At 43.7% G+C, this 55,650-nt stretch carries 63 protein-coding genes, 1 tRNA gene and 1 rRNA gene (1 of these 65 only partly in view); 33 read left to right on the forward strand and 32 right to left on the reverse strand.

What is annotated here, in order from left to right; genetic code table 11:
* Window positions 1-218: 218 nt before the first annotated feature.
* The 6 genes from rrf to IEV39_RS12115 all read left to right on the forward strand — a co-directional run bounded on the left by rrf (window position 219) and on the right by IEV39_RS12115 (window position 3,601).
* A 5S ribosomal RNA gene (gene rrf / locus IEV39_RS12090) occupies window positions 219-333 on the forward strand.
* A 141-nt stretch (window positions 334-474) separates the two neighbouring features.
* The gene (locus tag IEV39_RS12095) at window positions 475-816 is read left to right on the forward strand and encodes a hypothetical protein (RefSeq protein WP_005289331.1); all 342 of its coding nucleotides are present in this window, start codon (window positions 475-477) and stop codon (window positions 814-816) included.
* A gap of 72 nt (window positions 817-888) precedes the next feature.
* Window positions 889-1,281 (forward strand): putative signal transducing protein, encoded by a 393-nt coding sequence (locus IEV39_RS12100; protein ID WP_005226724.1) that lies wholly within the window; start codon window positions 889-891, stop codon window positions 1,279-1,281.
* Between the two features lie 89 nt (window positions 1,282-1,370).
* On the forward strand, window positions 1,371-1,718 hold the full coding sequence (locus tag IEV39_RS12105; RefSeq protein WP_005289328.1) for a GFA family protein: 348 nt from the start codon (window positions 1,371-1,373) through the stop codon (window positions 1,716-1,718).
* Window positions 1,719-1,740: 22 nt separating this feature from the next.
* A complete protein-coding gene (locus tag IEV39_RS12110) occupies window positions 1,741-2,304 on the forward strand; it encodes a DUF4256 domain-containing protein (RefSeq protein WP_005289325.1) in 564 nt (187 codons plus the stop codon).
* A gap of 133 nt (window positions 2,305-2,437) precedes the next feature.
* The gene (locus tag IEV39_RS12115) at window positions 2,438-3,601 is read left to right on the forward strand and encodes an acyl-CoA dehydrogenase family protein (protein ID WP_005289322.1); all 1,164 of its coding nucleotides are present in this window, start codon (window positions 2,438-2,440) and stop codon (window positions 3,599-3,601) included.
* 16 nt (window positions 3,602-3,617) lie between these two features.
* On the opposite strand, the gene IEV39_RS12120 is transcribed toward IEV39_RS12115, so the two are convergent.
* The 3 genes from IEV39_RS12120 to IEV39_RS12130 form a co-directional block, all read right to left on the reverse strand.
* Complete coding sequence (locus tag IEV39_RS12120; protein WP_005289317.1) at window positions 3,618-4,022, reverse strand: YbbD-related protein; 405 nt, start codon at window positions 4,020-4,022, stop codon at window positions 3,618-3,620.
* Between the two features lie 63 nt (window positions 4,023-4,085).
* Window positions 4,086-4,595: a GNAT family N-acetyltransferase gene (locus IEV39_RS12125; RefSeq protein WP_005289315.1), complete on the reverse strand. Its 510-nt coding sequence runs from the start codon at window positions 4,593-4,595 to the stop codon at window positions 4,086-4,088.
* Window positions 4,592-5,191 (reverse strand): TetR/AcrR family transcriptional regulator, encoded by a 600-nt coding sequence (locus IEV39_RS12130; RefSeq protein WP_004652564.1) that lies wholly within the window; start codon window positions 5,189-5,191, stop codon window positions 4,592-4,594. The genes IEV39_RS12125 and IEV39_RS12130 overlap by 4 nt, the downstream gene beginning before the upstream one ends.
* A gap of 195 nt (window positions 5,192-5,386) precedes the next feature.
* On the opposite strand from IEV39_RS12130, the gene IEV39_RS12135 reads away from it, so the two are divergent.
* The 6 genes from IEV39_RS12135 (at window position 5,387) to IEV39_RS12160 (ending at window position 13,828) form a co-directional block, all read left to right on the forward strand.
* Window positions 5,387-7,195: an acyclic terpene utilization AtuA family protein gene (locus IEV39_RS12135; protein ID WP_005289312.1), complete on the forward strand. Its 1,809-nt coding sequence runs from the start codon at window positions 5,387-5,389 to the stop codon at window positions 7,193-7,195.
* 10 nt (window positions 7,196-7,205) lie between these two features.
* Window positions 7,206-8,081 (forward strand): SDR family oxidoreductase, encoded by an 876-nt coding sequence (locus IEV39_RS12140; protein WP_005289309.1) that lies wholly within the window; start codon window positions 7,206-7,208, stop codon window positions 8,079-8,081.
* A gap of 2 nt (window positions 8,082-8,083) precedes the next feature.
* On the forward strand, window positions 8,084-9,697 hold the full coding sequence (locus IEV39_RS12145) for an acyl-CoA carboxylase subunit beta (RefSeq protein WP_005289308.1): 1,614 nt from the start codon (window positions 8,084-8,086) through the stop codon (window positions 9,695-9,697).
* A gap of 107 nt (window positions 9,698-9,804) precedes the next feature.
* Window positions 9,805-10,965, forward strand: coding sequence for an acyl-CoA dehydrogenase family protein (locus IEV39_RS12150; RefSeq protein WP_005289305.1), 1,161 nt, complete (start codon window positions 9,805-9,807; stop codon window positions 10,963-10,965).
* Window positions 10,966-10,975: 10 nt separating this feature from the next.
* Window positions 10,976-11,806, forward strand: a complete 831-nt coding sequence (locus IEV39_RS12155) for an enoyl-CoA hydratase/isomerase family protein (protein WP_005289301.1) — start codon at window positions 10,976-10,978, stop codon at window positions 11,804-11,806.
* A 63-nt stretch (window positions 11,807-11,869) separates the two neighbouring features.
* Entirely contained in the window at window positions 11,870-13,828 is a 1,959-nt protein-coding gene (locus tag IEV39_RS12160) for an acetyl-CoA carboxylase biotin carboxylase subunit (protein WP_005289298.1), read from the forward strand.
* Window positions 13,829-13,881: 53 nt separating this feature from the next.
* Here IEV39_RS12160 and IEV39_RS12165 read toward each other — a convergent pair whose 3' ends face one another.
* The 9 genes from IEV39_RS12165 to IEV39_RS12205 form a co-directional block, all read right to left on the reverse strand.
* Window positions 13,882-14,811, reverse strand: coding sequence for a lipase secretion chaperone (locus IEV39_RS12165; protein WP_005289295.1), 930 nt, complete (start codon window positions 14,809-14,811; stop codon window positions 13,882-13,884).
* Between the two features lie 12 nt (window positions 14,812-14,823).
* The gene (locus IEV39_RS12170; RefSeq protein ID WP_005289293.1) at window positions 14,824-16,167 is read right to left on the reverse strand and encodes a sphingomyelin phosphodiesterase; all 1,344 of its coding nucleotides are present in this window, start codon (window positions 16,165-16,167) and stop codon (window positions 14,824-14,826) included.
* A gap of 353 nt (window positions 16,168-16,520) precedes the next feature.
* Window positions 16,521-16,940: a roadblock/LC7 domain-containing protein gene (locus IEV39_RS12175; protein WP_004775657.1), complete on the reverse strand. Its 420-nt coding sequence runs from the start codon at window positions 16,938-16,940 to the stop codon at window positions 16,521-16,523.
* A 23-nt stretch (window positions 16,941-16,963) separates the two neighbouring features.
* On the reverse strand, window positions 16,964-17,506 hold the full coding sequence (locus IEV39_RS12180; protein ID WP_005289290.1) for a GTP-binding protein: 543 nt from the start codon (window positions 17,504-17,506) through the stop codon (window positions 16,964-16,966).
* 8 nt (window positions 17,507-17,514) lie between these two features.
* Window positions 17,515-18,483 (reverse strand): hypothetical protein, encoded by a 969-nt coding sequence (locus IEV39_RS12185; RefSeq protein WP_005289288.1) that lies wholly within the window; start codon window positions 18,481-18,483, stop codon window positions 17,515-17,517.
* 162 nt (window positions 18,484-18,645) lie between these two features.
* Window positions 18,646-19,005, reverse strand: coding sequence for a roadblock/LC7 domain-containing protein (locus tag IEV39_RS12190; protein WP_004775651.1), 360 nt, complete (start codon window positions 19,003-19,005; stop codon window positions 18,646-18,648).
* 386 nt (window positions 19,006-19,391) lie between these two features.
* Window positions 19,392-20,054 (reverse strand): hypothetical protein, encoded by a 663-nt coding sequence (locus IEV39_RS12195; RefSeq protein ID WP_005289285.1) that lies wholly within the window; start codon window positions 20,052-20,054, stop codon window positions 19,392-19,394.
* A 15-nt stretch (window positions 20,055-20,069) separates the two neighbouring features.
* The gene (locus IEV39_RS12200; RefSeq protein WP_005226757.1) at window positions 20,070-20,495 is read right to left on the reverse strand and encodes a ClpXP protease specificity-enhancing factor; all 426 of its coding nucleotides are present in this window, start codon (window positions 20,493-20,495) and stop codon (window positions 20,070-20,072) included.
* Between the two features lie 14 nt (window positions 20,496-20,509).
* Window positions 20,510-21,169 (reverse strand): glutathione S-transferase N-terminal domain-containing protein, encoded by a 660-nt coding sequence (locus tag IEV39_RS12205; RefSeq protein ID WP_005289281.1) that lies wholly within the window; start codon window positions 21,167-21,169, stop codon window positions 20,510-20,512.
* Window positions 21,170-21,295: 126 nt separating this feature from the next.
* Here IEV39_RS12205 and IEV39_RS12210 point away from each other — a divergent pair, with 126 nt between their 5' ends.
* A complete protein-coding gene (locus IEV39_RS12210) occupies window positions 21,296-21,694 on the forward strand; it encodes a hypothetical protein (RefSeq protein ID WP_005289279.1) in 399 nt (132 codons plus the stop codon).
* 63 nt (window positions 21,695-21,757) lie between these two features.
* Here the strand turns inward: IEV39_RS12210 and rpsI are convergent, their stop codons facing one another.
* Window positions 21,758-22,144 (reverse strand): 30S ribosomal protein S9, encoded by a 387-nt coding sequence (rpsI, locus tag IEV39_RS12215; protein WP_004775642.1) that lies wholly within the window; start codon window positions 22,142-22,144, stop codon window positions 21,758-21,760.
* A 12-nt stretch (window positions 22,145-22,156) separates the two neighbouring features.
* Entirely contained in the window at window positions 22,157-22,585 is a 429-nt protein-coding gene (gene rplM, locus IEV39_RS12220) for a 50S ribosomal protein L13 (RefSeq protein ID WP_005226762.1), read from the reverse strand.
* 268 nt (window positions 22,586-22,853) lie between these two features.
* On the opposite strand from rplM, the gene IEV39_RS12225 reads away from it, so the two are divergent.
* From IEV39_RS12225 to IEV39_RS12310, 18 genes are all read left to right on the forward strand, one after another.
* Entirely contained in the window at window positions 22,854-23,495 is a 642-nt protein-coding gene (locus tag IEV39_RS12225; protein ID WP_005289275.1) for a hypothetical protein, read from the forward strand.
* A gap of 65 nt (window positions 23,496-23,560) precedes the next feature.
* Entirely contained in the window at window positions 23,561-23,914 is a 354-nt protein-coding gene (locus tag IEV39_RS12230; protein ID WP_005289272.1) for a hypothetical protein, read from the forward strand.
* A 221-nt stretch (window positions 23,915-24,135) separates the two neighbouring features.
* Entirely contained in the window at window positions 24,136-25,122 is a 987-nt protein-coding gene (gene pdxA, locus IEV39_RS12235; RefSeq protein WP_005289269.1) for a 4-hydroxythreonine-4-phosphate dehydrogenase PdxA, read from the forward strand.
* A gap of 40 nt (window positions 25,123-25,162) precedes the next feature.
* Window positions 25,163-25,975, forward strand: coding sequence for a 16S rRNA (adenine(1518)-N(6)/adenine(1519)-N(6))-dimethyltransferase RsmA (gene rsmA, locus IEV39_RS12240; RefSeq protein WP_004775636.1), 813 nt, complete (start codon window positions 25,163-25,165; stop codon window positions 25,973-25,975).
* The gene (locus IEV39_RS12245; protein ID WP_005289265.1) at window positions 25,975-26,814 is read left to right on the forward strand and encodes a symmetrical bis(5'-nucleosyl)-tetraphosphatase; all 840 of its coding nucleotides are present in this window, start codon (window positions 25,975-25,977) and stop codon (window positions 26,812-26,814) included. Before rsmA ends, IEV39_RS12245 begins: the two co-directional genes overlap by 1 nt.
* Window positions 26,815-26,970: 156 nt before the next feature.
* Complete coding sequence (locus IEV39_RS12250; protein WP_005289262.1) at window positions 26,971-28,242, forward strand: glycosyltransferase family 4 protein; 1,272 nt, start codon at window positions 26,971-26,973, stop codon at window positions 28,240-28,242.
* 32 nt (window positions 28,243-28,274) lie between these two features.
* Window positions 28,275-28,826 (forward strand): phosphatase PAP2 family protein, encoded by a 552-nt coding sequence (locus IEV39_RS12255; protein ID WP_005289258.1) that lies wholly within the window; start codon window positions 28,275-28,277, stop codon window positions 28,824-28,826.
* Window positions 28,827-28,933: 107 nt separating this feature from the next.
* Window positions 28,934-29,134 carry a Fe-S cluster assembly protein IscX gene (gene iscX / locus IEV39_RS12260; RefSeq protein ID WP_005226785.1) on the forward strand — a complete coding sequence of 67 codons (201 nt, stop codon included), beginning with the start codon at window positions 28,934-28,936 and terminating at the stop codon, window positions 29,132-29,134.
* 107 nt (window positions 29,135-29,241) lie between these two features.
* The gene (gene ndk, locus IEV39_RS12265) at window positions 29,242-29,673 is read left to right on the forward strand and encodes a nucleoside-diphosphate kinase (protein ID WP_004775629.1); all 432 of its coding nucleotides are present in this window, start codon (window positions 29,242-29,244) and stop codon (window positions 29,671-29,673) included.
* A gap of 121 nt (window positions 29,674-29,794) precedes the next feature.
* Entirely contained in the window at window positions 29,795-31,030 is a 1,236-nt protein-coding gene (rlmN, locus tag IEV39_RS12270; RefSeq protein WP_005289254.1) for a dual-specificity RNA methyltransferase RlmN, read from the forward strand.
* 17 nt (window positions 31,031-31,047) lie between these two features.
* Window positions 31,048-31,854: a type IV pilus biogenesis/stability protein PilW gene (gene pilW, locus IEV39_RS12275; RefSeq protein ID WP_004775625.1), complete on the forward strand. Its 807-nt coding sequence runs from the start codon at window positions 31,048-31,050 to the stop codon at window positions 31,852-31,854.
* A complete protein-coding gene (locus tag IEV39_RS12280) occupies window positions 31,845-32,642 on the forward strand; it encodes a helix-turn-helix domain-containing protein (protein ID WP_004775623.1) in 798 nt (265 codons plus the stop codon). Before pilW ends, IEV39_RS12280 begins: the two co-directional genes overlap by 10 nt.
* 22 nt (window positions 32,643-32,664) lie before the next feature.
* Window positions 32,665-33,780 carry a flavodoxin-dependent (E)-4-hydroxy-3-methylbut-2-enyl-diphosphate synthase gene (gene ispG, locus IEV39_RS12285; RefSeq protein ID WP_005259644.1) on the forward strand — a complete coding sequence of 372 codons (1,116 nt, stop codon included), beginning with the start codon at window positions 32,665-32,667 and terminating at the stop codon, window positions 33,778-33,780.
* Entirely contained in the window at window positions 33,777-35,069 is a 1,293-nt protein-coding gene (gene hisS / locus IEV39_RS12290; RefSeq protein WP_005226790.1) for a histidine--tRNA ligase, read from the forward strand. The genes ispG and hisS overlap by 4 nt, the downstream gene beginning before the upstream one ends.
* 29 nt (window positions 35,070-35,098) lie before the next feature.
* Complete coding sequence (locus IEV39_RS12295; RefSeq protein WP_005226791.1) at window positions 35,099-35,797, forward strand: YfgM family protein; 699 nt, start codon at window positions 35,099-35,101, stop codon at window positions 35,795-35,797.
* Window positions 35,797-36,939, forward strand: coding sequence for an outer membrane protein assembly factor BamB (gene bamB, locus IEV39_RS12300; protein ID WP_005289250.1), 1,143 nt, complete (start codon window positions 35,797-35,799; stop codon window positions 36,937-36,939). The genes IEV39_RS12295 and bamB overlap by 1 nt, the downstream gene beginning before the upstream one ends.
* Before the next feature lie 176 nt (window positions 36,940-37,115).
* Window positions 37,116-38,525: a ribosome biogenesis GTPase Der gene (der, locus tag IEV39_RS12305; RefSeq protein WP_005289245.1), complete on the forward strand. Its 1,410-nt coding sequence runs from the start codon at window positions 37,116-37,118 to the stop codon at window positions 38,523-38,525.
* A gap of 66 nt (window positions 38,526-38,591) precedes the next feature.
* A complete protein-coding gene (locus tag IEV39_RS12310; RefSeq protein ID WP_005289242.1) occupies window positions 38,592-39,245 on the forward strand; it encodes a 4'-phosphopantetheinyl transferase family protein in 654 nt (217 codons plus the stop codon).
* 87 nt (window positions 39,246-39,332) lie between these two features.
* Here the strand turns inward: IEV39_RS12310 and secF are convergent, their stop codons facing one another.
* From secF to queA, 8 genes are all read right to left on the reverse strand, one after another.
* On the reverse strand, window positions 39,333-40,301 hold the full coding sequence (gene secF, locus IEV39_RS12315; protein WP_005226798.1) for a protein translocase subunit SecF: 969 nt from the start codon (window positions 40,299-40,301) through the stop codon (window positions 39,333-39,335).
* A gap of 10 nt (window positions 40,302-40,311) precedes the next feature.
* Window positions 40,312-42,213, reverse strand: coding sequence for a protein translocase subunit SecD (gene secD, locus IEV39_RS12320; RefSeq protein ID WP_005226800.1), 1,902 nt, complete (start codon window positions 42,211-42,213; stop codon window positions 40,312-40,314).
* A 51-nt stretch (window positions 42,214-42,264) separates the two neighbouring features.
* Window positions 42,265-42,594, reverse strand: a complete 330-nt coding sequence (yajC, locus tag IEV39_RS12325) for a preprotein translocase subunit YajC (RefSeq protein WP_005226801.1) — start codon at window positions 42,592-42,594, stop codon at window positions 42,265-42,267.
* A gap of 109 nt (window positions 42,595-42,703) precedes the next feature.
* Window positions 42,704-43,834, reverse strand: coding sequence for a tRNA guanosine(34) transglycosylase Tgt (tgt, locus tag IEV39_RS12330; RefSeq protein ID WP_005289237.1), 1,131 nt, complete (start codon window positions 43,832-43,834; stop codon window positions 42,704-42,706).
* Between the two features lie 406 nt (window positions 43,835-44,240).
* Window positions 44,241-44,810, reverse strand: coding sequence for a LemA family protein (locus tag IEV39_RS12335; RefSeq protein WP_005289235.1), 570 nt, complete (start codon window positions 44,808-44,810; stop codon window positions 44,241-44,243).
* A 30-nt stretch (window positions 44,811-44,840) separates the two neighbouring features.
* Window positions 44,841-45,869, reverse strand: a complete 1,029-nt coding sequence (locus tag IEV39_RS12340; RefSeq protein ID WP_005289231.1) for a hypothetical protein — start codon at window positions 45,867-45,869, stop codon at window positions 44,841-44,843.
* A 104-nt stretch (window positions 45,870-45,973) separates the two neighbouring features.
* On the reverse strand, window positions 45,974-46,960 hold the full coding sequence (locus tag IEV39_RS12345; protein WP_005289228.1) for a hypothetical protein: 987 nt from the start codon (window positions 46,958-46,960) through the stop codon (window positions 45,974-45,976).
* Window positions 46,961-47,023: 63 nt separating this feature from the next.
* Window positions 47,024-48,061, reverse strand: a complete 1,038-nt coding sequence (gene queA / locus IEV39_RS12350) for a tRNA preQ1(34) S-adenosylmethionine ribosyltransferase-isomerase QueA (protein WP_005289225.1) — start codon at window positions 48,059-48,061, stop codon at window positions 47,024-47,026.
* A gap of 180 nt (window positions 48,062-48,241) precedes the next feature.
* On the opposite strand from queA, the gene IEV39_RS12355 reads away from it, so the two are divergent.
* A tRNA-Leu gene (locus tag IEV39_RS12355) sits at window positions 48,242-48,328 on the forward strand.
* Between the two features lie 186 nt (window positions 48,329-48,514).
* Window positions 48,515-49,576: a tyrosine-type recombinase/integrase gene (locus tag IEV39_RS12360; protein WP_032883208.1), complete on the forward strand. Its 1,062-nt coding sequence runs from the start codon at window positions 48,515-48,517 to the stop codon at window positions 49,574-49,576.
* Between the two features lie 31 nt (window positions 49,577-49,607).
* Here the strand turns inward: IEV39_RS12360 and IEV39_RS12365 are convergent, their stop codons facing one another.
* From IEV39_RS12365 to IEV39_RS12410, 10 genes are all read right to left on the reverse strand, one after another.
* A complete protein-coding gene (locus tag IEV39_RS12365; protein WP_005289220.1) occupies window positions 49,608-49,898 on the reverse strand; it encodes a hypothetical protein in 291 nt (96 codons plus the stop codon).
* Window positions 49,899-49,909: 11 nt separating this feature from the next.
* A complete protein-coding gene (locus IEV39_RS12370; RefSeq protein ID WP_032883207.1) occupies window positions 49,910-50,104 on the reverse strand; it encodes a hypothetical protein in 195 nt (64 codons plus the stop codon).
* Window positions 50,105-50,183: 79 nt separating this feature from the next.
* Entirely contained in the window at window positions 50,184-50,495 is a 312-nt protein-coding gene (locus IEV39_RS12375; protein WP_005289216.1) for a hypothetical protein, read from the reverse strand.
* Window positions 50,488-50,880 carry a hypothetical protein gene (locus IEV39_RS12380; protein ID WP_005289211.1) on the reverse strand — a complete coding sequence of 131 codons (393 nt, stop codon included), beginning with the start codon at window positions 50,878-50,880 and terminating at the stop codon, window positions 50,488-50,490. The genes IEV39_RS12375 and IEV39_RS12380 overlap by 8 nt, the downstream gene beginning before the upstream one ends.
* Window positions 50,881-50,883: 3 nt before the next feature.
* Window positions 50,884-51,318, reverse strand: a complete 435-nt coding sequence (locus IEV39_RS12385; RefSeq protein ID WP_005289209.1) for a DUF2528 family protein — start codon at window positions 51,316-51,318, stop codon at window positions 50,884-50,886.
* A gap of 72 nt (window positions 51,319-51,390) precedes the next feature.
* Window positions 51,391-52,020 (reverse strand): hypothetical protein, encoded by a 630-nt coding sequence (locus IEV39_RS12390; RefSeq protein WP_005289206.1) that lies wholly within the window; start codon window positions 52,018-52,020, stop codon window positions 51,391-51,393.
* A gap of 16 nt (window positions 52,021-52,036) precedes the next feature.
* Window positions 52,037-52,246: a hypothetical protein gene (locus IEV39_RS12395; RefSeq protein ID WP_005289204.1), complete on the reverse strand. Its 210-nt coding sequence runs from the start codon at window positions 52,244-52,246 to the stop codon at window positions 52,037-52,039.
* A complete protein-coding gene (locus tag IEV39_RS12400) occupies window positions 52,243-54,963 on the reverse strand; it encodes a toprim domain-containing protein (protein ID WP_005289201.1) in 2,721 nt (906 codons plus the stop codon). Before IEV39_RS12400 ends, IEV39_RS12395 begins: the two co-directional genes overlap by 4 nt.
* Before the next feature lie 7 nt (window positions 54,964-54,970).
* The gene (locus tag IEV39_RS12405) at window positions 54,971-55,354 is read right to left on the reverse strand and encodes an ogr/Delta-like zinc finger family protein (protein ID WP_032883206.1); all 384 of its coding nucleotides are present in this window, start codon (window positions 55,352-55,354) and stop codon (window positions 54,971-54,973) included.
* A 152-nt stretch (window positions 55,355-55,506) separates the two neighbouring features.
* A protein-coding gene (locus IEV39_RS12410; RefSeq protein WP_005289198.1) for a toxin-antitoxin system HicB family antitoxin crosses the window boundary here: on the reverse strand, window positions 55,507-55,650 show its 3' portion. The gene runs 21 nt beyond the window's last position; the window shows 144 of its 165 coding nt (coding positions 22-165); its start codon lies beyond the right edge, outside the window — the gene reads right to left on this strand; it ends in the stop codon at window positions 55,507-55,509.

Genomic DNA, 55,650 nt, shown 5'->3' on the forward strand with positions numbered 1-55,650 from the left:
TGTGGAAGCACGGTGACGTGTGAAGCTGACCAATACTAATTGCTCGTGAGGCTTGACTATACAACACCCAAACAGTTGTTGTATTCAAGATAAATTCAATACATAACTTGATTTAGTGTAGAAACTAGTTACAATACGACTCAATTAACTAATCCGTTAATAACTCTTTCGGTACTAAGTGGCAAAAAACGTAAGACCACCCAAAACCAAAACAGTTTGCTGGCGACAATAGCAAGAGTGAACCACCTGATCCCTTCCCGAACTCAGAAGTGAAACCTCTTAGCGCTGATGGTAGTGTGGCACTTGCCATGTGAGAGTAAGTCATCGCCAGCTTTTAAATACGAAACACCCCCAACCTGACGGTTGGGGGTGTTTTTTTTATTGGCTAAAGAAAAATACATTGAATAGCATCTCTTGAGGAATATGTTATTGTTTTTATAGGTTGAATCAAAATAATAAAAGGATGAAATTTAAATGATCAATAATCACCTTGCTATGACTTCAGAAGAATTCGTAGAGGAATTTAAGCTTTTAAAAGATGATCTGATCCAGAGTTACTTTACTGTTGATTCTGAAATATCACGAATCAGTCTATTAGAAAGATCTGGTATGAATCATGAACAGATTCATTTAACGAAAAAAATTGTTTCAGAAGCTCTAACTGATGCGTTGTATACGGTTTTGCTAGGTCTTGATGGTAGTGCAACAATTGGTCAATATCAAATCATGTATAAGCTATTGGATGAGCAATCCAATGAACTGACTGGCGACTTGGAGTCGATCGCATGGGAAAAGTTTCATGGCCAAAATATATAACAACAAATTTACGCATTGTGTACCGAGATGAATTGAGCTTAGAATTTATATTTATGCTATTTAGATATTCCTATGAAATGGGTGGTCGCTGAAACGTATTCTTTTCCATATGAAGCCCAAATTGCCAAAACGCAACTTGAAGCTGCTGGTATTCCTGCCCGTATTGAAAATGAACATACCATTAACATGGACTGGCTTTATTCCAATGCATTGGGTGGGGTTCGGTTATTGGTTCCTGACCGTTATTTCGAACAAGCACAAGCATTACTGGCGCAAGACTTTAGCCAGGAATTAGAACAAGAGTTTGGTTTAAGTGAGCGTTGTCCTCAGTGTGGAAGCACAGATATAAAGCCTTATACGGAAGGAAAACGGCCTGCTTATCTGGTTTTTTTATTACTGGGTTTTCCGTTATTCTCATATAAACATGGAACCAAGTGTCAACAATGCCAACATTTCTGGAGTTAAGCTTACATAAGCATTGATTAACAGAACCAGATTTGAACTTATACACGGCATCCTGTAAAAATAGATAAAAAATCAAAAAGGAAAAAAAGATGCAATATAAAGGAAGTTGTCATTGTGGAAAATTAACTTTCATTGCGCAGGGTGAACTCACTGAAGCATTGTCTTGTAACTGTTCAATTTGCCAGAAAAAAGGTTCTTTACTCTGGTTTTTACCTCAGAGTGAAGTTGAGATTACTGTGGAAGACGATACTCAGGCAACTTATCAATTCAATAAGCATGTGATCGAGCATCATTTCTGTAAGGTTTGTGGTATTCATCCCTATGCAATGGGTGTAGATCCTCAAGGGAATACCATATGTGCGATCAATGTGCGTTGTATTGATGATCTGGAACTGGAAAGTATCAAGATCAATCACTTTGATGGTCGTTCGGTATAACCTCAAAATCTAGAGTATATAAATGACCAAGAATAAAAAGTTAGACCTTGAACAGGTTGCAAGGCTATTCAACATCTTAAAGCAGCGCTTTGAACAAAATATGCATCGTCATAAAGACCTGAATTGGTCTGATATTGAAGATCAATTACAGCAGCAGCCAGAAAAGTTATGGTCACTCCATCAAATGGAAGAAACGGGTGGAGAGCCAGACATCCTTGTATTGGATGCAAAGTCACCAGAAATAATCTTTTATGATTGTGCCGTAGAAACACCAAAAGGGCGTAGAAGCCTGTGTTATGACCGTGCCGCTTTAGACGCACGTAAGGAACATAAACCGGTAAATAATGCGGTTGATGTTGCTGAAGCCATGGGAGTTGAATTACTCACAGAAGAGCAATATAGGCAGTTACAGGCAATAGAACATTTTGATCTAAAAACCTCGAGTTGGGTCAAAACGCCCGAGGATGTAAGAGCTTTAGGTGGCACAATTTTCTGTGATAGTCGTTATGGTCGGGTTTTTACTTATCATAATGGCGCTCAATCTTATTATGCGACGCGTGGATTTCGTGGCCGATTAAAAATATAGTTTTATGCTTTATCGCAGGTTTTGATCTATTTTTTAACTTTTAATTTTGCCAAGCGCTTGCTTGGTTTTTCCGGTTTTGCTAATTTAGTGCTCATTCAATAAACAATGATCAATAATTGCTAGGAAGCAGAATATGCACCTTAATCCTTTGTACTACAACGAGCAGCATCTGGAATTTGCCAAGAGTATTCGACGCTTTGTGGAAAAGGAAATTTCGCCTTTTGTGAATGAATGGGATGAGAATGAAACTTTTCCGCGAGAGCTGTATAAGAAGGCCGCAGATATTGGTTTATTGGGATTAGGGTTTGAAGAGCAATATGGCGGGATTGCAGGGACAGATGCATTTTATACGCTGCTAGCTTCGATTGAGCTGGCAAAATGTGCGTCGGGCGGTCTTAGTGCTTCTTTGCTGTCGCATACCATTGGTGCGCCTCCGATTCAGCACTTTGCAAATGAAGCGGTGAAAGCTCAAGTGCTGCCTCAGATTTTATCGGGTGAAAAAATCTCGGCCCTGGCAATTACTGAGCCAGGCGGTGGTTCAGATGTCGCTTCACTCAAAACCAGAGCTGTACGTGACGGTGATTATTTTCTGGTGAGTGGTGAAAAGACCTTTATCACTTCGGGGATGCGAGCAGATTATTACTCGGTGGCAGTTCGTACCGATCCAAATGCGAAAGGGGCAAACGGTATATCCATGCTGCTGATTGATGCGCATAGTGAGGGAATCACTAAAACCAAACTGGATAAAATGGGATGGTGGGCATCCGATACCGCGCATTTGCATTTTGACAATGTCAAAGTGCCAGCCAGTCATTTATTAGGCACGGAAAATATGGGCTTTCTGGTGATTATGAACAACTTCAATATGGAGCGTTTTTTCCTTGCTGCCAGCAGTTATGGCTTTGCACTGACTTGCTATGAAGAGGCGTTGGATTGGGCACAGCAACGCCAAACCTTTGGTAAGCGTTTAGTTGATCATCAGGTCATGCGTCATAAGCTGGTGGACATGGCGACTCGATTGACCGCAACCCGTGCTTTACTCGAGGATACCGCTTATCGTTTAGGTAAGCCTGAATTGCAAGGCAGTGAACTGATTGCCCAGATTTGTATGTTGAAGAATGTTGCCACTCAAACCATGCAATTTTGTGCCGATGCGGCGGTGCAGATACTCGGAGGCATGGGCTTTATGCGTGGTACCAAGTCTGAACGAATCTATCGTGAAGTAAAGGTCAATATGATTGGCGGTGGTGCAGAAGAAATTATGAAGGATTTAATCAGTAAGCAATTGGGGTATTAAACTGATCTCTAGGAGCTTATTGTATGGATTCAACCCAATAAGCTCCTTTTCCCTCTGGATGAACTGCGATATACCAAATCGACGAACCCTGAGCATAGACTAAAAACTGAAATCCCTGATCCTGCATTTCTTTCTTTTTACCTTGAGCTGCATTATTCATTTTAATTGGGATGGCACCTTGGGCGCTAAAATAATTCAGATCTGTGGGGGAAAACTTAAAAGAGCCATGGCCTCTATTCAGGTCTAGATCATTTATTTCAATAATATTTTTTGTACTGGGTGGTAAAATTGGAGGTAACCAACCGCGTTCAAATGCATGTTCAGCTTTCGCATGCTGCAAATCTGTAAACTTGGTTGTCACTCTATCATCGCTACAACCCAGTATTAGACTGGAAAGAAGAATCGTGATGATACGTTGCATATATTTCGCCTAAAGAATTGGCATCAGTTTATTTTTATCGTTAGGGGGCCGATATTTCAATAATTAAAAGGCTTGATACTTCTGATCTATCCAATCTGAATTTAAAATTGCCCAACGTTCATGGTCTTTCCATTCTTTTCCACCGACTCGCAGATATTGGCGGGAGAAGCCTTCTTTGACAAAACCCGCATGTGCTACAAGGCGAATAGAGGGCAGATTATCGGGTTGGATATTAGCTTCTAGTCGATGTAAATTCAGTGTTTGAAATGCTTCTTGTAAAACCAGTTGTATCCCTTGTCGCATATAGCCTTGTCCTGCATAAGGGTAAAAGGCTTCATAACCCAAGTAAGCAGAATGAAAGTGACCTCGAACGATATTGGAGATGTTAAAAGTGCCGACAATGGCATGATTCTCTTTCAAGCAGACAAAATAACGGTGTTCTTGCGCGAGGTAGTGTTCAAAATTAGCAGGTGGATAGGTCCACGGCCGATGCAGTTGAATACTACTCTGGTAAGCCTGTTTGATTTCGGCTAAATCACTGAGTAGGGGCTTACGCAGATAGATGGCACTCATTTCACCGCCATTTCCCAAACCATTTCAGTCAACTCATCAATTTTGACTTTACCTTCAGGTCTGTACCAGGTTACGGTCCAGGAAATCGAGCCACCCAGCAAACGACGCCAGATAAAAGCATCATGTTTCACCTTACCTTGAGCGCGTAATTTTTCAATCACATCTAGCCACACTTGCTCATATTCATTACGCATCTTCAAAAGATAGTCTTGTTTCTCTTTGGAAAGGGCAAACCATTCATGTACCAGTACTGCCATAGCCGCCCCGGTATCGCCAGCAATGGAAAGTAGTTCAGCTTTGATCAAATGACGTAATTGTTGTTCAGGATCGGTTGAGCGTTCAGCGGCTTCTTTTAAACGGGCAAAGTTATAGATAATGGTTTGTTCCATCACCGTCGCCAGAATTTCATCCTTGCTTTTAAAATGATGGAACAGGCTACCTGATTGAATACCAATAAATTCACCAAGTTGACGAACTGTGGTTTTGTCATAACCTTGCTTATAAAACAGATAGGCTGCGCCCTGTAATAAACGCCCACGTGGACTATCGTCAAAGCAAACAATCTTGGGTATTTGCTCAATTGAAGTTGCGATCATGCCTATCCGTCTATCCTGTTCAAGCTAAAGTGTATTGTAACAAAATTTATTCGATGCTTTGTCTTATCTTTTTATAACAAGCAGTTGCTTGAGTTTGTCATTTTTTGCCAATACAGCATAGCATTATGTACTTTACAAACCAAGCACTTGCTTGGTAATGTTAAGGCGTTTTTAGCAATAACAATGAGAAAGCGCATGACAACTGTCAAACAGGATGACCAGAGGCTAGTTAAAATTGGGTGTGCATCGGGCTTTTGGGGCGATACCAACACTGCTGCATTTCAACTGGTCCATCTAAGTGATATTGATTATCTGGTCTTTGACTATCTGTCTGAAATTACCATGTCGATTATGGCCAAGGCGATGATGATGGACCCAAGTCATGGATATGCGCTGGATTTTGTCAGTCGGGTGATGTCACCACTGATCCATAAAATTGCCGAGAAAAAAATAAAGGTGATCAGCAATGCAGGCGGGGTGAATCCTCTGGCTTGTCGTGATGCTTTACAGAAAATCATTGATGAAAAAGGCTTGGATTTAAAAGTTGCAGTGGTGCTCGGTGATGATGTATTGCCAAAGCATGCAGAGTTATCAAAACAAAATATTCAGGAAATGTTTAATGGCGATGCGTTACCTGCACAGGTTGCCAGTAGCAACGCCTATCTCGGTGCTGTTGCGATTCGCGATGCCTTGGACTTGGGTGCGGATATTGTGATCACGGGCCGGGTGGTGGATTCAGCAGTCGTACTGGCGCCTTTGTTACACGAATATAAATGGTCACTGGATGATTATGACAAGCTGGCGCAAGGTTCACTGGCTGGGCATGTGATTGAATGCGGTGCACAGTGTACAGGTGGAAACTTTACTGACTGGCGTCTGGTTGAGGGCTTTGACAACATGGGCTTTCCGATCGTGGAGGTCAGCGCTGATGCTTCATTTATCGTGACCAAGCCGAAAGGGACGGGTGGTCTGGTTTCAACTGCGACTGTAGCAGAGCAGATCGTTTACGAAATAGGCAATCCGCAAGCCTATCTTTTACCTGATGTGACTGCTGATTTTAGTCAAGTCCATTTAGAACAGGTGGGCGAACATCGGGTCAAGGTGACTGGCGCAACAGGTCGGGCACCAACCCAGCAATATAAAGTCAGTGCCACCTATGCCGATGGTTATCGTGTCTTGGTCAGTTTCTTGATTGCGGGTCGTGAAGCCCCACAAAAAGCCCAAGTGATTGCTGATGCCATTCTGAATAAATGTGAACGCGTTTTGGCACTACGTTCAGTTCCTCCTTTTAGTGAAAAGTCGGTTGAGATTCTCGGTATTGAAAGCACCTATGGTGCGCATGCCCGAATCCAGAATAGCCGTGAAGTGGTGGTGAAGATCGCGGTCAAACATCTGTTTAAAGAAGCCTGTATGTTCTTTGCCTCGGAAATTGCCCAAGCTTCAACAGGGATGGCACCTGCATTGGCAGGAATTGTCGGCGGCCGTCCGAAAGCCTCAGCAGTGGTGAAATTATTTTCATTCCTGATTGATAAAGATCAATTAAAAGTTGAAGTCGACTTTGCGGGGCCGCGTTATCCGGTTCAGGTTCCTGTTGGGCAAAAGGTAGCAGAGGTCGAGCTACATCCCGTTGGTGAAGTGGCAAGTTATCAAGGTGATGAGATTGAAGTCCCTTTGGTTGAGTTGGCACATGCACGTAGTGGCGATAAGGGCAATCACAGCAATATTGGTGTGATCGCGCGCAAGGCTGAATATTTACCGTGGATTCGTGCAGCTCTGACCGAGGACAATGTTGCCGCATATATGCAGCATGTTTTAGATCCTGAAAAATCAAAAGTGATTCGTTATGAATTACCTGAGATGCATGCGCTGAATTTTATGCTGGAAAATGCATTGGGGGGCGGGGGAATCGCCAGTTTGCGGATTGATCCACAAGGTAAGGCGTTTGCACAGCAATTATTGGATATGCCGGTGAAAGTACCAGCACAACTGTTAGAAAAATATTAAGGATGTAAACATGGGTTATCAATCAATTTTCAGGGCAGATGCATTTGCTAATAAAGTCATTATCGTCACAGGTGGTGGTTCTGGTATTGGCCGTTGTACTTCACATGAATTGGCATCCTTAGGTGCACAGGTCATCATTACCGGTCGAAAAATTGAAAAGCTGGAAAAAGTCAGCCAGGAAATTCTGGAAGATGGCGGCAAAGTGCATTTCATCGTCTGTGATAACCGAGATGAAGAACAGGTTAAAAACATGATTGCCGAAGTTATTGAAAAATTTGGCAAGCTGGATGGATTGGTCAATAACGCAGGCGGACAATTTCCTTCTGCATTAGAGAATATTTCTGCCAATGGTTTTGATGCCGTGGTCCGTAATAACCTGCATTCCACCTTTTATCTGATGCGTGAAGCCTATAACCAGTGGATGGCACAGCATGGCGGCAGCATCGTAAATATGACTGCAGATATGTGGGGTGGTATGCCGGGCATGGGGCATTCAGGTGCAGCACGTTCAGGGGTGGATAACCTCACTAAAACGGCTTCAGTGGAATGGGGCAAATCTGGGGTACGGGTTAATGCAGTTGCACCGGGCTGGATTATTTCTTCGGGTATGGATAACTATAGTGGCGATTTTGCCAAAGTGATCATTCCAAGTTTAGCGAGTAATGTTCCGTTAAAACGGATGGGCACAGAATCAGAAATCTCCTCAGCGATTTGTTATCTACTTTCTGATGCAGCGGCTTTTGTATCAGGCATCACCCTGCGTATTGATGGAGCAGCATCACAAGGCACACGCATGTATCCATTAGCTGATGCGACCAATAATGACGCCTTTAACGGTTTCCATCGTGCGTTTATTCCTGACATATTCAAAACAGATGGAGAATAAGCATGACGATTCTCCAATCTGAAATTGTAGTGGGTAGTGAACAGTACCAGCAAAATCGGGAGGCGTTATTAAACCAGTTAGCTGAAGTTCGTGCCGTACAGCAAAAAAGTATTGATAAGTCTTATGCGGCAAAACCTAAGTTTGATAAGAAAGGTAAAATCTTGCCGCACGAACGGATTCGTTTACTGTTAGATGCGGATTCACCTTTTGTCGAGTTATGTGGCTTGGTTGGCTACAACATGCATGATGATAAAGATGGTTCCGAAGCAGGCGGTGGCGTAATTGCCGGAATCGGTTTTGTCAGTGGGGTCCGTGCGCTGGTGTCTGCCAGTAATAGCGCGATCAAAGGCGGTACCATGTCACCCATGGGCGTGCATAAAACCCTGCGCTTGCAAAAGATTGCCCTGGAACAAAAATTGCCGATGGTGACATTGACCGAAAGTGGTGGTGCAAACCTGAATTATGCCGCGGAAGTATTCACCTACGGCGGTATGACCTTTGCCAATCAGGCACGTTTATCTGCAGCAGGGATTCCACAAGTAGCGGTGGTGCATGGCAACGCAACTGCGGGTGGTGCTTATCAACCGGGCTTGTCTGATTATGTGATTGCAGTACGCAAGCAAACTGAAATGTTGTTGGCTGGCCCGCCATTGTTATTGGCGGCAACAGGGGAAGTGGCGACTGCGGAGGAACTGGGTGGGGCAGAAATGCATACCCAAGTGTCGGGTGTCGCTGAATATCTGGCTGAAAACGATGCAGACGGTATTCGTTTGGCGCGTGAGATTTTCGAGCACCTCAACTGGAAAGAACAGACCGCGCAATCCACTCAGAATTATAAAGAACCGCGTTATGCTGCTGAAGAGCTGTTAGGCATTATTCCGCAAGATCCAAAGCAACCCTTTGATATGAAAGAAATCATTGCACGGATTATCGATGATTCAGATTTTCTGGAATTCAAGCAGGAATATGATGCCTTAACTGTTTGTGGTTGGGCCAAAGTGGGCGGACTACATATCGGCATTATTACCAATAATGGTCCGATTACACCGCAAGGGGCGGCTAAAGCAGCTCAGTTTATTCATTTGTGTGAACAGACCCAACGCCCACTTTTATTCCTGCATAACACCACCGGTTTTATGGTCGGAACCGATGCCGAGCAGAACGGCATTATTAAACATGGTTCCAAGCTGATTCAGGCGGTGGCCAATGCAACAGTACCCAAGATTTCGATTGTGGTAGCAGGCTCTTATGGCGCGGGTAACTATGCCATGTGTGGCCGTAGTTTATCACCGCAATTTATCTTTGCATGGCCAAACTCACATGTGGCGGTGATGGGTGCAGCGCAAGCAGGTAAAGTCTTACGGATTGTGGCTGAGGGCAAACAGAAAGCTTCAGGAATGGAACCGAATCCGCAGATGCTGGATTTTCTGGAGCAAAGTACAGCAATGAAACTGGAACAGCAGTCGACGGCGTTATTCAATACGGCCATGCTGCATGACGATGGCATCATTGATCCAAGAGATACTCGTAAGGTCCTGATCTTTTTATTACAAACCATTTTTGAAGCACAACAACGTGAGTTAAATCCAACACGATTTGGTGTGTCGAGATTTTAGTTTTTAACACCCTCATCCTAGCCTTCTCCCTGAGGGAGAAGGGATTCCCTCTCCCATCTGGGGAGAGGGTTAGGGAGAGGGAGAAACAATTTTAAGGAACAAAAACAATGAAATTTACCGCAGAACATGAAGCTTTACGCCGTACCACACGCCAGTTTGTTGAAAATGAGCTGAATCCGTTTATTCCGGAATGGGAAGAAGCGGGGCGTTTTCCGATTCATGATGTCTTTAAGAAAATGGGGGATCTGGGCTTATTGGGAATTTGCAAGCCAGAGGAAAATGGTGGTTTAGGACTCGACTATTCGTACAACCTTGTGGTGGCAGAAGAATTAGGTCGTGCTGCGTGTGGTGGCGTGCCCCTAGCGATTGGTGTACAAACCGATATGGCAACACCTGCACTGGCACGTTTTGGCAGCAAAGAGCTGCGCGACGAGTTTTTGAATCCTGCCATTCGCGGTGAATATGTGGCGTCGATTGCGGTATCCGAAGTGCATGCGGGTTCTGACGTGGCAGCGATCAAAACCACAGCCAAAAAAGATGGCGATGATTATGTCATTAACGGCAGCAAGATGTGGATCACCAACTCATTACAAGCTGATTTCTTCTGTTTACTTGCCAATACCTCTGACGACAAGCCACATGTCAATAAATCCATGATCATTGTCCCAGCCAAGACTCCCGGAATTAGTTTTTCAGAACCCTTAAATAAACTGGGTATGCGCTCAACTACCACGGCACAAGTATATTTCGACAATGTACGTGTACCACAACGTAACCTGGTTGGGGTGGAGGGCATGGGCTTCATGATGCAAATGATGCAGTTTCAGGAAGAGCGCATGTGGGCCTGTATCAATGCAGTGGGTGGGATGGAAAAAGTCATTCAGCAAACTATTGATTACACCAGAGAAAGAACCACGTTTGGTCAGCCTTTAATTCATAACCAGTATGTTCATTTCCGTTTTGCTGAATTGATGACCGAAGTTGCAGCACTAAAAGCTTTAACGCTGCAAGCCTGTGAACAACATGTTGCGGGTGAGGATGTGACTTTGATGGCGTCAATGGCGAAGCTGAAAGCGGGACGATTAAGCCGTGAGGTGGCGGATAGTTGCCTGCAATATTGGGGCGGGAATGGCTTTATGTGGGATAACCCAGCATCACAATTGTTCCGTGATGGGCGCTTAGGTTCGATTGGCGGCGGTGCAGACGAGATCATGTTAGGAATTATCTGCAAGCTCACTGACATTCTGCCGAAGAAACAGAAAAACTAGGGGCTGACGTATGACACTTTCAACTTCTATTGCAGGCTTAGAGATAGATGACAGCATTCAGCTGGAACAGCAAGGCAGTATTTTAACCGTATGGCTGAATCGTCCTGAAAGCCGTAATGCCATGAGTTTGAAGATGGTCACCGCCATTCAGCAGGTGTTTAGCCAGATTGCCGATGATGTCTCGATTCGTGCGGTTATTTTTCGCGGTCAAGGCGGGCATTTCTGTGCCGGAGGCGATATCAAGGATATGGCAGGGCTGCGGGTTGAAGTTGCCAACAGCGGTAGCTTACAAGCTTATGTCGATTTTAATCGCCGTTTCGGTGCCATGATTGAGCAAGTAGATCAGGCTGCTCAAATTGTTGTTGCTGTGCTGGAAGGTGCCGTGCTGGGTGGCGGCTTCGGCTTAGCCTGTGTGTCAGATATTGCCATCAGCCGTGATACTGCCCAGTTTGGTTTGCCTGAAACAGGCTTGGGGATTTTGCCCGCGCAGATTGCGCCTTTTGTGGTGAAACGGATTGGACTAACTCAAGCCCGCCGTTTGGCATTATTAGGTTTACGCTTTGATGGAAAGACCGCGCTGGATTTAGGTGTTGTTCATCAGGTGGCATCGAATGAAACGGAACTGGAACAGCAGCTTGAACAGACCATTCAACAGATTAAACGTGCTGCACCTCTGGCTTCCCGTGCGACCAAGGCGTTATTACACCGAACCCTGAATGAACCTTTAGATCAGCTTCTGGATGATGCAGCACAACAGTTTGCAGATGCAGTTGCGGGTGCCGAAGGACAGGAAGGCACCATGGCTTTTATCCAAAAGCGTAATCCGAGTTGGTTTGACTAGAAATCGTCCTCAACTGCTGTTTGAACAGCAGCAATGAGGGGATTGAATCGTAGAGATGAAACAATGAGTTTTTCAAAAGTCTTAGTGGCAAACCGTGGTGAAATTGCTGTACGGGTGATGCAAACTGCCAAAGCAATGGGGTATCAAACGGTTGCAGTCTATTCAGATGCCGATGCCAATGCCCGTCATGTGCAGGTGGCGGATGAAGCGGTTTATATCGGCGCATCCAAAGTTTCCGAATCTTATTTATCTATTGCCCAGATTATTGCCGCCTGCCAAAAAACTGGGGCAGATGCGGTACATCCGGGCTATGGGTTTTTGTCTGAAAATACTGATTTTGCCCAAGCCTGTCTCGAGCATGGCATCACTTTTATTGGGCCAACTGCGGCTGCGATCGAGCTGATGGGCAGCAAGCGTCTTTCGAAAATAGCCATGATTCAGGCTGGCGTGCCGTGTGTACCGGGCTATGAAGGCGATCAGCAGGATATCGATTATCTGGCTGAGCAGGCTGAGTCGATTGGTTATCCTTTGATGGTCAAGGCTTCGGCAGGTGGGGGTGGACGAGGCATGCGTCTGGTCCAGCAGGCTGCTGATATCGTGGAAGCCTTAAAAACAGCGCGGTCGGAGGCAGAAAATGCCTTTGGTTCAGGTGAACTGATCTTAGAGAAAGCGGTGATTGCACCAAGGCACGTCGAAATACAGATCTTTGGTGATATGCATGGCAATTATGTGTACTTGTTTGAACGGGACTGTTCGATTCAACGCCGTCATCAAAAGGTGGTGGAAGAGGCCCCTTGTCCGGTGATGACACCTGAGCTTCGTCAGCAAATGGGGGAGGCGGCAGTGGCCGCAGCCAAGGCCTGTGATTATGTCGGCGCTGGTACTGTAGAGTTCTTGCTGGACTCGTCCGGTACGTTTTATTTTCTGGAAATGAACACGCGTCTGCAAGTTGAGCATCCGGTGACGGAAATGATTACCGGACTGGATCTGGTGGAATGGCAGTTGCGTGTGGCGAATGGCGAAACTCTGCCTTTACAGCAACATGAGTTGAGCTTAAACGGGCATGCGATCGAAGTTCGTTTATATGCCGAAGATCCACGACAGGATTTCTTGCCACAAACCGGGAAAGTGCTTCGTTGGCAACCTGCAGGTAGCGATGGGATGATGCCGAATGTGCGGATTGACCACGGCATGTTAGAGCAGGGTGAAATCAGTCCCTTTTATGATCCGATGGTGGCAAAAGTGATTGCTTACGGGAAGACCCGTCAGGATGCTATCCGGTTACTCGCCCGTGCTGTGGATGATTGTGTATTGCTGGGGGTGAATAGTAATAAACAATTCCTGAGCAATTTATTACGTCATCCGATTATTGTGGCTGGAGACACCAATACTGCTTTTATCCAGCAACATTTTCAGGATGATAGCAGCCTCCATCAACAAAGCCTGACGCTTGAAATACTTGCTGTGGCAGCAGCACTGTTTAGCCAGCAAAATCAGCAGCAAGTGGCTTGGCAAACGGGTGTTGCTATGCCATTTCCATTGAAACTGAAATATGCCGATCAGCAGCTCTTGTTACATGTACAACATGATCAGCAGCAGCTCAAAGTCGAGTTATGTGATCAACAGGCAATCCTCCAGATTGTAAGGATCAATAGGGAGGAAATTATTTATAGCTGTGACGGTGTTCGCCGTAAGCTGGCCTATGTGTTTGATCAAGATCAACTATATCTGGACGCAGGCAATGGTAATGTCATGCTTGAAAATATCACCTATGCCGCACCTGAAGCAGCAGAAGTGGTGGGTGATGGCAAAATCCGTGCACCAATGGATGGGGCGATTGTGAATCTGCTGGTTAATGTGGGTGATCAGGTGGTGAAAGGACAAACCTTATTGGTACTTGAAGCCATGAAAATTCAGCAACAGATCAAATCGGATGTCGATGGGGTGGTCGAGGAGTTGATTGGTCAGGTCGGCCAACAGGTGAAAAAACGTCAGCAACTACTAAATATTGCTTTGCTTTGATTTTACCGGTTGATTGAACCCTTGCGACTAGCCAGCGCCGGGGTTCAAGCGATTTAAGGAAACATTTTCAAGCGTAAATTCTCTAAACGGCTTTGATACTGCTGTTGCCATTCGGCTTCTGAAAGCTGTGCTTTCAGCGGTTGCATTTCTTGTTGTAACTGCTGCAAGGCCTGCTGATATTGATTGACTTGCTGCTGTTGTTGAGCCTCCTGCTGTTCTCTTTGCTGAACCTGTTGGCGTTGCTGCTCGGTCAAATATTGCTGCTGTAATTGCTGCTTTAAACGTGCAGTTTCCGCCGGGTTGTGTGAGCCTTGCTCAAGCAGATTCAAGGCCTGTTGATATTGTCCGATCTTGCTTTCCTGCTGAGTTGCAGCAGGATATTGCTGTTGCAACTGTTCAAAAGCTTTTAAACGTTGTTCAGCACTCAGATTCTGTTTCTGGGCCAGATCATGATAGGCAAAATGATAATCTGCATACTGTCGTTCTTGCCCAAAGCCAAGCATGGCTTCGGCTTGGCCTAAGGTCTGTTCCCTGAGTTTCCACAATGCATCAAAGCGTTCTTTTGGGGATAAAGATGTTGATAAGACTGTATTTTGCATCTGCTGTTCATATTGCGGCATGCGCTTTAATAAGCTCTCAACCAAATGTGCAAAGTTTTGATCTGGATAATTGGCCAAAGCTTTTGCGAGCGCTGCATTACAGTCAGAGACAGGACAACTGGCTTTAAAATCATTCAGAAATTCAGTGATATTGCCGGGTTGTTGTTGCAATGTTTTGAGTTGTTTTAAAAGTGAGTCCTGAAAAATTTCGTCCTTGCTTTTATTTGGCATGCTGTCATCACTCATCTGTGTTGATGAATCCTGAGATGCTGTGGTGGATTTGGTGTGCTGGACTGCAGCGGAAGAGGCGGTGCTCTTCCAGACTACAATCGCAACCAAGACCACGACAACAATAATTATTGTCAGCAATAGTCTTTTATTCATACCGCATTCCGTTTATGGCGTGTAATTAAATTGACCCATCACCGGGAAATGATCAGAGAGATCCCAGGTCATGAACAGAGAGTCAGCCGTGCTGCGCAGAATACGCACATCATTACGTGACTGTGTTGGCTGACGATGGTTATTGGACGCCACAATATAGTCCAGATATTCCACATTTGAACCGCCAGAACCTGCCGCTCCTGCCAGCTTATTCACACGTGGATCAAAGGTCGAAGCGGTATAACCTGTACTTGGTGCTGCGGTTGCATTCAGGTTGGTCAGCATGTCTTGATAATCTTGCGGCCATAACAGTTTATTCACATTGAAATCTCCGCCCATCAGCACGGCATCAAAACTTGGAATATTTTGTTGATTGACCAATTGGCGAATCTGTTTGAACTGGGTCTGGCGTAATGCGCGTGCGGCATCGGTATCAAAAGATGCAGTATGGGTTGATGTCACATGATAGGCCTTACCATTCTTAATGATTTCAGCATAGAGTACGCCTTTATCGGCAAAGCAGTCGGTGCCAGTACAGTCCGGATAAATCAATTGTGCTGTTTTCACGATCGGATAGCGGCTGATAATCACCAGACCACTGTCAAACAGGTTATAGCCCGAACCGACAGGAATATGGGTTTGATACGGATATTGTTGTGCCAGTTGATTCAACATGTCTGTGCGTGATGAGGCAAAGGCTTCCTGCATCATAATCACATCGTAGCCGTTTAAATGATTGGGCAATTCAGCCAGACGTTCGCTAATTTTACTCGCCACCATAGGCAGGGCATAAATATTATAAGTCAGGACTTTAAGTTCATCGGCACTGGCTGAAACCGGTTCTGGAACGGTGTTTTGATGGATGGTGTAGTGGAAGTCATCATAACCGCCGGTATATTCGGCTTTTACCGCAGCCTGAGCGGATAAACCTGCATAAGTGGTATTAATCCGATGAACATTACGATCTGAATACCACGGTGATGTTGTTGTCGCGGTTTGGATGCCATGCTGTATGTTGCTGCCAGACCAGGTGCCAGTCATGGTCTGCTTTAAAGTCACTTGTGAGTTGCCACTGCTGACGACAGTATCAAAGTTATAGGTTTTACCGGATTTGATCCCGGTATAACGGTTGATCCTTAAAATACGTTTGGTTTCATAAGGGGCGATTTGTGTGGCTTCCTGTGCCCATTCATTGCCTTGCTGTAAGGCTGCTCCCGTCTGATTGACTTGTACCGATACCGTTTGCGGTGTGGTATTGGTCACAAAAACATAGGAATCAGCCATCGCCTGCTGACTCGAAAAACCACTAATCAATAACGCAACCCCTGCGCCGAGTTTTAAGCTTTTCAGCTTCATTTTTCTCTCCATCGTGTTCATTATGTTGGAACAAAAACGAGATGTGTTATTAAAATTATTCATTTATGAAAAATCTATGATCGTTATTTGTTCGAAAATTATAATAATGAAAAAATATTGCTAAATCATTTAAATTAATGACCATTCATCTGATGTTTTGAAAACTCTATCTTATTTATAGTTATGAATATTTTAGAGAGAACTAAACGGGGTACAAAATCTTTCTAAGATCGTAAAAATATACAAGTGTTCATAAACGAAAATAAACAGGTGGATGCAAATTCTATGAGGGATAAAATGAAAAAAATCTGACAAGGATGACACCCTGTCAGATTAGTTATTTTATGAGGTGTTTAGGCTTGATCTGCTTCGGAAATCGCCGTACTGGCCTGCTTTAGGCTATAAAGAAGCTGGCCTAATAATACGTCCTTGTTACTTAAGGTCACCATAACCATCGGATGATGCTGAGCCGGGATAGAGGTCAGGATCGCCTTACCATTTTCAGCATCTAGCGTAATACTTTGACATCCGGTTAACTGGATTTCATTCAGAAAAGCCGTGACCATGGCCAGAATTGAACTACTGACAGCAGCCAGCTTGGTACTGTTATACGGGTTTTTCTTATAAATTGCCGCGAGTTCAAACCCGTCTGTTGAGCAGAGCATAATATAATCCACCCCTCGAATATTCATCAGAATATCATTGGCTTGAGCCTTGGCAAACTGGATCAGCTCTTTGGGTGCGGTACGTTGCTGACTGGGAATACTGAACATAATTCTTCTCTTTTATAAAGTAATTAATTTGTTGCTTTTAAATTGACTTCTAATGCTGCAATAAGAGATTCAATCATGAGCAAGATATGCTCTTGTTTACGCGCATCGATAAAAAACAGAGGATAGTGGTAGTCATTCTGAATCAGCCAGTCCCGATAGATCTTGGTTGGCTGTTCTTTGTTTTCATCGACATGGGTAATGCCAATTGAAATATTCTGGGTATAATCTTTAAAAGTTTCCAGATAGGCTTCAAGTTCTTCAATCGGCACTTTGCTGTTATGGTCGACCAGTAAAATAACGCCCAAGGCACCTTGGCAGATCACTGGCCAGATAAAATCAAAACGTGATTGACCTGGTGTCCCGTACAAGCCGATCTTTACCCCGTCATCCAGCGTAATTTCACCATAATCAATCCCTACCGTGGTCTGCATCTTGTTATGGGCCTGACTGTCTGTGTTTAATGCCTCAGTCGCAAGCACAGGAATTTCTGAAAGCGATTTAATCGCTTCGGTTTTTCCTGCGCCCATGCTTCCTGCAAAGACAATTTTATATTGTTGGAGAATCATAGTATTCCTTAAAGCCCAAAGCGGCGTCTGATTTTGCCGAAAAATTTATTTAAAAAACCTTTTTGTTCAATTGTTTGTTCCTCAGCTTCTGTTTTTAGGTAATGACTTTCTGAAGCAGGAATAATGCCGCCATTGTTCGAAATCATGCAGGCCGCAATAAACTGTTGAACCGTTTGAATGGGAAGTTTTAGCTGTGTGGCGACCTGATAAAGTTGCGCGCCTTGTATAAAGCAGGCTGAAAGTAGGAGGGCGGTTTTACGACCTTCGCTTTGAGCAGGCTGCGGCCAGTATTCGATTTTATAATATTCATTTTCATTGGGTGCCAGGCGTTGGAATTCGATCGAGTGCCAAAACAGATTCCAGACCCAGTCCTGTAAGTTATATTCCACTTTACGGGAAACTTTAGTGAAATTGGAGGTGGTTGCAAATTCGTATTTAAAGCTGTGATTGGTTTTGGTATGAATGCGTGTCGGCTCCAGCCAGGCAATTTGACTCCGTGTATCGATGATGGCCAAGGTGCCGTGACCATCAAAAAGATGCAGTCTGGCATTCTCGGGATTGAGCATATCCGTCAAATATTTTTCATTAATGGCATTGTGGCTGGAAACGCGTTCGGTCTTGGGTTGCTGGGATTGTTGATGAGAGAGATAGCTCAGTAGACGAAACTGAATCCAGTTTTTTAATGCCTCGCTATGCTGAAACGGTAAATACAGGGTATTGTGTTGTTCGATATGATGTGAGCCTTCTCCTTTCGCCACTTTTAAGCAGGGTAATTGTTTTTGTTTTAAAATGCGTTGAATGCCTTCGGACTCGAAGAAATTTTCATTGATTAATAGTAAGTCGATATTGGGATCGGCAATATTGATCCAGTTTATGCCAAACTCGTGTGGTATGGTTTTTCTAAGTTCTATTTTTAATTCATCTGAAACTTTTAAACTTATACCTGAAATTGCGATATTAATGCAATGTCCATTCATAGTATCACTTTAATGTTTTTAAAATATTGGACTGCAAAAAATAGCCATTATACTAAAGGCTAATAATAGGCAACTTGTATTATTTCTATTTTATGATAATGGATAAATAAAATAGAAATATATACAAGAAACCTAATATATTAAATATTTTTAAATTAAGAATTAAGCAAAATCTAACTCTTTTTCGAAGGTTTTAAGTTCGTGACGCGCCATGGCAAGATTTGATTTGGTACGGTCTAAAACAAGATAAAGGAACAAATTGCCATTGCTTTCTAATGGACGGATCAAGTGATATGCCTTACCTAAGGTGATCAGGATATCTTCAATATCATCGTTAAGTTTCAATGAGTTGGCTACGCGGCGTTTGGCGCGGATAACTTCGGTATTACCAGCAGCTGCCAATTCTAAATCCAGTGAACCCCCACCTTGTGTTGCTAGCGCCAAACCGCTTTCTGTATCTACTAATGCTGCTGCAACGAACCCATCAATATTTGTTAAGCTTTCTAATGAAATTTTAGCCATGATTTTATCTCTACTGATACATCTTTGTTTATGAATTTATATATACACTACTTTTGTTTTTGATTAGTTTTCAAAAGTAGATAAATTTATTATAGGAAACTCTTTTATTAAATCAATCATGCTTTAGATTAATTGAAATTTAAGGAGTGCTAATAATTGACATTTTTTGTCAGATTAACAAATAAAAATATTAATTAAGATGAATAATTAATTGTTAGTGTGATTTTATTCACATTAATAATTGAGATAAATATGTAATTGGGATTGTAAATAAATGTAAATTTATTAATTAGAAAGTTTGAATTGTTATTTTAATAATGATTAATTTTCTACTAAAATGATGATAAAGAAAGAATTTAATTCTTTCTTTATCGGCTTATCTCAAATCAGCCAGAGATTAACTGGCAATATGAACAATACAAAAATATAAGAATGACCAATGCTACCAAAGGAGAAACAAGATAGGCCCAGCCAGGTACCACTGGCGGGACAATATCAGCAGCTTCATGCGGCTCATGAGCCGCAGGTTTGGCCTGATTTACCATCTGGTTAAACTCCTGCATGGTGGCTTCAAGAGAAACCTCTTCTTGAACAACTGGTTTAGAGCCCAGTAACTCTGTCAAATGGTTGGTTGACCAGACCCAGTCTTCCGCTTGGCCGGATAGATGTTCAATTTGACCCATTAACAGTTCGGTCAGTCCGGTTTGTCCGAAGCTGCCGGTCTGGTCAAGCTGCTTTAACTCCGCCAGTTGTAAGGCCAATACTTCTGAAACACTATTTTCGAGTTCAGCCGCTTTAAGCTCAGACTGATTATGCGGGGAGGTGGTCAGGTGACGAGCAATCTCTTGGATATAAAGCGGATCAGCGGTTTGAACTTCCTGATAAAGTTTCTGGGGATTCTGTTTCCATAGGCTGATTAATTGTCCAAGAGTTAAAATATTGACTTCATCAATATAAGACTGTTTTTCTTTTGGAGAATATTGGCTAAAAAGCTGCGGTTTTTGAATTTTAATCTGTTCAGCAAAATACTGAACCAAGTCAAATGCCATTGTGTCTCTCCTTGCTTAATCTAAAATTCTGAGTGAAGGTTTCTTTTTCGTAGGTTCTGCTTCTTGCTTGGTTTGTTCTGTTTCTGGTGCAGCAGTTTCTTCCATATCTTCATATTCAGAAGGATCAAAGAATAGGCCTTGTCCATTTTCTCTGGCATAAATTCCAAGTACGGCACGGATAGGCACATAAATTTCTTTGGCAACACCGCCAAAACGGGCGGAGAAAGTGATCGCATCATTACTCATATGCAGCTGATGCACTGCATGCGGTGCGAGGTTCAAAACAATTTGCCCATCTTTTACAAATTGTAGCGGAACATCTGTGTGCGGTTGGGTTGCATCCACTAACAAATAAGGCGTCAGCTGGTTATCGCAAATCCATTCATAAATGGCACGAGCAAGGTATGGGCGTGTAGGCGTAAAAGTTATTTGCTCAGACATAATTGAAAAACTTATTAAATCGTAGAAATCAATTCATTGTAGCTGTTTTTTTCTTGAGCTGTCATTGATTTAATGAAAGATGGGCGGCTAAAGATACGATGACAATACAAGAAAATCGGTCGGCAATGCTGTGCCGGTAATTCGATTCCCATACTTTTAAGACGCAAGAAGATCGGGGCTAGCATGCAGTCCAGAATGGAGAAGGTTTCTGACATGAAAAATGGAAAATGCTGAAACAGGGGTGTCAGTGAGATCAAGGTATCCCTGAGTTCTTTTTGCGCCTTTTGTTTTTGTTTCAGGTTCAGGCTATCGGCATGTCTGAGCATATGATCTGCCAGTTTGAACCAGTCCTGTTCAAAGCGCCAGATATATTGTCGCTGTTCTGCTCTGGCCATCGGTGCATCGGCATAGAGTTTATTCTGGCGATAACGGTCATCTAGATATTCAGCAATCACGTTGGCTGAAAATAGCTTTAGGTTTTGTTCAATCAACATCGGCAGCTGATTGTAGGGATTGAGGTCTGCCAAATCCTCATCTTCATGGTCAGTAATAATGAGCTGATATTTGATTTGTTTTTCAGCCAGTAAAAAACGAATCCAGTGTGAGCGGAAATCATCTGCATGACTATAAAGCGTGATGCCTTGCACAGGGCTTGGGGGATTTTCTAAAGACATAAATCCAAAAAATTCTGATTGACTGTTTAGAATACTAAAATTAACGTTGGAAAGCACTTAAACATTAATAATATGAGCCTTACAGAATAGATTTATTATTCAATAAGTTCAATGAGAGAAAATAGAATGAAACGAGATTACCTGATTGTATTGTGTGGTGTGTTGTTACTAGGTGGTTGTGCGGGTTCGCCTAAGGGAGTGGGGCAGAGCAATAGTTCTTCGGTAGAGAGTGAGGCGGCAGCTGATGCCGTGATTGCTGCTGGGGCTGATGATGATAGTGGGCAACAATATGGTGGCATTAAAAAGCAGTATGTGGTCAAAGGCTGTCAGGTGACCATTTTTAATGCTGGACCGATCCAGATGGTACATGAAAAAACTGGGCAACCTTGTAATGCACCGATTCCGAAAGATCATCAATTTTCGAAACCTACCCGAAGTTATCAGCAAAATGGCTGTACCGTTACCGAATTTGCTGCTACCGATGGCATGGGCGATGCCGTCATGGATTGTTCTAAAAAGAAGTAATAAATCATAGGCAATAAAAAACCTCGGAAAATCCGAGGTTTTTTTGTCCAATTCGTAAAACGATTAACGTTTAGAGAATTGAGGACGTTTACGTGCTTTACGTAAACCAAGTTTCTTACGTTCAACTTCACGAGCATCACGAGTAACGAAACCAGCTTGACGAAGAGCAGGTTTTAAGTTTTCGTCAGCAGCGATCAATGCACGAGTAATACCGTGACGGATAGCGCCAGCTTGACCACCAATACCACCACCTTTAACAGTGATGTAAAGGTCAAATTTTTCAGTAACTTCTAAAAGTTCTAAAGGCTGACGTACAACCATACGAGCAGTTTCACGACCGAAATATTGCTCTAAAGTACGATTGTTGATTACGAGTTTGCCTGTACCAGCTGACAAGAAAACACGTGCAGTTGCGGTCTTACGGCGACCTGTACCATAATTAGTAGCCATGTGCTGTATCCCTTAGATGTCCAAAACTTGTGGCTGTTGAGCAGTATGAGGATGCTCGCTACCAGCGTACACTTTCATTTTTTTGATCATTGCATAACCAAGAGGACCTTTTGGTAACATACCTTTAACCGCTTTTTCTAAAACAGCTTCAGGTTTGTGAGCAATTAACTTCTCGAAGTTAGTCTCACGGATACCACCAGGGAAACCAGTATGGCGATAGTATTTCTTATCAAGTGATTTGTTACCAGTCACTTGAACTTGTTCAGCATTGATCACAACGATGTAATCGCCAGTGTCAACGTGAGGAGTATAAGAAGTTTTGTGCTTACCGCGTAAACGACGAGCGATTTCAGTCGCAAGGCGACCTAAAGTTTTGCCAGAAGCATCAACAACATACCAATCGTGTTGAACTTCAGCTGGCTTAGCGCTGAGAGTTTTCATTTAAACCACTACCTATTATAGTTGGTTTGGACGGTGGAATCTGTCCAAACAAAAGGAGACCGAATTCTACATGAGTTTATATCCATGCACAAGAAAAAAACGCTACCGAAGCCAGAAATTGCTGCAATGTGACTGAATTGGGAACTAATCGGCGGTGAGTTGCAGGGTCTGTTATTTCGCTTGAGACAGCACCGGGATTAACCTATTATTTTTTATGCCAATTATTTGAAATAAATAGAAGTATTTACCTCTTCTCTCGGGGAATTTGATGAAGTTGTCGTTTTCTACAAAAATGGTTGTAGTCACCTTGCTGGTGGGTGTTTGTGCGACCCAGACCCATGCACGACGACTGTATAAATGGGTCGATCAGACCAGTGTGACCAATTATTCTGAATTCCAGCCGAAAGAGGGCACTAGCCGTAAACTTGAAGTGCTGGAAAGTCGTGGCAACGATCATATTGATCCTGCAATGGCGGTTACCGCTGAAATGAAAGCCATTGAAATTCCGGTAGATCCGCTGAATCTGCAAGGGACATCAAGTACTACGTTGGCAACTCCCGCACCTCAGTTACCCGCACCGACCACCCAGACCATCGTAAAGCAAGGGGCTATGGTCGCTGCTTATGCCCGTCCAGCCAGTACAGTCGTGAACACCACAGCACTTGAGAAAAAAGAAGCTCCACTTCAGCAGGCGCTGCCAGCCGCAGAAAAAAAAGACAGCATCAACAACCCTTTTGCTGACAAGGCAGTAAGTACGGTTGCCGTGAGTGAAAAAAAAGAAGAAATGGCTTTGGCGCAGCCGGAGAAGAAGGCACAGCCCAAAGTGAATCCATGGACACGAAAGGTCGAATTTGTTCCTTCCAATCTTGTTCCACAGAACCTGTCTAAAGCTGTGCTGCCTGAACGCTGATCCATCAGCTTGATTGAACGGATAAAATAATGTTTTATGAGTATGAATCCAAATAAAAAAGACTCATGATGCTGCGCGTAAAACAATTTCTATTGGGCTGTCTGTTCGGCCTAATCACAACTTATTTCATTCTGATCACCGGGTTTGGAATCTATTACGGTTTTAGCGGGATGGTCGGCGTGGCCTTAGTCAGCATGTTTATGCATTTCACACCTTTTCCATATCTGCTTTATTTGGCTGGTGGGCTGATTTTTTTCTGCATTCCAGCGCAGCGTTTTAGCCAGACCCATCGCCAACTGTGGAAATGGTTGACCATTGCTATTGGGGTTGCTGGAGTCCTGATTTGCTTGTCAGAACTTGCGCATGTCCTTGGCTGGTTAAATGCCGAATTTCATTTGCCACGAAAACCGGAAGACTAAATACTTCAACACTCATATTTTGACCTTTATAAAGGCTGAACTTAGCAAGGGTTTAGGCAAGACCGTGTTGATTTTAACGAAGAGCCATTACTTTTTTGGCTGTATGTACTGTAATAAAGGGCTATTGCTGATCTTTCAACAGAATTTATAAAAAGGTAGGGCTATAGCTGCTTTTAGATTTTGGTTACACTAGCAGGAAATCAAAAAGACTGGCGCTAGATATGCTTCCTTTATATGTCACTTCAGGTGAACCCGCTGGAATTGGTCCAGATATCTGTCTGAGTCTGGCGAAACGGATTGATGAGCGGCCGCTGGTGGTATTGGCTGATATCGAAATGTTGCAGCAACGTGCCAATCTACTCGGTTTAAATGTTGAACTGATTGCTTATCAGGGACAAGTAGCATCGAGTTTGCAGGGGCAACTCTTTGTTGAACATGTGCCTTTGGCAAAACCGGTGAATTTAGGGCAGTTAGACTCTGCCAATGCGGCTTATGTATTGGAGCAATTGCGTCGTTCGGCTGATTATGCCATGTCCGGACAAAGTGTCGGTGTGGCCACGGCGCCTGTACAAAAGTCCATTATCAACGAGGCGGGCATCGCGTTTAGCGGACATACCGAGTTTTATCAGGAGTTTGCTGGTGTTGATCGTGTGGTGATGATGCTGGCGACCAAAACGCTACGGGTGGCTCTGGCAACCACTCATTTGCCGTTGCGCGATGTGCCTGCTGCCATTAGTCCAGAACGTTTACATCAGGTGCTTGATATCCTGATTCATGACTTAAAAACCAAATTTAAAATTTCTGCTCCGCGGATCTTGGTATGTGGTTTAAATCCGCATGCGGGCGAGGGTGGCTATTTAGGTCGTGAAGAAATTGAGGTGATTAATCCGGTGCTGGAAAGCTATCGAGCGCAGGGCGTAAACATGAGCCTGAGTTTGCCAGCAGATACCTTGTTTACCCCGGAAAATCTCAAAGATGCAGATGCTGTTTTAGCGATGTATCACGATCAGGGCTTACCTGTGTTAAAATCACAGGGCTTTGGTGAAGCAGTAAACATTACATTAGGCTTGCCATTTATTCGAACTTCTGTCGATCATGGTACGGCACTCTCTCTTGCAGGCACTGGACAGGCAAAAGCATCGAGCTTGCATGTTGCAGTGGATTTAGCACTTGATTTGGCAAGAATCTCCCCCAGCCCCTCTTTATAAAAGAGGGGGGAATTAAGTTTCAAATATTGAGTATAAATATATGTATCAAATTAATGCCCTAAACCCTAAAGATGAAGGGCATCAGGCTCGAAAACGTTTTGGTCAAAACTTTTTACATGATCAACGTGTGATTGCCAAAATTGTACGCTCAGTGAATCCTCGTGCGGGCGAAAACATTGTTGAAATTGGCCCTGGTCTGGCAGCATTGACCTCACCGTTAATTGGTGAGTGTGATGCATTGACCGTAGTTGAACTGGACCGTGATTTGGCAGCAGGCTTGCCAGGCCGTGTACCACATCCTGAGCGTTTGACCATTGTTGAAGCAGATGCCTTGAAGTACGACTTTACCCAGCTGTTTCAGGAAGGCCGCCCACTGCGCGTGGTAGGGAATTTACCCTATAATATTTCAACACCACTGTTGTTCCATCTCTTGGAGTTTGGTGACAAAGTCAAAGACATGCATTTCATGTTGCAAAAAGAAGTGGTGGACCGTATTACCGCAACACCCAATACCAAAGAGTATGGTCGTCTGTCGGTTATGATTCAGTATTACTGCAAACCAACTTTCTTGTTTGAAGTACCACCGGGATCATTTAACCCGCCACCAAAAGTCACCTCGGCAGTATTCCGTTTAGAGCCTTACGAAACCAAACCGATTGTGGCAAAAAATGAGAAAGCGTTAGCGCGTTTGGTAGGACATGTATTTACTCAACGCCGTAAAACCTTGCGTAATAGCTTAAAAGGCATGCTGGTGGAAGATGGCTTTGAAAAAGCTGGGGTTGATCCGATGGCGCGTCCAGAAACCTTAAGTCTGGCAGATTTCGTGGCGCTTTCCGATCAGATGGTGGCCTGATGTCTAAGCGCTATAATTATGTCATTGGTGATGTGCAAGGCTGTTTTGAAGCACTAAAAGCGTTGCTGAAAGAAATCCGCTTTGATCCGGACCAAGACTTTTTATGGTTCGCTGGCGATCTGGTGGCGCGTGGTGAAAACTCGGTCGGTGCCTTACGCTTTATTAAAAAGTTGGCTGACCGTGGGGCCGCTGCAACGGTGTTGGGTAATCATGACCTGACCTTGATTGCCTGTGCGCGTGGCTTTAAAAAAGCCAAAGAAAAAGACCATACCCAGGAAGTGATTGACGCAATTGATGGCGATGAGCTGATTGACTGGCTACGTAAACAGCCTTTAAGTCTGTCTCCAAATCAACACACCTTGATTACTCACGCGGGCGTACCCTGTATCTGGAGCGCTGAAAAGACAGTTGCATTGGCACAAGAAGTGCAACAGGTTGTTGCGCATGAAGATCTCTCGGTGCTGGATGCTTTTCTGGCAGAAATGTATGGCTCACAGCCGGATCTGTGGTCAGATGAGCTGACAGGTATGGCACGGTTGCGTTGTATCACCAATTATCTGACCCGTATGCGCTTAACCGATGCCCAAGGTCGTCTGGAGTTTGAATTTAAAGATGCCCTAGATGCGCCGATGCCAGTGGGTTTTCAACCGTGGTTTGAGTTTGAAAGTCAGGCAGCACAAACGCATCAGTTGATTTTTGGACATTGGGCTGCTTTGCAGGGCAAGACCATTAATGCTCAAATTCAGAATGTAGATGGTGGCTGTGTCTGGGGGCAACAATTGGTGGCATTACGTTTAGAAGATCAGCAGCTTTTTGCGGTAGATAACCCGCTTGCCTGATGGATGCAGTGCTATTTTTAGATGCCCATTTTTGCTGGGAAAATGGGCATTTTTTATTTTAAGACTGTCAAAAAACTGTCATACACTGATCATTAAAGTGTCAAAAAATGCTTATAAGCTAAAAGTATGAAAATAACGACACAAATGGATGGCGATATGCAGAGTACATACGCGACATCTCTATTCAAGCAAGAGTTTCCTGAAAATTTTAAATTTTACTTTAAAAGGAAGCAACTCAAAAATAAACAAGATGAATTGTCTGAACTGCATGATCTGGTTCGTCCTCGTCTCCGTATCGCGATTGTGACTGAAACCTGGCCCCCAGAAATTAATGGTGTGGCTTTATCCATGATGCAGTTATGTCAAGGTTTACAGCGACTTGGACATAAAATTTTACTGGTACGTCCCACACAAAAAGCAGTCTGTACCGAATTCCATCCCGATCAGGAATGTCTGGTGATGTCTCAGCCGATTCCCAAATATCCGAGTGTGCAATTCGGATGGCCACAATATCTCAAGGTGTCCAAAGCCTTTGAGAAGTTTATGCCGGATGTGGTGCATATCGTCACAGAAGGGCCTTTGGGATTAACCGCTTTGCAGGCTGCAAAATCGCGAAAGGTTGCAGTGTCGAGTGGCTTCCATTCAGCCTTTCATGACTTTAGCCGGTTCTTTGATCTGGCTTTTTTGGTCAAGCCGATTCAACGTTATCTGACCTGGTTTCATAACAGTACTGATGTCACATGCGTACCCAGTCAATATACCGAACAGGCTTTACGCGGTTTTGGCGTGACCTGTCCTTTGGTGGTGGTCGGGCGTGGTGTGGATACGGAAAAGTTTTCACCGAAACATCGTTCAGAACAGCTTCGCCAACAATGGGGCGCTGATGCAGATACTCGTGTCATGCTATATGTCGGGCGTTTGTCACCTGAAAAAGAAGTCGATGTGCTGATCAAGAGTTTCCATGCCTTACAGGCACAACAAGGCAAAAACACTAAATTCGTGATTGTGGGCGAAGGGCCAGACCAGACACGTCTGAGCAAAATGGCGCAATCCAGTGATGTGATCTTTATGGGGAGCCTGAGCGGGAAAGCACTTTCGGCGGCTTATGCTAGTGCCGATGTGTTTACCTTTGCCAGTCAGGCTGATACCTTCGGAAATGTGGTGTTAGAAGCCATTGCCAGTGGTTTAGCAGTGGTGGCCTACGATTATGTTTGCGCCCATCAACATGTTCGGCATGGGGTCACCGGCTGGTTGAGCCAGCTTGGAGAGACCACAGATTTTATTCAATCCATTTGTCATTTACCTGCGCTACCGCAATTGAGACAAATGGGCTTACTGGCCAGCGAAAGCGTACAACACAGCAGCTGGCAGTTTCCGGTACAACAATTAGAACATGCATTTTATCAGGTCGTGAGGAGTCTCCCATGACGCCGACCTAAATCCTGAAGAGGAGAAAAAGTATGAAATTTCAAAATGCAAAAATAAAAATGCTGGATCTCGATTTAAAAGGGTGTGTCTATCTCAACCATCTTTCACAGTCGCAACGTATCGCTTTATTTTTTAAAACGATCAGCCGATTGGGTGATGGGCCATTTTGGTATGTCATGTTGCTGTCAGTTTGGGCGATGCATGGCTTGGCATACGGGGTGCAGATCTTGTATCTGATCGGGGCGGGTTCTGTAGGCACCTTGATTTATAAGTTTTTAAAACATAAAACTACCCGTCCAAGACCTTATCAGGTGCATCAGGTCATTGTCTTGGGGGAGCGACCACTCGATCATTTCAGTTTCCCTTCGGGTCACACCTTACATGCGGTCATGGTCACCATCACTTTGGGTTATATCCAGCCCCTGTTATTGACCCTGATGCTACCGTTTACGATCTTGGTCGCATTGTCACGAATGATTCTGGGACTACACTATCCAAGCGATGTCATTGTCGGTGCAATGATTGGTGCATCGGTGGCAAGTGCGATCATTTTGCTGGCACCGAGCTTTAATCTGGTTCTGTAACGCATTTTACAAGCGTTTTAGCGACAATTTAGCACTTCAACACTATCTCTTAAATCCGGTGTTTTGTTAAAGTAGGCTCAATCACATACATTTATTCAGGTTGTTATATGGGCTTACGCTGGACAGATACGATTGATATTGCAATTGAACTTACCGAAGCACATCCAGATGTCGATCCGCAATGGGTGCGATTCACGGATTTGCATGCCTGGGTGTGTGCTTTACCAGACTTTAGTGATGATCCGAATAAATCAACCGAAGGTTTGCTTGAAGCCATCCAAATGGCCTGGCTGGATGAAGTTCGTTAAAAATTCGTCAGAAATCGCTGAACTTTTGCATATTCAAGCTGATTATTAACGATGACATCGGTATAATGCGGCAAATTTTTTAGTTTAGACCATAATAGGAGTCAATCATGGCGATTGAACGTACTTTATCTATCGTAAAACCAGATGCAGTTTCTAAAAACCACATCGGCGACATCTTTGCTCGTTTCGAAAAATCAGGTTTGAAGATCGTTGCTACTAAAATGAAACACCTTTCTCAAGCTGATGCTGAAGGTTTCTATGCTGAGCACAAAGAACGCGGTTTCTTTGCTGACCTCGTTGCATTCATGACTTCTGGTCCAGTGGTTGTTTCAGTTCTTGAAGGCGAAAACGCAGTTCTTGCTCACCGTGATATCTTGGGCGCAACGAACCCGAAAGAAGCGGCTCCAGGCACAATCCGCGCTGACTTCGCTGTAAGCATCGACGAAAACGCTGCTCACGGTTCTGACTCAGTTGCTTCTGCTGAGCGCGAAATCGCTTACTTCTTTGCTGATAACGAGATTTGCCCACGCACTCGTTAATCCAAAGTATTCGAGCCAGATAAGTGGTATACTACTTATCTGGTTTTTTATTTCTTATTGATTGTATTGTGCAAATAATGCACAGTATTTTTTAGCGCTGATATTGTTTAGGTAAATATACATGAGTTCTGCAGTGGTCGTTTCATCAGAAAATTTAGATGAAAAACAACAGTCTGTTACTACGCCTGTCGTTCAAGCTGCCGAGCATAAAGTCAATTTACTTGGCATGTCTCGAGCTGAACTGGAAAAATTCTTTGAAGATCTGGGCGAAAAAAAGTTTCGCGCCGGTCAGGTCATGAAATGGATTCATCAATATTTTGTGACAGATTTTGCTGAGATGACCAATATCTCAGGAAAATTACGTGAAAAATTAGAAAAAATTTGTGAAATTAAAGCGCCTGAAGTGGTGCATCGTAACTATTCCAAAGATGGTACCCGTAAGTGGGTATTCCGTGTCGGTGATGGTGATGGTTCGCTGGTTGAAACCGTATTGATTCCAGCAGATGATAAAACTGGCGCGCGTAAAACCTTGTGTATTTCTTCACAAGTGGGTTGTGCACTGGATTGCTCATTCTGTTCTACCGGTAAGCAAGGTTTCCAGCGTGACTTAACTCCAGCGGAAATTATTGGTCAGTTGTGGATGGCGAACTACTCCTACATGGAAGATGTTCCTGTTGCAGAGCGTGAACGTACCGTGACCAATGTGGTTATGATGGGTATGGGCGAACCTTTACTCAATTATGATGCTGTTCTAAGTTCTATGCAGTTGATGCTGGATGATTTTGCTTATGGCATGTCGAAGCGCCGTGTGACCTTATCGACTTCTGGTGTTGTTCCGAAGATTGATCAACTGGCGCAGGATATTGATGTTGCATTGGCAATTTCACTGCATGCACCTAATGATGAACTGCGTAATGAATTGGTGCCGATCAATAAAAAATATCCGTTACAGCAACTGATTGCGGCTTGCCAACGTTATTTGGGCAAAGATGGCAATGAAAGCTCTCGTCGCCATGTCACGATTGAATATGTGATGCTTGAAGGGGTCAATGACCAACCTGAGCATGCACAGCAATTGTTAAAATTATTGAAAAACTTACCAAGTAAAATCAACCTGATTCCATTTAATCCGTTCCCGCATGCACCATATGGCCGTTCGAGCCGTAACCGTATTATTTCGTTCCAAAAAACTTTGTCGGATGCCGGATTTGTGTGTACGATTCGTCAGACACGTGGTGATGATATCGATGCGGCGTGTGGACAATTGGTAGGACAGGTGGCTGACCGTACTCGTCGTGCTGAACAGTGGAAAAAGAAAGTGGCGCAACGACAAGAAATATTGCGCACACAAGGATAAAACTTGGGGAAAAAGCGTTGAATACAACTCGATCAAAAACGATTATAGCGACAGCTGTTGTGTTTACTTTACTGGGCTTAACAGCTTGCCAGACGCCATCTACAACATTAAAAAAAGATCCGGAAAAAGCGGTACAGGTGCGTACGCAACTTGCGGCAGAATATATTCGTACACGTGATCTGGATTCAGCCAAGCGTTCGCTTGATCAGGCGTTAAAACTGAATTCCCGAGATGCCAACGCCAATATGATGATGGGCATCTTGCTGCAACAAGAAGGTAGTGCAGCTAATATGGAAAAAGCGGAGTCTTATTTTAAGCGCGCTATTTCTACCGAACCAGATAACGCTCAGGCCCGTAATAATTACGGTACATATTTGTACCAGCAGCAACGCTATAATGAAGCCATTGAGCAATTTACCCGTGCGGGCGCAACCCTGGGTTATGATCAGCGTTTTCAGTCGCTAGAAAACCTGGGGCGAATCTATTTAAAACTTGGCGATGTTGCGAATGCTGAAAAATCATTCAAACAGGCGCTACAAGCGAATCGAAACGCAACAATTTCAATGTTAGAGTTGGCGGAAATTTTCTATTTGCAACAAAATAATAGAGACGCATCGCAACTATACGAACAATATGTTCGTAATGTAGGTCAGAAAAACCAGGGTGCTCGTGCGCTTTGGATTGGTTTACGCATTGCTCGCGCAAATGCGGATCAGTTAGGAATGCAAGTGTTAGTCAATCAGTTACGCGCTTTATTTCCTGATAGTCCAGAATATCAACGTTATTTGCAATTACAGTACAGTACTGAGGCCGTATGGAAATAAATCCAAATTCACATCAGCCAACTGGCTCAACCTCGCCATCGTCTGCGTTAGGAAATATTCAACGACCTGGTGAGTATTTGCGTCAAATTCGTATTGCACAAAAGAAAGAAATTGAAGAGATTGCAAACGTATTGAACATGCCTGTCAAAACCTTGACGGCATTAGAGCAAGATGATTATAAGTCATTGCCAGAAGCGACTTTTATCAAAGGTTATTATCGTGCTTATGCAAAGCATTTAAATGCGGATGCAAGTGCGATTATTCAGCGTTTTGATGAAATCTATGTTAATGATACAGGTCTTAAAGCCAGCCATGCCTTGAATAATTCTCCGATTAAAATCATGGGGAAATTGTCAGGTTCGAAAAGCGTACGTAACCGTAAATGGTTGAAACGCATTGCGATTGTGGCGGCTGTTGCATTGTTGGCATGGTTAGCGGTCGTGGCTGTACAGAATTGGACATCAAGCCATAAGGATGATGCGGATGTACCAAAGATTAAAAACTCTGAAGTTGAAATTCTACCAATGAGCGGAAATACAACGGCAGCAACATCTGGTGACCAATTAGTCCTGAACTTTAACCGTCCAACCTCTGTGCATATTGTGGACGCAACAGGTAAAGTATTGGCAACAGGTCGTCAGGCATCGACCTTGAATCTGAGTGGTCAGTCTCCATTCCAGATTCGTTTGGATGATGCGACCGCTGTATCTCTGGTGCTAAATCAGGAACAAATTTCATTGTCTCCATATACCGTCAATGGAAAAGCAGAATTCCGTTTGTCTCGTTAATGACAAAGAGTAGAGCTATACGATGATTGTGAACCCAATTAAACGCCGTCCAACACGTAAAATCCGTGTCGGTTCAGTGTATGTCGGTGGTGATGCCCCGATTAGTGTTCAAAGTATGACGAATACTGAAACTTGTGATGTCGATGCGACCGTGGCGCAAATCCAGCGCTGTGCAGATGCTGGTGCAGACATCATGCGTGTTTCTGTTCCTTCAATGGAAGCGGCAGAGGCATTTGGTGCAATCCGTAAACGTGTGAGCGTGCCTCTGGTGGCGGATATTCATTTTGATCATCGTATTGCTTTGGCTGTCGCGGATTATGGCGCGGACTGTTTGCGTATTAACCCCGGCAATATCGGTTCAGATCAGAAAGTACGTGAAGTGGTTGCTGCGGCAAAACATCATGGTATTTCGATCCGTATCGGTGTAAATGCGGGTTCATTGGAAAAAGACTTACAAGCAAAATATGGTGAGCCGACAGGGCAGGCCTTGCTTGAGTCTGCAATGCGTCATATCGATATTCTAGACCGTTTAGATTTTCATGAGTTCAAAGTCAGCGTAAAAGCGTCGAATGTATTTTTGACCATGGATGCTTACCGCTTATTGTCACAACAAATTGATAATCCGTTGCACCTCGGTGTTACAGAGGCAGGCATCTATCGTACAGGTACGGTGAAGTCGGCGATTGCGCTTGGTGGACTATTGATGGAAGGCATTGGCGATACCATGCGTATCTCGCTTGCGGCCGAGCCAGAAGATGAAATTAAAATCGGTTTTGATATTTTAAAATCGTTGGGCTTGCGCTCAAACGGCATTAACTTTATTGCTTGCCCAAGTTGCTCACGCCAAGAATTCAATGTGATTCAGGTGATGCAGGCACTGGAAGAGCGTTTAGAAGATATTCGTACTCCGATGGACTTATCTGTCATCGGGTGTAAAGTGAATGGTCCAGGTGAAGCCAAAGAAGCGGATATCGGGATCGTGGGAGCATCTCCGCGTTCACTGGTGTACCGTAATGGCGAAAAGAGCCATTTAATCGACACAAATCAGTTGGTTGATGAAATTGAAACAATGGTTCGTCAACGTGTTCAAGAGCTTGAAGAAGCAAAATCTAAAGAAATTATTCGTAGTTCATCATGAGTTCAATCGTCGCTATCAAAGGTTTTAATGACATCCTTCCAACGCAAACTGCGGCTTGGAGAAGTCTGGAACAACAACTTGCATCTTTAATGGATGCGTATGGTTATCAACAGATCCGTTTACCGATCGTTGAGCAAACCGGTTTATTCAAACGTGCTATTGGCGATGCGACCGATATCGTTGAAAAAGAAATGTATACCTTTTTTGACAAGGGTAATCCGCCTGAATCACTGACGCTACGTCCAGAAGGGACAGCAGGTTGTGTACGTGCTTTGCTTGAACATAACCTGTTACGTGGCGCGACACCACGTGTGTGGTATATGGGACCGATGTTCCGTTATGAAAAACCGCAAAAGGGCCGTTACCGCCAGTTCCATCAGTTTGGTGTAGAAACCTTTGGTGTGGCAACACCCGATATCGATGCCGAGCTGATTTTACTGACAGCACGTTTGTGGAAGCGTATGGGCGTTGCGGACAAGGTTCAACTTGAGTTGAATACACTCGGGGAAACCGACGAACGTGCAGAATACCGTGCCGCATTGGTTGAGTTTTTAAATCAGCACAAAGATGCTCTGGATGAAGACTCGCAACGTCGTTTAAGCACTAATCCATTGCGTATTCTGGACTCTAAAATTGAGTCGACCCAAAAGATTCTGGAAAATGCACCCAAGTTGCATGATTTCCTCAAAGAAGATTCAATCAATCACTTCCAGCAATTACAGCAATACCTCACTGATGCAGGTATCGAGTTTGTGATTAACCAGAAGTTAGTCCGTGGTTTGGATTACTACAACAAAACCGTATTTGAATGGACCACCACCATGTTGGGTTCACAAGGCACAGTGTGTGCAGGTGGTCGCTATGACGGTCTAGTTGGGCAGTTAAAAGGTAAGGCGGATCAGTCTGTGCCTGCGGTTGGTTTCGCGATGGGCATGGAGCGTTTGCTCCTGTTGCTCGAGCAAGTCGAACAGGCCAAAACAGTACGTGATTGCGAAATCTTCTTGTTGGCTGAACCGGCTTATCAAGCCAAGGCGTTGGTCTTGGCGGAACAGATTCGTGATCAGCTGGAAGCGGCAAATAGCCCGATTCGTTTAAAAACAGGTTCACAAGGTAGCATGAAAAGCCAAATGAAAAAGGCCGATCAGTCGGGTGCGATTTTTGCGATGATCTTGGGTGAGCGCGAGTGGGAATCACAGCAGCTTCTCATTAAAGAATTGGCGACAGCAGAGCAGTCTCAAGTTGCTTTGACTGAACTGACGCCATTTTTGATTGAAAAATTTAAACAATAAGTTGAAGAATTTAGGAAAAGGACAATCACATGAGTTTAAGTGATGATGAACAGCTCGACAGTTTAAAGTCGTTTGCCAAAAAATATGGTTCTGCAATCATTAGCGGAATTCTCATTGCCTTGATTGCCTTTTTCGGATGGGAATACTGGCAAAAGAAAAATCTTGCCGAAGCCCAGAACCAGACGGCGAAGGTGCAGAAGTTGATGGATGAGGCCAAAGCTGCTACAGGTCAGCCCAATGCCTTTGCAAGCTTGTCTGAAGCTGCAGATAAAATTGTGAAAGAAGATGCCGATTCTGCTCAGGCAATTCAGACACAATTTGTTATGGCGAAGCTTGCGTATGACAAGCAGGACTATGCTGCTGCTGAAAAAGCCTTGAAGAAAGTTGAAAACTCAAAAGTAAAAGATGAGGGTTTGCTACAGGTTGTAAAAATACGTTTGGCTGATGCGCAATTGGCACAAAACAAATTTGACGAAGCCTTAAAAACCTTGTCTGCTGTGACAGAGCCTGCGTTCAAGGCTACTGCTGATGAGCTTCGCGGTGATATTTTTGTTGCGAAGAAAGACAACGCCTCTGCGCGTAAAGCGTATCAAAGTGCATGGGATAACCTGCTCGAGCGCAAACAGGAGCGTCAGCTTTTACAAATTAAACTCGAAAGTGTCGGCGTTTTAGTAGATGATCCTGAGTTTGAGCGCCCGATCTTAGATACCAAAGTGGATGAGTCTTAATGCAGAATAAACTAAAACTTCCTTTGGCAATTGCAATTGCTTCAGCTTTACTTGTTGGATGTTCGAGCAATAAAGTAAAAGAGGCAAAACCAAATCCATTGCCAAAAATCACGCAAGAACAAAGTTTAAACCTTGTTTTTTCACAAAGTGTTTCGTCTACCAATGCGGCTGAGGCTTTGCGCTTACAGCTGGATACAGACAATGGTGTGATTTTTGCGATTGACCCTGATGGTCAGGTGTCTGCTTACAAAGGCAAAGAACGCCTTTGGAAAAGCAAGATTACCAAACAGGAACTGACTGCCGGTGTAGAAGCCGGTGAAGGGATTGTGGTCATTGGCAATCGTAAAGGACAGTTATTTGGTTTAGATCAGACCACAGGTGAGCAAAAGTGGACGGCAAAACTGTCAGGTGCCATTCTGTCGCCCTCCTTGATCCAGTCGGGTCGTGTAATTACCATTGCCAATGATGGCACTGTGTTTGCGCATGATGCAGTAACAGGCCAGCAAGTCTGGGCCTATAAACTGCCAAATGTACAGTTTAGTTTACGTGGTCAGCCAGCCCCAGTGCGCTTGGATGAGCGTACCGTGTTGATTGGTTCTGCCAATGCTTATGTATATGCACTAGATATTATCAGTGGTGTGCCTCGCTTCCAGCGCCGTGTAGCGATTAGCGATGGTCGTTCAGACATCCAGCGTTTGATTGATGTAGTCGGCGATCCGGTTGTTGCTGGTCAATTCCTTGTCACCACAAGCTTCCAGGGTCAGGTTACTGTAATCGATCTTGCTTCACAACGTGTGGTATGGAGTGAAGATGCCAGCAGTACCAACACTGCCGAGGTTGCCGAAGATAAAGTATTCGTGACCACAACCGATGGCAAGTTAAATGCTTATAACTTGGCGACTGGCGAGTTGGTTTGGCAGAATGAAGAACTGTTAAACCGTCAGCTGAGCAACCCTGTGATGTTAGGACAAAACCTGGTGGTGGGTGATCTGGATGGGGTACTTCATCTGATTAATCCGGCTTCAGGCAAGTTGATCGGTCGTGCCAAAACCAGTGGTGAAGTGCGTTCATTGCGTGTGATTGACAACCAGCTTTATGTTGCAACACGAAAAGGTGCATTAACCATTTGGCAGAATCGTTAATTTTGCCTTAGCTTGTGCTAAAATGCTCAATTAGCTATTGCTAATAAAAGAATGATCGGGGTATTTGTTTAAACAAAACCCCGAATTTTTATTGTGATTACTTGATCACCAAAATCTTCCATACTGTTTCTGATACGATGTCATCAACGATGGCTCGTCTGAATTAAGGTTAATTTATGAAACCCGTTATTGCGCTCATTGGTCGTCCAAACGTCGGAAAATCAACGCTATTTAACCAAATCACCAAAAGTCGTGATGCTTTGGTTGCTGACTTCGCTGGTTTAACTCGTGACCGCAAATATGGCGATGCGGTTTATCAAAATAAATCATTCATTGTCGTAGATACGGGCGGTATTGGTGAGAATGAAGGTGGCATTGACTCTTACATGGCTGAGCAGTCAAAAACAGCTATCCATGAAGCAGACATCATTGTATTTGTGGTGGATGCACGCGCTGGTTTATTGGCGTCGGATGAGCAGATTGCCCGTGAGCTACGTACTTTAGGCAAAAAAGTCCATCTGGTGGCCAACAAGGTCGATGGTGTCCATGCAGAAGCTGCATTAGTTGAATTCTACAAGCTCGGTATGGGCGAACCGATGCAGGTTGCGGCCAGTCATGGTCGTGGTGTACAGCAAATGCTTGAAGAAGTGTTGGCTGAAGTGCCTGAAGATGAAAATCCGGACGAGCACAACAAAAATACCGGTTTGCGTTTAGCAATTATTGGTCGTCCAAACGTGGGTAAATCGACGTTGGTGAACCGATTACTCGGGGAAGAGCGTGTGGTTGCGTTTGACCAACCAGGTACAACCCGTGACTCGATCTATATTCCTTATGAGCGTGATGGTCGTCAATATACCTTGATCGACACTGCCGGTGTACGCCGTAAAGGTAAAGTCGATGAGATGATTGAGAAATTCTCAATCGTTAAAACCCTGCAAGCCATGAAAGATGCGCATGTTGTGGTCGTGGTGGTCGATGCACGTGAAGGGATTGTTGAACAAGACTTGCATTTGATTGGTTATGCACTTGAAGCAGGCCGTGCCATGGTCATTGCGATCAACAAATGGGACAACATGACCGAGTATGATCGTAAGCAATGTAAACTTGATGTGGAACGTCGTTTTGACTTTATTCCATGGGCAAAAATCCATTTGATTTCAGCCCTACATGGTACCGGCGTGGGTGAGCTTTATCCTTCGATCCATCGTGCTTACGATTCGGCAAACCTAAAAGTTTCACCGGCGAAACTGACCCAGATTCTAAGTGATGCTACCGAGGCACATCAGCCGCCAATGATCAGTGGGCGTCGTATTAAAATGCGTTATGCGCATATGGGCGGACAAAATCCACCAACCATCGTCATTCATGGTAACAAGGTGGATAAGACTCCAGCGGATTATCGTCGTTATCTGGAAAACGTATTCCGTAAAGTCTATAAGCTTGAAGGTACGCCAGTTCGTATTGACTTTAAAACCTCAGAGAACCCATTTGAAGGACGTAAATCTCAAGTGGATGAACGCGTTGCAGCACGTAAGCGTCGTTATGTTCAGAAGTTCAAGAAAGCAGAAAAGAAATTCAAGCGTTAAGCTGTATTCAATGCTTAAAAGCCCAAACTTTGCTTTGGGCTTTTTTATACACGGGAGATGTTGCTCATGACGACAGGTATCATATACATCCATGTTCAGGCATTGGCGCAGCTGCTGCAAAAGGATAAAACAGATTTTGCCGATTTCAGAGACTTTAATCATTATCAGAAACAGCAGATTCAGGCGCGACGTAATCAGCTTCTGGCTCATCAACTGCATTGCACTATAGATGATCTGGTGTTTTCCAAACATGAGCATGGCAAACCTTTTTTAAGCTCTCATGCCTTACATTTTAATCATTCGCATAGTCAGCAATATTATGCACTGGCAATGAGCGAACGTGTTCAAGATATCGGCATTGATGTTGAAGCGCTGGATCGAAAAGTCCGTTTTGATGCCTTGGCCCGGCATGCCTTTCATCCCGAGGAATACCAGATCTGGCAACAGCAGGATCAAGACACAGAATATTGGTTTAGGGTCTGGACCACCAAAGAAGCGATTTTAAAAGCCTCAGGTCTTGGTATTCGTTTAGACCTAAATAGTTTGAATACGCAGGTGCATCCTACAAATCAGGGGGGCATGTGTTCGCATCCATTGATTGGCACTTTTGCCTATCAGAACTTTATCCTGAACCAGAAAATTGTAGTCACCATTGCATGGCGGGCAGAGCAATCTTGCCGAGGTTTTCAATTTCCACAGACCCAGATTGTTCAGTATTAAAGCGTCGTCAGATAGAGCAGATTTTAACGCGATAAAAAAATGCCAGCATATTGCTGGCATTTTATTTGAATCCAAAAGAAGAGGGATTTAAGGAATCTCTTCTTCTTCAAATTCAGGTTTAACTTGAACAATAAAGTCCTGACGGTTCAGACCACGCCATAAAGCGAATGCTGTACCGATATAGATCGATGAGTAAGTTCCCACGAATACACCGACAAACATGGCAACAGAGAACCAGTGTAAACCATCACCGCCCAGGAACATCATGGCAAGAACCACAAGTAATAAGGTCATCGAGGTATGAATGGTACGGCGTAAGGTTTCTGTCAATGCAATATCGACGATTTCACGTGGTGTGGCACCACGAATCTTACGGAAGTTCTCACGGATACGATCCGAGACAACGATGTTATCGTTGAGTGAGAAACCGATCACCGCAAGGACTGCAGCCAATACGGTTAAGTCGAAAGGCCACTGGAACAATGCGAATGCACCGATAATCAGTACGATGTCATGGAATAATGACATGACCGCGCCCATCGCGAGTTTAAACTCGAAGCGAATGGTGACGTAGATCAGCATCAAGATCAAAGCTAGTGCAACAGCGCCTGCAGAACGCACGTAAAGTTCATTTCCGACAGCACCACCTACTGCATCTACTTTATGCACTTCAACGGTGTTATTCGGTAATTGCACCGCTTTGGTGATGCTATTGCTGAGGTCTTCGACATTCAGGTCTTCTTGCACAGGCATACGCACGATCAGGTCGGTATTACTGCCCAAGGTTTGTACCACAGCATCTTTAAAGCCAGCACGGTCAAGTGCCTGAACCACTTGCGTAGGCTGTACACCTTGCTTGTAGTTCAATTCGGCTGAAATCCCCCCGGTGAAATCCAGTCCGAGATTCAAGCCTTTGGTCACGATAAAGAAGATACTCGCAATCGTCAGCAGGATCGACAAGATTGCCGCAGGTTTGGCAATCTTCATGAACGGGATAATTTTCAGGTTATCCGGGCGACCGTATTGTTTTGAGTCTGGTTGAGTCAGATCAGTCATATGAATCTCCTTAAATACTCAACTTTTTCAAATTACGGCGTTTGCCATAAATGAGCTGGACGATGGCACGAGTAACGGTAATGGCCGTAAACATTGAACAAATAATACCGATCATCAATGTTACCGCGAAGCCTTTAATCGGACCTGTTCCAATCGCGAACAAGATAAACGCAACCAGTAAGGTGGTTAAGTTCGAGTCAAGAATGGTGTTATAGGCTCGATCATAACCTGCCACAATCGCCTGTTTGGGCGAGGCGCCCCAGAGCATTTCTTCCCGTATTCGTTCACAGATTAGGACGTTGGAATCGACCGCCATACCAATGGTAATCACGATACCCGCAATACCTGGCAGGGTGAGGGAAGCACCAATCCATGACATCACGGTCAAGATCATGGCCAAGTTGAAGACCAGAGCAAAGTTTGCGATCAGACCGAATAAACGGAAGAACACGACCATCCAGATCGCAACCAGCAAGAAGCCGATCTGAGTTGAGAGTACACCTTTGTCAATGTTTTCCTGACCGAGGCTAGGACCAACCACACGTTCTTCTACGAAGTACATCGGCGCAGCAAGTGCACCTGCACGCAGCATCAAGGCAAGCTCGGCTGCTTCTTGTGGTGAATCCAGACCGGTAATCCGGAATTGTGAACCCAGCACCGCCTGAATGGTTGCCGCATTGATCACCACAGATTCGGTATACGGGGTACGAACTTCAGTCTGAACGCCTGTATTCGGGTCTGCAACATAAGAGATCTTCTGTTTATTTTCGATAAACAGAACTGCCATCCGTTTGCCAACTGCACCACGCGTTGCATCTGACATGAGCTTACCGCCGGCAGAGTCCAAAGTAATGTTAACTTCAGCACCACCAGAATCCTGGCTAAAGCCAGAGCTTGCATTCTGAACACGCTCACCGGTCAAGATACGGTTACGTTGTAACAGTAACTGACGACCGCTATCCAGTGATTGGTAAGCGAATACCTCAGTGCCAGGAGGAAGCGGCTGACCGTTATATTTACCGGTATACGGATCGATATATTGATCATTGCTGTCTGCAACCAGACGGAATTCCAGGTTGGCTGTACGACCCAAGACACGTTTTGCCTCAGCCGTATCCTGTACACCCGGTAATTCAACTACAATACGGTTGCTGCCTTGTGTTTGTACCAAAGCTTCTGCCACACCCAGTTCGTTGATACGGTTACGTAGGGTGGTTAAGTTTTGGTTCACTGCATAAGACTGAATTTCCTGACGACGGGCATCGGTATAATTTAGTCTTAAAGTCGCACCAGATGAGGTCGCAACTGCCTGTTGAGTAAACTCGTTACCATTACGACGCAAGAAATCAGTCGCTGCATCGCGGTCTGCATTGTTTGCAAACTGCACTGTAATGGTGTTGTTGTTTAACGCCAGGTTATTGAATTTGATTTTGTTATCACGGAATTGACGACGCAAATCAGTCGCAGATGTTTCCATACGCTGACTAATCGCTTTATCCATGTCGACTTCGAGCAAGAAGTGTACACCGCCACGTAAGTCCAGACCGAGTTTCATCGGTTTAGCCCCAATCTTTTGCAACCACTCAGGCGTGGTTGGCGCAAGGTTGAGTGCAACGACATAGTCATCACCAAGATCACGCCGAAGCACTTCTTTGGCTTTTAACTGCGCCTCAGAAGAGCTTAAACGTAATAATGCCGCATTGTTGGTGAAGCTATTGTCGTGACTGCTAATATCGGCAGTTTTTAAAATCTGCTCAGCTTTTTGCACGATGGTCTGATCAATCTTGGTGCCGGCTTTCGCGCCAGAAATCTGGACGGCAGGCTCATCTGGATACAGACTTGGAAGTGCATATAACGTACTGATCACAAGGACAACCAGGATCAGTAAATATTTCCATGCAGGGTAACGCATTCGCTTTCTTCTTAAATGAAAAAGTCGTGCTGAGGCACGACTATTTTATGATTAAAGGTTATTTAATGTGCCTTCAGGTAATACTGAAATGACACTCGCACGCTGGATTTTTACCTCAACACCACGAGTGAGTTCAACGACTGCAAAGTCACCTTCGAGTTTGATAATTTTCCCCATTAAACCACCAGCAAACACGATCTCGCTGCCTACACCCAGACTTTCGATCAAAGAACGGTGTTCTTTGGCACGTTTTGCCTGAGGTCTCCAGATCAAGAAATAGAAGATTGCGATAAATACCGCGATCATCAACAAGTTAGCCATAAGACTTGGACCTTGTGTTGCACCCGGTGCAGCATGAGCAGTAGAGATGAAAAGACTCATTTCATTTTCCTAAAATTAAAAAGCCAAAAAATTAACAATAAATTCCAATTCGTTTTGCAATGTACCTTGTCTTGCGATCAGGCGCAAATCTTGATGCATTTACCTGACATTAGTCTTCTGGGCAAGGCGGAACATCTAATCCACGGCGTGCATAAAAGTCCTGAACGTATTCATCAAATGTGCCGTTATCCAGCGCATCACGCATACCTTGGGTCAGGCGTTGGTAGTAACGCAAGTTATGGATGGTGCCGAGCATTGAAGCCAGCATCTCACCGCACTTCTCTAAATGATATAAATAGGCACGGGTAAAGTTTTTACAAGTGTAGCAATCGCAATGTGGGTCTAATGGCCCTTTGTCATGACGATATTTGCTGTTACGGATTCTGACCAGACCATCGGTCACAAAATAATGACCATTACGGGCATTACGGGTTGGCATCACGCAGTCAAACATATCGACGCCACGGCGCACCGCTTCCACGATATCTTCCGGTTTACCCACACCCATCAGGTAACGTGGTTTGTCTTGTGGCATTTTGTTAGGTAAATAATCAAGCACCTTGATCATTTCTTCTTTCGGTTCACCGACCGACAAGCCACCAATCGCATAACCGTCAAAACCGACTTCCAACAAGCCTTTCAGTGACTCATCACGCAGGTCTTCGTACATGCCACCCTGAATGATGCCGAATAAAGCATTTTTATTCTTAAGCTCATCATGGTGGTGGGTTTTACAACGTTTTGCCCAGCGTAAAGAAAGCTGCAATGATTTTTGCGCTTCTTCATGGGTTGCAGGATAAGGAGTACACTCATCAAAAATCATCACGATGTCTGAGTTGAGTACCTGTTGAATTTCCATCGAAATTTCTGGAGACAGAAACACCTTTGAACCATCGATCGGCGAACGGAAGGTGACACCTTCTTCCTTGATCTTACGCATTGCACCCAGGCTAAAGACCTGAAAACCGCCCGAATCCGTCAAAATTGGTTTATCCCATTTGATAAACTCATGCAGACCGCCGTGCTCTTTAATCACTTCCAGACCAGGGCGTAAATAAAGATGGAAGGTATTACCCAGAATAATTTGTGCCTGAATGTCTTCAATATCGCGCGGCAACATGCCTTTGACCGTGCCGTAAGTACCGACCGGCATAAATACAGGTGTTTCAACCACACCATGTTCTAAGGTGAGTCGACCACGACGGGCGCGCCCCGACTGGCCTAATTTTTCAAATTTCATACACTATCCATCAAGGCGAAAAAACAGTTCGCTGATCAAAAGCGGCTATTTTCCTTGATTATGGCGTCCAGTTCTACTACTAAATGTAGCGAGAGATAAAATAGATTTAGTTTGATAAGTTTTTAGTGATATTTGCTCGAATGTTGATGAGCAAATACTGATTTACGTGAATAAGGTTTTTGCATTTTGTAATGCGACATTTGTGAGGAAATTTGCTATCGAGATGGCGGCATGGATGCCGCCGCGTTAGACTGCGGTAGCAGGGATGTACCGTCAGTCTATGAACAGCGATTAAAGCTGTGCAAGGGTTTTGGTTACTTTTGCCAAAACAAAAGTAACTCCAACCGAAGGTTTTTACTGAAATGAGTGAGATAACTATAAGACGCTAATATGTTTAACTACCGCACTAAAAATTCGGTTTATAGTCAAAATTTTCAGTGACCAGATTATCCTTAAACGGACGAATGCTTTTCTTGGATAAGGTCAGGGTATTGATCAGGTTATTGGGAAATACTTCGATCTGGTTATTAAACAGTTCCACATTACGGTTAAAAATGGTAATCGCAGCACCGACATTCTCGTTTTGCTCCTGAATATCATCCATCATCTTGCTATACAGCGCGTCCGCTTTCAGTTCAGGATAATTCTCGACCACCACATTCAAGCTACGGATCAGCTCTTTGCTCATTTTCTCAATCTGTTGTAACTGTGAAATATCCGTGTCATTGACATTCAGATTGAGGATCTGCTGACGCAATTCAGTGACTTTTTCCAAAGTGGATTTCTCGAACTGGGTATATTGGTCTAGCGTTGCTTCCAAGGCTTCTAGTGTTTTTACTTTTTGACGTTCAAAATTGGCCACTTCTGACCATGCCCGTTTGGTGGCATTAAAATAGCGTACGATGTTGTTGCGGATCGACACGCCCCAGACAATCAGCACCACAAAAATCCCCAAGAAAATGAGTAAACCTGTCATCGCTTGCCCCTTATTGTTATTGCGAGATGATTAGCTAATTAAATTCAGCATGAGTTGTTGAAACTTCTGATACTGCGGCATGGTCATGGTGCGCAAGTGTCCGCGTAATGCCGGAATATCATGTATTTCACTGCGTTTACTGGCGGTTTGGAAAAGATTTTGTTCGCCTACATAACACAGGATTTGTTCTTGATGATGATAAATTAAATCACCGTTAAAATGTTGAAAAAAATCATGTAATTTTAAAGTTAAACTCGGACTGACCTGCTTGGCCAACTGATGTTGATCCAGGCCAAAAATATTCAGTTCCTGATTAATCAGGATATCGCTGCTTTGCCAGGCACTGCTATAGGGCTCAAAAAAACGAGAGCGTTGATTGCTGACTGCAATCCCCAAAGCAGGCATTTGAAAAATAAAGGCGCCCCATAAATCTTTATGGATCTCTTTGACGATTTTCTTATCGTTACCCTGATCTTGCAGGATTGGCATTTCATTGACGTAATGATATTGAAAAAGCAACACCTGATGCGTGGTTGTGCCATCGTTCCATGTCGTGGATGCGTATTGGGTGATTTCGTTGGATTCACTGCCACGATTAAATAAGGGGAAATGTTGTTTTAACTTACTCATCACCAGTAGCGGTTGCGCCTGAATCGGTAAATAAGCAGGCAATTGCTGAAACTGCAGGCCATAACGTAATACCGTGATGCGTTGTTCAAGATAATTGATTACACGGGTGAGTGGTTCTCGCGGTTCATACAGGAGGTACGCCAGAAAACCGGTCAGAAATGCCCCGAGCAGGCTCCAGATATATTGAATATGCGGATGCAGAAAATAGCCAAATACCAGCGTGCCGATGCTGATGATGCCCAGTAAGTAGGGCAGGGCATTAAAAAAACACAGATTATGATCTTCACGCCAAGGATGCAAAGCATCTAACAAATCCTGATCGCTATGCGATTTTTGTCCAGCCTCCCATAAACGTGCGATGTTACGAAATACCTGCGCATTTTTTTTACGCCGGATATGGAGGGCTTGTTGTACGGTATCGATCGGCATGGCGTTTTTATGTCATTATAATTGCTGGGTATAAACTGAATTATGCGTTAAATTTCAGAAACTAAGAAGTACCTTGCGGGTTATTTTAACCGTTATAAATGCAATTAGAGGGTCTTGAGCAGACTAGAGAAAGCATCTTGTAAACGCTGAAGTTTTGGCATTTGCAACTGTTCCAGCTTTTCGGCCAGTTCATTGATGCTCATGGCCTGAAACAAATAATTATTTTCGGCCAAAGGCGACTCATTAAATAACCAGCACATCAGGCCAGTGTGCGGATCGACATAAAAATCGCCATGAAAAGCCTGCATCATCTGCTCAAGTGCCAGCAAGCGCTCTGGGGTTAAGAATTTCACAAACTCAAATTCACTGATACCACTCTGCTGATATTTCTGGTTAAAACGGATATCACTGGACTGCCATTCAATGCCAAGATGACAACGGCTTTTATGTGCGGCTGAAATACTCACGCCTTTATAGGGAAAATTCTCCATCAGCACCCCCCACAAATCACAATGAGTGGTTTCCCAAACCTCTCTTCCCTGATCGTCGGTTGTTTTAGTTAAATAAGTGTAATGATATTTAATCACTGAATAATCATAGTTTTTCTGTTTAATGAGCATTTGCCCAGTAAGTAAGGTTGTAACGGTATTGTCTTTATCACCGAGTTGAAATAAGGGATGTTCCTGTAATACATGGGTTAATGGTGTATTTTCATGATCAAACCGAACCTGATAGGTCTGTTCCAGCAGATAAAGCCTGAGTTCCTGTTTTAAGTTTTCCAGTTCAATGGTCGGAATGCGATAACGCAGCCCAAGAGCAAACAAAGCAACACAAACAATCAGGTAGTAGCCTGAGAACAAAAGGCCAGCCAATAAAAAAATCAGGCTCAGTGTGGTCAGCGCCCAGTAAAGGTAATTCTTGATATGCAGATTTTGTTCGCCTTGCCAGTGTCTTAAGCGATGAATAAGCGTGTCGGGTGTGGGCTGTTCCTCAAGCAACTGGCGAATGGCCTTAATATTTTCTAAGGTCACCTGATTATGCATGAATTGATTTTGAAAGGTTTTTTGAATTTTTTTAGATATAAATGGCATGGTTTTCTTAAATCATTATTCTGAAAAAAATAGGCTAAACCTGAATTTAGCCTATTGATTGTTTTAAGCGTCGAGTTGATCAATCAGCATCGCATCGCCATAACTAAAGAAACGATAACGTTGTTGCACCGCATGTTTATAAGCGGCCAAGATATTGTCACGATTCGACAAGGCTGAAACCAGCATCAATAAAGTCGATTCAGGTAAATGGAAGTTGGTAATCAAACGATCCACGATACAGAACTGATAACCCGGATAGATAAAGATCTGGGTATCACCGGTCCACGCTGCAATTTGGCCTTGGTTGGCCTGTGCTGCACTTTCCAGCGCACGGGTCGCCGTAGTGCCTACCGCAATCACCTTATTACCGCGTGCCTTGGTTGCCAGAATCAGGTCAATGGTGGCTTGCGGGACATCACACCATTCACTATGCATAATGTGATTGGTAATGTCTGTAGTACGCACAGGCATAAACGTTCCTGCACCGACATGCAAGGTCACAAAGGTTTTTTGTACGCCTTTAGCAGCCAATTTTTCTAATAGGTCTTGATCGAAATGCAGACTGGCTGTAGGCGCAGCGACACTGGCAATTTTTTCAGGATCATGGAACACAGTTTGATAACGTTCAGTATCAATCTCTTCGGCTTCACGATTGAAATAAGGTGGAATCGGGAGCTGACCGTATTGATCCAGTACCGACAAAATCGGTTGTGAAAATTTCACCACAAACAGGTTTTCATGGCGGCCTTGTACAGCGACAGGAACCGCATCTTCACCGATATACAGTTCTGCGCCTGCTTTAGGTGAGTTACTTGATTTGATATGGCAATGCGCAGTGTGGGTATCCAGCATGCGCTCAACCAGCACTTCGATTGCGCCACCGGTAGCACGTTTGCCTTTTAAGCGTGCTTTCATGACTTTGGTGTCATTCAGTACCAGTAAATCGCCCTCTTCGAGTAGATCGAGAATATCGGTAAAGGCATGGTCATGATATTGACCTTGCGCATCGATATGCAGCAGGCGAGATGCGCTACGGCTGTCTAATGGATAGCGAGCAATAAGTTCATCGGGGAGATCAAACGAAAAGTCGGAGAGTTGCATACATCTAAAACATTGCAAAAATTGGGCGTAGTATAGTCTTTTTTGCGTTTTTTCGCTGAGTTCGCGTGTTTATAAGCAGAAAAATATCCGAATGATTTAAAAGTGAGCAATAAGCGTGAGTTAGTGTTTGACAATAAAATCAAACAGGTTATTATACGCAACACAAAGCATCGCACTCTTCCCGAGGTGGTGAAATTGGTAGACGCGGCGGACTCAAAATCCGCTGTCAGAGATGACGTGTCGGTTCGAGTCCGACCCTCGGGACCATTCGATGTCTTACACAGATATTTCGAAGCCCCAAGTTCTTATTATTCAAGGACTTGGGGCTTTGTCGTTTCTGGTGTTTGTGTTTTTTTACGGTATTTTCGGGGTTTTTCAGGTATATATTTCCACACATTTTCCACACTTTTTTTTGTGGGTTTATTTTTGGAAATTAGGAACTTGGTGCATAAAATGAGTTTGTCTGTTTATCAGCAGGCGAATGGCTCATGGCGAGCTGATTTGCGTGTATTAGATGTGCGTTGCAGTAAAGTTAAGAAATCTAAGCTTGATGTAATGAAGTGGGCAGCACAACGTGAGCGAGATATTTTGCTCAATCACTCCACTGAAGAAGCTTTAAAGAAAAAAATTGTTTTAACCGTTCATGAAGCTTTATCCAGGTACTCGGCTGAAGTGTCACAATTTAAAAAGACTGCAAAAAAAGAACAGCAACGGATTAAATATTTTCAGGACCATTTACCTAAGGTCGACTGGCCACTGGTGAACTATGAATCTGATTATCTGGCCAACTATCGTGATCAATGTCTAAATCGATCGATCAACCCATTAAAAGCGAGCTCTGTCCGTCGGGATTTTTCCACGTTGTCCGCATTTTTCTCTTGGTGCGTCGAAAAGAAATGGATTAAACATAATCCCGTTGCTGACGTGAAGTTGCCACCCAAGCCAAAGAACAGGGAACGTCGTGTCGAATTAGATGAGGTTGAGAAAATGTTAGCTGCATTAAAATATGTGCCGGGTACGGTACCAGAAACAAAAATGCAGGAAGTCGCATTAATCTGGCTCATTGCTATGGCCACGGGTATGCGATCGGGCGAGATTGTGAACCGGCTGCCGCGCGAAGTGCAACTTGCAAAAAGTCAGGTTCTATTACCTGATACAAAAAATGGAACGTCTCGAATTGTTCCGTTGGATAATTTTGCTGTTCATCTTTGGTCTTTAGCGCTTCAAATCGACCGCAAGGCATGTCCTAAAGTATTTACTGTTTCTGATTCATCACGAGATACTTTGTTCCGGAAGGCTCGGAAATTAGCCGGTTTAGAAAATGCAGATCTGACTTTCCATGATTCCAGACATGAGGCAGCATCTTTGATGGCCAAGCGAATCAAAAATGCTTTGACGTTGTGCAAGATATTCGGTTGGAAGGACCCAAAATTCGCCCTGGTGTATTACAACCCTACAAATAATGAAATCGTGGATGAACTGAATCAATCCTGTGAGTTTCAAAAGATAGCGTAATAAAAAAGCCACCTGACGGTGGCTTTATTTTTTAGGAGTACTGCACGACGGCTTTATCGTAGGCCATCGCGTAATCGATTACATCCTTAGCCCTCCAGCGTTGAACAGTATGATCATCTTTAGTAGGTAGATCCCGGCTAGGTGGGAAATGCTTATTTGTGATGATATACCTTTTCACATAATCGGCAGAGTAATCAAAATATTGAGCGATATCATCAAGGTCCCATAATTGATGCTCGATCGGAATGATTGGCTTTGATTCGATAGCCTTCATCATTTTAAGGAATACTTTTTCCAGTAATTTTTCTGCATTCAGTTCCATTGTTCAGATCCTTAAAAGGGTAAATCATCCATTTCATTGTCTTGTTCTAACTGAGCACGAAATTCAAGTTCAGCCAGCACAGCATCACGGATACGTTGTCCTTGTTCTGTTACATCTAAATGCAATAGATCCTCAGTGGCCAAGCTCTTAACACTTCGACCTTTGAACTTCCCAAAAGTGATGATATCGAAATTACATGCATCCATTTTCATGACCCCATAACTTGTGTAAGAAAATAAACAGCCCCCATAAATGAGGAACTGCTCAGGATAATTGTGGCGTTTGTCATGCTGACCTTTTCAGATTGCTTGTGTTGCATAAGCATTTACCTACCCTTAAATAATCAGCAACCCTTGGAGCATTTGCAGGGGTCAGGTCGTATCGATACAAGTCAAAAGTTCGTACCCGGGTTTTAACTGTAATACGGTCTTGATCGATCGCAGTGATCTCCCCAGTGTAATGTTTATGGTCCACAATAATTTTATGGCCATAACCGTTTTTACGTTCCTGAATAGAAAAATTGACCTGTTGGCCAATGGCTAAAGCTTCGTAGTCAGGAAGGATGAGGCCACCACATTGGCAATTGAATTTAGACATTTTGATCCCCCTGATAATCCTTAAATTCTTCAGGACATTCACTATCTAAAGGTGTTTCTATAGATTTAATAACGTTGTTACAGCATCGACATACTAAGTTCCAGCTTATAAATGGTTCCTTGCCACTCCAAAAGCCGATTAAGCCTGTAATGTTGTTATCATTTTCTAATCTGATTAGTTCTTCGGTTGTGTATTCCCTTTTTAGAAGTTGCTTCTTTTGTTCAGCTTGCTTGAAAAACCACCATGTTATAAAAAGCCGGCGAGTATCTTCTTTTTCAAAAAAATCATACGTGCTATGGATTTTAAAACATTCATCGTCAGCTGAGATGCCAAAGGTATCTGCACAGTATTTTTTAAAATTATCTAAATTTTTAGCTGTATACATGATTTATCCCTCTGCATTTACAGGGGTGAATTCAAAATCATCACCACTTACATAATTATCGAAATGAATTTTGGTAATTTCAAAACAGTCACGTCCCCAACCTTCTTCATGAAAAATTGAGTTGATACCCCAACTGGAGGCAATGTCAGTTGCAACCGTATCTTTTCCGTTATAACAGGCCCAAAATACCTTTTTAGAAATCATTTTTAGAATGACTTTGACAATATCCCCATTATTTTCTTTAAGCCGGCTTTCATGATTGGACCAAAAATTATTGTGTTCATGAAGTTCGCTATCTGTGCATTTAATAACAATGGTGAACTCTAAATCACACACATCACTCCATTTGTCATATTTGACATGGAATGTGCGTGGATCGCATTGTAAATATTCTGGAATTTCCGCTTGTTCTGTTTGTAATGTAGAATCGTTTTGCATAATTTCGCTCCGGAGTAATTGTGTGTCACATACAGGAGTGGCCGCTTCTGTATGTGAGCTCTAAATTTAAAGTTAGTGGAATGGTCGTTTTGGCTGTTCTTCAGCGGCTTCTTTTAATACTTCTAGAATGACCTCTAAGACTTTGACACCTGCATTATTTTTTCTTTCTTCTTTACGGTCTGTTTCCACTTGGGAGTGGATCTGTTTTGCCAATTCTGGATCAATAGATTCAAGCCCTAGTTTTTGGAAAACTTCTTCCTCATATGCCCATTTGTGAATTGTGTTAGGACGAATACAATTTTTCCCATCAAAAATGCGGTAATTTTCACCGTCGAAAATAACCGGGGAAAAAATTCTATTGTCGTAGCAGACAATAATTAGATTTCGGATTTTCTCCGGTTTAATACGAACATCCTTAAAAAGCGTCTCGGATTTTTTTGATGCGTCAAAAACAGGGATACCCTCAAATTCAATCTTGTAGCTTTCATTTTTTGTCTGAAGTGCAATTCTTTCGAAGAAATCTATTTCGTCTTGAGGTCTATTTTTTTTAACTAATTCAAGTGCATTAAATAGATTTGTTCGACTGCAGTGTGAAGGTAGGCGCCCAATATAAAAATTACTTTGCTCCTCATTAAGCAGCATTGTATGGTTCTCAGTCGGTGAGATCTCGATGGTTAATTTGAAGATTGGATGATTTTTCATTTCTAATTTCCTAATATTAGCCTGGTTGAAAAATAAGACTTTGTAATAAAACGATCCGTTCCTTGAGGTTCGTGTACTGCTCCCAAGGCAGATTTTTTTTGATTACCTGTAAAACGTCCTTCGCTTCTTTACGTGTTGAGCGGTTGTTTTGATACTTCAAAGAGCAAATACAGCTCTCCACTTGGCCTATGGCCTCATCAATATTTCGCGGGTCAACAGTAGTCATTTTTTTGTTCCTGGTTGTTTGACTTGATTCGGGTTTGTGAAGATCCAGCACTTGATAATCCGTTCACTTTGAAGGGGGTTATCGTTGGTGTAATCCCCTAGATTTTTGGCATCATCTGCGGGGAATTTATTGGATCTGACCGGTTTGTTTGCTTCCACAAACTTGTAACGTTTGCTTGTGCGTAGGAGGTTGCGCATTTCATTTATGTCAGGCAGTGCCTGGAAATTACGTGCGGCAACTTTGTAGACTTCGTTTAGATTGATTGCGATATGTGCCTCCGTTGCTTGGTAATGGTTAAGATGAAAATGGACATTACGAATACTGTTGAGGTATTCGTATGCATCCCAAAACTGTTGTACATATATGTGATCCATGCCGATTTCATCGACACGTTTACGGGCCATGTTCTCCAGCATGGTTTTAGCGTTCTGGATCTCGGTTGCGCTGATCTCTTTTTTAAGTACATGCTCGGCTAATGCATCGATCATGGCTGATACTTGGGCATGACAGAGCGCAATACGCACATGGGTGATCCCTTTAGCGTGGAAATCAGCCTCAATGCTTTTAAGGTTGGCTTGATATGTGTCCAGGATCTTTTTTTCGTTCTTCAGGCAGTACGTCATATAAGTACATGCCTCATCCAATGGCATTTGCGACAACCTGGTCGCAATATTCTTTTTCTCTAAGCTGTGACCTTTGATGTCGACCGAAATATGCAGGGTACGAGACAGGATCGCTTCAGAGGCTTGGATCGGCGTATTCTGGCTGATCATCACCGCTGCACGGAATGGTGGCTCGTATGTTTCATTACCGGCTGTTTTCAGGCCTTTGGAGCGGATTGCGCGGCCGTTGAATGCATCCTTTAGCTCATCCCATGAAAACTTGGCTTTTTGTGCTGATTGCTGATCATTACGGTCACCTTCAATTAACACGATCGGCATGTTTGATGTTTGGGCGAAGTTACGATAAATCGCCACACTGGTCGACTTATTCGGGTCAAAGCCCTCGTAGGCTTCACGACCGCTAAACTTCCAAAGCATTTCGATTAGGGTTGATTTACCAGATCCCGCCTGGCCAACAAATTCAAAGAATGGATAGGATGAGTTCATTGCACGGATCTGTTCAGCGAAATATGAACCTGTCCACCAAGCTAAAAGGATTAGTCCGACTTCGCCATTGAGATCGTAGTAATCGCGCCACCAAGTCGGCTGGAATTCTTTCTTGATGTTTAAATGAATTACTGGAGTCGAGGCTAAAGTCTTGATCTCCTTTTTGTTTGTTCTGAAGTAATCATGCTCGTTCTTGGGGATAACTTGGCCTTTATGCACAGCAAACTGGTCGAAGATATAAACATCATGTTCTTTGCTGTAGCCAATAAAGTCGATCGTCTTTACTTCCCGCAGGCTTTCCGTTTTGCGTTTAATAAAGGTTTCTAACTGTTGATCTGAACCAGTCCACATGGCACCAGATAGAACGCCCATAACACGGGGTTTAAACTTGCTACGTGATGAAATGTGCTCAGGGGTGAACGTTGCTTTAACTTCTCCCCAAGGTGACTGGATATGGAAGTAATACCAACTTTCGTCGGTAATTTCATTTCGTTGGAAATATAGAGGCTCCAGCTGGGCGTTGCAGATCTCGACGACTGAAGAACTATTTTTAAGTGCCTGGATCTTTTTTTCTTCTTCAGAAAGAATTGAGCCTTGAGCTTGTTCAGTGGCTTCCATTACCGCATTAAATTTTTTATGGTCCAGCTCCCACCAGTACGTGCGATAACCATGGTTAAAATAAAATTTGGCCAAGTGATAGAAGTTATAAATTAACAGGCCTGCTTCTTCAGCAGTTTTGGCAATCTGAAGCTTGCCCCAATGGATATATTTATCCTGGTGTTTCTTAGTGAGTTGATTACTTTGGAATAGGTCGTTCCAGTCTTTCCCTACTGGAGGCAAAGCAGCAGTACATTGCCAGCCGTCCTGAATCGATTGATCAATTTGTTTGGTTAAATATTTTTTACCGGCTTTGTCATTATCTAAAGCCCAAACAAGGCGAGGGCGGTCCTTTTCTAGTTCCTTGCAGCGTGTAGCGATCCGTTGGAGGATATTATTCGGATAGTTACCACTGTTCATGGTACTGATACTGATCAGGTCCGACTGTGACAATGCGATACTGTTAAATATTCCCTCAGTCAGCCAGATACTACTCGCATTGCACAGGTCATCCAGTTCGTGAACTGTCCATGACAGTCCTTTCCACTCACCAATAAAATTGGCTTTCATTCGCCCGAATCTCTCCGGGCGATCGATAAACCTTTCCCAAAAAATACCCGGTGCAAGTTCAAAGCGAACCGTAGCTGTTACAAGATTTTGGTTTTTGTAGTCACGATAAAGTTCTTGTTTGTACCGGTGTTTAATTGAGGAAATATCAAAACCTCGGGCATGGACCATGTAGGCATCTGCAGAGGCATTCGGATTATATTCGGTCTTTGGAAAATCCTTTGACCAGTCTTTAAATAAATCGTCGCAGATATCCTTTACATGTTCTTCATAGTTACATTTGTTGATACGTCCACACTTCACTACCTTCGGAGTAATTGCGTGGGTATAGAGCTCTTTCTGGTTGCATTTAGGGCATATACCGCTACGGTACCAGTCGCCAGCTTTTTTAAACTTGAAAAGCTGGTTTAATCTTTCGTCTATTCGACGTTGCAAAATATCCATTTATTACTCAGATCAATTTCATTTGTAGGAGGCGATTGCGATATGTCTGTGCTTGGGCAAGGTCAATTTTTCTTGTCCAGAAAAGGGCATTAATGGCCCCTTCCACGAAGCACTTCTGGTATTGGTCAATCTCTTGCTGAAGCTCTAAACTGTTGAGCTGCAATTCGATTTCGTTTTCCCATGTCTGTTTTGTGAGGGATAGATCTGGCTTAGGCGTGAGGCTGTTGTGGATAGTGCGCGTAATTTCGAGATCCGCTGCAAAGCTGGCAAGGCAGTCGGGATTCATGCAGCTGACAATGATGTTATGGAAAAGAGGTGACGGCTTTTTACGGCTCGTCACATGCATCCTACGGTCACAATGCGGACAGTAGAATCCTATAGATTTACTCATGTTTTACCCCGTTGTTACTGGACCAAGTGATCTGTTGCTCCCGACACCACTCACTTGCTGAATATTTTTATTGCTTTACATTCTGTTTCAATTGTTAATCAAATAGTTACAAGATCAGCTTCTCTATCTGTGATGAGCCGAATTGGTGCGCCTTATGATTCCTTTGTGTTTTTTTCGTCCTTTTTGATGAGGTTTAAGATGTGTTTTTTCGCATATTGGTTAGGAGTTAGTCCTTCTTCCGCAGCTTTAATGCGTAGATTTTTATGATCTTCTTCTTCAAGGCGATAAACGATTTG

Origin of the sequence: Acinetobacter courvalinii, from assembly GCF_014635545.1 — a bacterium.
Taxonomy (GTDB): domain Bacteria; phylum Pseudomonadota; class Gammaproteobacteria; order Pseudomonadales; family Moraxellaceae; genus Acinetobacter; species Acinetobacter courvalinii.

Bases quoted from the DNA above. Each gene is read 5' to 3' on its own strand.
- IEV39_RS12335 (WP_005289235.1), bottom strand. From the start codon at position 44,810: ATGACAGGTTTACTCATTTTCTTGGGGATTTTTGTGGTGCTGATTGTC.
- IEV39_RS12205 (WP_005289281.1), bottom strand. From the start codon at position 21,169: ATGTCTTTAGAAAATCCCCCAAGCCCTGTGCAAGGCATCACGCTTTAT.
- IEV39_RS12175 (WP_004775657.1), bottom strand. From the start codon at position 16,940: ATGTTCAGTATTCCCAGTCAGCAACGTACCGCACCCAAAGAGCTGATC.
- yajC (WP_005226801.1), bottom strand. From the start codon at position 42,594: ATGAGTCTTTTCATCTCTACTGCTCATGCTGCACCGGGTGCAACACAA.
- IEV39_RS12120 (WP_005289317.1), bottom strand. From the start codon at position 4,022: ATGCAACGTATCATCACGATTCTTCTTTCCAGTCTAATACTGGGTTGT.
- IEV39_RS12195 (WP_005289285.1), bottom strand. From the start codon at position 20,054: ATGGCATTTGACTTGGTTCAGTATTTTGCTGAACAGATTAAAATTCAA.
- IEV39_RS12110 (WP_005289325.1), top strand. From the start codon at position 1,741: ATGACCAAGAATAAAAAGTTAGACCTTGAACAGGTTGCAAGGCTATTC.
- IEV39_RS12340 (WP_005289231.1), bottom strand. From the start codon at position 45,869: ATGCCGATCGATACCGTACAACAAGCCCTCCATATCCGGCGTAAAAAA.
- IEV39_RS12365 (WP_005289220.1), bottom strand. From the start codon at position 49,898: ATGGAACTGAATGCAGAAAAATTACTGGAAAAAGTATTCCTTAAAATG.
- IEV39_RS12170 (WP_005289293.1), bottom strand. From the start codon at position 16,167: ATGAAGCTGAAAAGCTTAAAACTCGGCGCAGGGGTTGCGTTATTGATT.
- IEV39_RS12375 (WP_005289216.1), bottom strand. From the start codon at position 50,495: ATGTCTAAATTCAATTGCCAATGTGGTGGCCTCATCCTTCCTGACTAC.
- IEV39_RS12180 (WP_005289290.1), bottom strand. From the start codon at position 17,506: ATGATTCTCCAACAATATAAAATTGTCTTTGCAGGAAGCATGGGCGCA.
- IEV39_RS12390 (WP_005289206.1), bottom strand. From the start codon at position 52,020: ATGAAAAATCATCCAATCTTCAAATTAACCATCGAGATCTCACCGACT.
- rsmA (WP_004775636.1), top strand. From the start codon at position 25,163: ATGTATCAAATTAATGCCCTAAACCCTAAAGATGAAGGGCATCAGGCT.
- IEV39_RS12145 (WP_005289308.1), top strand. From the start codon at position 8,084: ATGACGATTCTCCAATCTGAAATTGTAGTGGGTAGTGAACAGTACCAG.
- IEV39_RS12100 (WP_005226724.1), top strand. From the start codon at position 889: ATGAAATGGGTGGTCGCTGAAACGTATTCTTTTCCATATGAAGCCCAA.
- IEV39_RS12395 (WP_005289204.1), bottom strand. From the start codon at position 52,246: ATGACTACTGTTGACCCGCGAAATATTGATGAGGCCATAGGCCAAGTG.
- IEV39_RS12155 (WP_005289301.1), top strand. From the start codon at position 10,976: ATGACACTTTCAACTTCTATTGCAGGCTTAGAGATAGATGACAGCATT.
- bamB (WP_005289250.1), top strand. From the start codon at position 35,797: ATGCAGAATAAACTAAAACTTCCTTTGGCAATTGCAATTGCTTCAGCT.
- tgt (WP_005289237.1), bottom strand. From the start codon at position 43,834: ATGAAATTTGAAAAATTAGGCCAGTCGGGGCGCGCCCGTCGTGGTCGA.
- IEV39_RS12295 (WP_005226791.1), top strand. From the start codon at position 35,099: ATGAGTTTAAGTGATGATGAACAGCTCGACAGTTTAAAGTCGTTTGCC.
- IEV39_RS12210 (WP_005289279.1), top strand. From the start codon at position 21,296: ATGAAACGAGATTACCTGATTGTATTGTGTGGTGTGTTGTTACTAGGT.
- IEV39_RS12125 (WP_005289315.1), bottom strand. From the start codon at position 4,595: ATGAGTGCCATCTATCTGCGTAAGCCCCTACTCAGTGATTTAGCCGAA.
- IEV39_RS12140 (WP_005289309.1), top strand. From the start codon at position 7,206: ATGGGTTATCAATCAATTTTCAGGGCAGATGCATTTGCTAATAAAGTC.
- hisS (WP_005226790.1), top strand. From the start codon at position 33,777: ATGAGTTCAATCGTCGCTATCAAAGGTTTTAATGACATCCTTCCAACG.
- IEV39_RS12105 (WP_005289328.1), top strand. From the start codon at position 1,371: ATGCAATATAAAGGAAGTTGTCATTGTGGAAAATTAACTTTCATTGCG.
- IEV39_RS12160 (WP_005289298.1), top strand. From the start codon at position 11,870: ATGAGTTTTTCAAAAGTCTTAGTGGCAAACCGTGGTGAAATTGCTGTA.
- IEV39_RS12225 (WP_005289275.1), top strand. From the start codon at position 22,854: ATGAAGTTGTCGTTTTCTACAAAAATGGTTGTAGTCACCTTGCTGGTG.
- IEV39_RS12245 (WP_005289265.1), top strand. From the start codon at position 25,975: ATGTCTAAGCGCTATAATTATGTCATTGGTGATGTGCAAGGCTGTTTT.
- IEV39_RS12230 (WP_005289272.1), top strand. From the start codon at position 23,561: ATGATGCTGCGCGTAAAACAATTTCTATTGGGCTGTCTGTTCGGCCTA.
- ndk (WP_004775629.1), top strand. From the start codon at position 29,242: ATGGCGATTGAACGTACTTTATCTATCGTAAAACCAGATGCAGTTTCT.
- IEV39_RS12190 (WP_004775651.1), bottom strand. From the start codon at position 19,005: ATGGCTAAAATTTCATTAGAAAGCTTAACAAATATTGATGGGTTCGTT.
- IEV39_RS12150 (WP_005289305.1), top strand. From the start codon at position 9,805: ATGAAATTTACCGCAGAACATGAAGCTTTACGCCGTACCACACGCCAG.
- queA (WP_005289225.1), bottom strand. From the start codon at position 48,061: ATGCAACTCTCCGACTTTTCGTTTGATCTCCCCGATGAACTTATTGCT.
- IEV39_RS12095 (WP_005289331.1), top strand. From the start codon at position 475: ATGATCAATAATCACCTTGCTATGACTTCAGAAGAATTCGTAGAGGAA.
- IEV39_RS12255 (WP_005289258.1), top strand. From the start codon at position 28,275: ATGAAATTTCAAAATGCAAAAATAAAAATGCTGGATCTCGATTTAAAA.
- IEV39_RS12345 (WP_005289228.1), bottom strand. From the start codon at position 46,960: ATGCCATTTATATCTAAAAAAATTCAAAAAACCTTTCAAAATCAATTC.
- IEV39_RS12310 (WP_005289242.1), top strand. From the start codon at position 38,592: ATGACGACAGGTATCATATACATCCATGTTCAGGCATTGGCGCAGCTG.
- ispG (WP_005259644.1), top strand. From the start codon at position 32,665: ATGATTGTGAACCCAATTAAACGCCGTCCAACACGTAAAATCCGTGTC.
- IEV39_RS12130 (WP_004652564.1), bottom strand. From the start codon at position 5,191: ATGATCGCAACTTCAATTGAGCAAATACCCAAGATTGTTTGCTTTGAC.
- IEV39_RS12370 (WP_032883207.1), bottom strand. From the start codon at position 50,104: ATGGATGCATGTAATTTCGATATCATCACTTTTGGGAAGTTCAAAGGT.
- IEV39_RS12385 (WP_005289209.1), bottom strand. From the start codon at position 51,318: ATGCAAAACGATTCTACATTACAAACAGAACAAGCGGAAATTCCAGAA.
- IEV39_RS12360 (WP_032883208.1), top strand. From the start codon at position 48,515: ATGAGTTTGTCTGTTTATCAGCAGGCGAATGGCTCATGGCGAGCTGAT.
- rplM (WP_005226762.1), bottom strand. From the start codon at position 22,585: ATGAAAACTCTCAGCGCTAAGCCAGCTGAAGTTCAACACGATTGGTAT.
- rlmN (WP_005289254.1), top strand. From the start codon at position 29,795: ATGAGTTCTGCAGTGGTCGTTTCATCAGAAAATTTAGATGAAAAACAA.
- IEV39_RS12400 (WP_005289201.1), bottom strand. From the start codon at position 54,963: ATGGATATTTTGCAACGTCGAATAGACGAAAGATTAAACCAGCTTTTC.
- IEV39_RS12115 (WP_005289322.1), top strand. From the start codon at position 2,438: ATGCACCTTAATCCTTTGTACTACAACGAGCAGCATCTGGAATTTGCC.
- IEV39_RS12405 (WP_032883206.1), bottom strand. From the start codon at position 55,354: ATGAGTAAATCTATAGGATTCTACTGTCCGCATTGTGACCGTAGGATG.
- rpsI (WP_004775642.1), bottom strand. From the start codon at position 22,144: ATGGCTACTAATTATGGTACAGGTCGCCGTAAGACCGCAACTGCACGT.
- pdxA (WP_005289269.1), top strand. From the start codon at position 24,136: ATGCTTCCTTTATATGTCACTTCAGGTGAACCCGCTGGAATTGGTCCA.
- secF (WP_005226798.1), bottom strand. From the start codon at position 40,301: ATGACTGATCTGACTCAACCAGACTCAAAACAATACGGTCGCCCGGAT.
- der (WP_005289245.1), top strand. From the start codon at position 37,116: ATGAAACCCGTTATTGCGCTCATTGGTCGTCCAAACGTCGGAAAATCA.
- IEV39_RS12200 (WP_005226757.1), bottom strand. From the start codon at position 20,495: ATGTCTGAGCAAATAACTTTTACGCCTACACGCCCATACCTTGCTCGT.
- IEV39_RS12165 (WP_005289295.1), bottom strand. From the start codon at position 14,811: ATGAATAAAAGACTATTGCTGACAATAATTATTGTTGTCGTGGTCTTG.
- iscX (WP_005226785.1), top strand. From the start codon at position 28,934: ATGGGCTTACGCTGGACAGATACGATTGATATTGCAATTGAACTTACC.
- IEV39_RS12185 (WP_005289288.1), bottom strand. From the start codon at position 18,483: ATGAATGGACATTGCATTAATATCGCAATTTCAGGTATAAGTTTAAAA.
- secD (WP_005226800.1), bottom strand. From the start codon at position 42,213: ATGCGTTACCCTGCATGGAAATATTTACTGATCCTGGTTGTCCTTGTG.
- IEV39_RS12135 (WP_005289312.1), top strand. From the start codon at position 5,387: ATGACAACTGTCAAACAGGATGACCAGAGGCTAGTTAAAATTGGGTGT.
- IEV39_RS12250 (WP_005289262.1), top strand. From the start codon at position 26,971: ATGCAGAGTACATACGCGACATCTCTATTCAAGCAAGAGTTTCCTGAA.
- IEV39_RS12380 (WP_005289211.1), bottom strand. From the start codon at position 50,880: ATGTATACAGCTAAAAATTTAGATAATTTTAAAAAATACTGTGCAGAT.
- IEV39_RS12280 (WP_004775623.1), top strand. From the start codon at position 31,845: ATGGAAATAAATCCAAATTCACATCAGCCAACTGGCTCAACCTCGCCA.